This window comes from Streptomyces sp. NPDC059010 (assembly GCF_042740355.1).
Taxonomy (GTDB): Bacteria; Actinomycetota; Actinomycetes; order Streptomycetales; family Streptomycetaceae; genus Streptomyces.
In genome coordinates this window covers 6698-59794 of the sequence record NZ_JBHYJA010000059.1, presented here as the reverse complement: position 1 = coordinate 59794, position 53097 = coordinate 6698, and the positions used below count along the sequence as shown (strand labels likewise).

Sequence of the window (53097 nt, the reverse complement as noted above, 5' to 3'; positions counted from 1 at the left end):
TATCAAATCGTGTTGGCGGGGGCCCCTCTCACTTTTTTAAACACCCACAAAACCCCCGCCCCGCACGCCGCGCCGCGCGGGGGGCCCCCCCGCCCCCCCCCCCCCCGCCTGCTGCCCGTTCACGGCGGCTCACATCACGCCGGCAGGGGCCGGTCGTTCACCACGTGCTTCATCACCAGCGTCGAGGTCAGCCGCTGCACCCCCGGCAGCGTGGCCAGCCGCTCGTCGTACAGCCGTTGGTAGGCGGCGAGGTCCGCGGCGACCACCCGCAGCAGATAGTCCGGCTCCCCGAACAGCCGCTGCGCCTCCACCACGTGCGGGATGTCGGCCAGCGCGCCCTCGAACCCGGCGACCGTGTCCCGGTCCTCCTGCCGCATGGAGACGAAGACCAGCGCCTCGAAGTTCAGCCCGACGGCGGCCGGCTCCACGACGGCCCGGTATCCGCTGATCGCGCCGGCCCGCTCCAGCTCCCGCAGCCGACGGTGGCACGGCGAGACACTGAGCCGCACCCGCGCGGCCAGCTCGGTCACGGTCAGCCGCCCGTCCTGCTGCAGCTCGGCAAGAATCTTTCTGTCCACGTCGTCCATGAGGCAGATCTTCCCTCACAGTGGCGGATCATGGGCAAACTTCGACAACACTTTCGGGCCATTCACGCCTAATGTCGCCACCATGGACTCCGGGCTGCTCATTTCCTTCCTCGCCATCGACCTGCTGCTCGTCTGCGTGCCGGGCGCCGACTGGGCGTACGCGATATCCGCCGGGCTGCGCGACCGCACGCCGGTGACGGCGGTGGCGGGCCTGGTCACCGGGTACGCCCTGCACACGGTCCTCGCGGTGGCGGGACTGGCGGTGCTGGTGGCGGGCGAGCCGGCGCTGCTGACGGCGCTGACGGCCGTCGGCGCCGCGTATCTGGTGTGGCTGGGCTGGGGCGTGCTGCGCCGTCCGGGCACGCCGGGGGAGGCCGAGGAGACGGTGTCCGCGAGCCCGGCCCGCGCTTTTCTGCGGGGGGCCACGATCAGCGGGCTGAACCCCAAGGGCCTGCTGCTCTACCTCTCGGTGCTGCCGCAGTTCCTGGTGACGAAGGGCGACCATCTGCCGGTCCCCGCCCAGACCGCCGTACTCGGCCTGCTCCACATGGCGTGCTGCGCCGCCGTCTACCTCACGGTGGGCCTCGCGGCCCGCGCGGTCCTGGGCGCCCGCCCGGCGGCGGCCCGCGCGGTCGCGCGCACATCGGGGGCGGCGATGCTCGGGATCGGCACGTTCCTGCTGGTCCAGCGCCTGGCGACGCTATGACCCGGGCACAATCCTGAAGAGCCGGATCTCCCGCTCCACCCGTTCCTGATACGTCGCATACGGCGGCCAGAACGCGAGCACCGCCTTCCAGACGGCCGCTCGCTCCTCGCCCTCCAGCAGCCGGGCCGTGACGGGGATGTCGACGCCCTTCCAGCTGACCTCGGCGTCCGGATGGGCGAGGAGGTTGTGGGTCCAGGCGGGGTGGCCGGGGCGGCCGAAGTTGGAGCCGACGAGGATCCAGGAACGGCCGTCCTCCTCGGGCATACAGGCGAGCGGCGTACGGCGCGGCTGTCCGCTGCGGGCACCGGTCGAGGTCAGGATCACGCCGGGCAGCATCTGTGCGCTGAGCAGCACCTTTCCGCGCGTGAGCCGGTGTACGGCACGGTCGAGGGCCGGGATCAGATGGGGGGCGACCTTGGCGAAGCCCCGCGTGGACGAGACCTTCTGCACGACCCGCACGCCGATCACACCGCCACCTCCTGGGTGTCGAAGAGCCGGGCCGCGTCGGCGGCGCGCGCCCGCAGCCGGTGGACCGGGCCGAAGAGGAGCTCGTCGCCTGCGGCCCGCTTGAAGTAAAGGTGCGCCTCATGCTCCCAGGTGAAACCGATGCCGCCGTGCAGCTGGATGCCTTCGGCGGCTGCGGTGCGGAGGGCTTCCAGCGCGTGTGCGAGGGCGAGGTGCGCCTCTGGGGGTGCCACTTTGTGCCGTCTCGCGTCTGCGGGAGCGTCGTGGTTGGTCGCGCCCACGCGGCGGAGCCGCATATCGACACGACCCGCGCCCCTACAGGGCGTTGCAGCCCAGGCCGCGTAATAGGCCGCCGATCTTGCTGCCTGGACTGCCACGTACACGTCCGCCAACCGGTGCTTCACCGCCTGGAAGGAGCCGATCGCCCGGCCGAACTGCTCCCGCTGGCCCACGTACTCCACGGTCCGCTCCAGCGCCCGGTCGGCGGCTCCCACGGCCTCGCACGCGAGGGCGGCGGCGGCCGTGTCGCCCGCCGAGGCGAGGGCCGGCAGGACTTCCCGGCCGTCCTCGTCACCCAGCAACTCGGCGTCTACGTACCGGAGTTGGACCCGCGCCTGCGACCGGGTGGCATCCAGTGCGGTCTGCCGTACGCGTACGACCCCGGCGGCATCCCCCTCCACCAGGAACAGCAGCGTCCGTGACCGGGCGAACCCCCCGGCGTGCGCGGCGACCACCAGCAGCCCCGCGCTGTGCCCGTCCAGCACCTGGTCGACCTGCCCGTACAGCCGCCAGCCCTCCGCCACCCGCCGCGCCTGCACTCCCCCGGCGCGTCCGCCGCCGGCCCAGTCGCCGCCGTTGTCGCCGGTGAGGGCGAGGGCGGTGGCGAGTGCGGTGCCGGGGACGGCGAGGGCGGCGGTGAGCGCGCCGGAGGCGATGCGGGGCAGCAGTGCGGCGCGCTGGGCCTCGGTGCCGAGGGCGGCGATCAGGGGCGCCGCGAGGACGGCGGTGGCGAACAGCGGGGTGGGTGCCAGGACCCGGCCCGTCTCCTCGCAGGCCAGGGCGAGTTCGGTCGCCGAGCAGCCGACGCCGCCGTACGCCTCCGGCAGGGCGAGTCCGGGCAGGCCGAGCTGTTCGGCGAGGGCCGTCCACAGGGCGGGGTCGTGTCCGGCGGGGGTGTCGAGGGCCGCGCGCAGCTGCCGGGGTCCGCAGCGGCTGTGCAGCAGCTCGCGGAGGGTGCGGCGGATCTCGTCCTGCTCGGGGGTGAAGCTGGCGTCCATGGGCTGTTCCCTCCGGCTCTTCCCCGCAGATCTGACGGTCCGTCATATTAGGAGGGCCGTAGCGAGATGCACAGAGGTGTGGACGTACTCAGGTGGGAGGCCTCGCATGACTGCCGGGAGCCGGAAAGTCGCCGTGGTCGGCGTGGCCCTGTCCGACTGCGGTCGGGTGGACGACGCGACGCCGTACGCCCTGCACGCCCAGGCGGCCCGCCGCGCGCTGGCCGACGCGGGACTGGGCCGCGAGGTGGTGGACGGCTTCGCGTCCGCCGGTCTCGGCACCCTCGCGCCGGTCGAGGTGGCCGAGTACTTGGGCCTGCGCCCGACGTGGGTCGACTCCACCTCGGTGGGCGGCTCCACGTGGGAGGTCATGGCGGCGCACGCGGCGGACGCGATAGCGGCCGGCCACGCGAACGCGGTGCTGTTGGCCTACGGTTCGACGGCCCGAGCGGACATCAGGGCGGGCCGGCGTACCGGAAACCTGTCGTTCGGCTCGCGGGGACCCCTGCAGTTCGAGGTCCCCTACGGCCACACCCTCATCGCGAAGTACGCCATGGCGGCCCGCCGTCACATGCTCGAACACGGCACGACGATCGAGCAGTTGGCGCAGGTGGCGGTCCAGGCGCGGGCGAACGCCGCCCTGAACCCGGAGGCGATGTTCCGTGACCCGATCACGGTCGACGACGTCCTGTCCGGACCGATGATCGCGGACCCCTTCACCAAGCTGCACTGCTGTATCCGCTCCGACGGCGGGGCAGCGGTGCTGCTGGCCGCCGAGGAGTTCGTACGGGACTGCCGTACGGCACCCGTGTGGATCCTCGGCACCGGGGAGCATGTCTCGCACGCCGCGATGTCCGAGTGGCCCGACTTCACGACCGGTCCGGCGGCGGTGAGCGGACGGCTCGCCTTCGAGCGGGCCGGAGTGCGACCGGAGGAGATCGACTTCGCGGAGCTCTACGACGCGTTCACGTACATGACCCTGGTGACGCTGGAAGACCTCGGCTTCTGCGGGAAGGGCGAGGGCGGGGCGTTCGTGGAGAAGGGACGGCTGCTGGTGCGGGGCGGTGAGTTGCCCGTGAACACGGACGGCGGCGGGCTGTCGGCCCAGCACCCCGGGATGCGGGGGCTGTTCCTGCTGGTGGAGGCCGTGCGGCAGCTGCGGGGCGAGGGCGGGGAGCGTCAGGTGTGGGGGCCGGGCGGGCGTGGGGAGCTGCCGCGACTGGGGGTGGCTTCGGCCACCGGGGGATGGTTCTGCTCGTCGGGGACGTTGGTGCTGGGGAGGGAGTGAGACACGATCGTCGACCGGACCGGGAGGAACAGGCATGGCACTGACCCGCGAAGAGCGTGAAGAGTTCCTGGCCGAACCCCATATCGCCGCGCTGGCCGTCGACGCGGGCGCGGGGCGCGCACCGCTGACCGTGCCGATCTGGTACCAGTACGAACCCGGCGGCGACGTATGGATCATGACGGGAGTGGACTCCCGGAAGAACCGGCTGATCCAGCCGGCGGGCCGGTTCGCCCTGATGGTCGACCGGCTCGAACCCACGATCCGGTACGTGTCGGTCGAGGGCCCGGTCGTCAGCACGACCCCCGCCACGATCGAACAGCTCCGGGAGGTCTCGGCCCGCTACCTCCCGGCCGACAAGGTCGACGGCTATGTCGACTTCGCCTGGAAGAACCACGGGGAGCAGGTGGTCGTCCATATGCGTCCCGAGCGATGGGTGTCATCGGACCTCGGTCAGGTGTGAGCCGGCGCCGCACGTGACAATCGGGGGATGGGAACGGATCTTCATGACCTGCTGAGGTCGCTGCGCGTCTGGGACGTCGACCTGCCCGCCTTCGACCCGGCGGCCACGCCCGCCGACCCGCTGGCCCTGTTCACGGCCTGGTTCGCCGAGGCGGTGGCGGCCGGGCAGGTGGAGCCGCACACGATGTCCCTCGCCACGGCGGACGAGGCCGGGATGCCGGACGTACGGACCGTGATGCTGCACGGCGCCGACCCGTCCGGCTGGTCCTTCGCGACGCACGCCGGCAGCCGCAAGGGCCGTCAGCTCGCCGCCCGCCCGCACGCGGCGCTCGGCTTCTACTGGCCGGCGCAGGGCCGCCAGGTGCGGGTGCGCGGCCCGGTCACGACGGCCCCGTCCACCGAGTCCCAGGCCGATCTGCACGCCCGCTCGACCGGCGCTCTGGCGGCCGCCCTGACCGGCCGCCAGAGCGAAGCCCTGTCCTCCCTGGAGGAGTTGAGGCGCGAGTCCCAGGCGGCCTGGGACCGCGCCCAGCACGAACCGGACGCCCCGGTCCCGTCCTGGACCCTCTACCGCCTGCGCCCCGACGAGGTCGAGTTCTTCCAGGGCGACGCGGCCCGTCGCCATGTACGGCTCGTGTATCGCCGTACGGCGCAGGGGTGGGCGAAGGAACTGCTGTGGCCCTAGTCCAGGTCCTGGACTTGGCCCAGGACCTGGCCGGCTGACGGGGCGGGGCGGATCAGCCGCGTGTCACCGCCGGTCAGTGGCCGCCCCGGGCAGACCCGGAGGCGTCGGCAGCGGCAGCGGGTTGGTGCCGGTGCGCTCGCGTGCGGCCGGGGCGGCCTGGCAGGTCGCGTCGTTCGCCGGCATCCTGCCGGTGGTCAGGTAGGCCGTGGCCGTCTTGTCCGCGCAGGACTTGGTGCCGTAGATGCCGTGCCCGACACCGCCGAGGACCGTGACCAGCTTCGCGCCCTTCATGACCCGGCGCAGGCCCTGGCCGCTGGCCAGCGGAGTCTGGGAGTCCCACTCGTTCTGCAGGATCAGCGCGCCGACCTTGTTGTCGATCCTGGTGGCGGGCTCACCGCCGTTCTTCTTCCAGAACGCGCACGGCTTGATGTTGGACGCGAAGTCGCCGTACACGGGGTACTTGGCCTTGTCCCTGATCGCGTCGCTGCGGTACTGCTCGGGATCGCGCGGCCAGTTGCGGGTGTCGGCACAGACGACGGTCCAGAAGCCGGCGGTGCCGTTGTCCCCCGGCACGGCGCGGGCGAACGACGGCGGAACCGGCGTGGGCGTCCCGCTCTTCCGGTGCGCGGACGGACGCCTGCCCTCGGCGGCCTTCTTCAGCTCGACGACCGACTCGGCGGCGTCCCGCACACTGAAGAACGTGGCACGGCCGCCGGAGCGGATGTCATCACCGGTCAGCTTGGCCCCGTCGAGGTCGATCGGCTTGCGGTCGGCCTGGGCGACCAGGTCGTAGAAGGTCTTGCGGACCGCCTCGGAAGTCGCTCCCAGCTTGTACGTCGAGTTCCGCTCGGCGGTCCACTCGGTCCACCTGGTGAAGGCGGGCTCGGTGCCCTCCGCCCAGATCTGGATCATGCCGCGCCAGATCCGGGCCGGGTCGACGGCGCTGTCCAGCACGATGCGGTCGGAGTGCTTGGGGAACATCTGCGTGTAGACCGCGCCGAGGTAGGTGCCGTACGAGTACCCCAGGTAGGAGATCTTCTTCTCGCGGAGCACGGCACGGATCACATCCATGTCCCGGGCGGTGTTGCGGGTGGTGATGTGGCGCAGCTTGTCGCCCTGCTTGGCGTGGCACTTCTCGGCGAAGGTCCGTGCCCACTTCACGTCCTTGGCGAACGTCCCGGGCTTGTACGGCCGTTCCCAGTTCTCTTCCGCGGGCGTCAGACCGCAGCTGACGGGAGAGCTCTGGCCCATGCCTCGCGGGTCGAAGCCTATGAGGTCGTACTTGTTCTTCACGGACTTCGGCAGCTCGGTGGCCAGCAGCAGCGGCATGTCGAGGCCCGGACCGCCCGGGCCGCCCGGGTTGAGCAGGAGCACACCGCGACGCTCCCGCTCACTGCTCGCCTTCACCCTCGATATCGCCAGATCGAGCTTCTTGCCGCCGGGCTTGCTGTAGTCGAGGGGCACCTTGATCGTGGCGCACTGGAAGGTCGCCGGCATCGATCTGTCACAGCGGTGCCAGGCCGGCTTCTGCTGAAGGTACGGGTTCAGCGGATTCGCCGCGGCGGGTGCCGCTGCGGACGCGGTGGCCGGTGCGAGCGCGGGTATCAGGGCGGCGACGGCACTGGCCGCCAGGAAGGGAGCTATGCGACTGCTGCGCACGTGGGAGGTCCGTCCTTGGGATGGGTGCGTATGAGACGCACCAACCCTTTCGTGTGGTGGAGTTGGGCGAATCCATCAAAGAGACAGGATTCGGTCCGACCACGGACGGACCTACGGGCATGACGGATGGTCCCGGAGTCGGACAACCGAGTCCGGCTCCGCGACGTCTAGTTCAAGTCGGCTTCGTCAGGGTCTAGAAGCCCCGATCGTCCCGGAAGTCATATGCGGCGAAGTCGGACACTGCTCGGTATCCGATGCGCTGGTAGAGGCTGTTGCTCGTCGGGTTGGCCAGGTCCGTGAAGAGGAGTACCTCGCGTACCCCGGAGGTGAGCGCGGAGCGGCTGACCGCTGCGGTGGCCGCGCCCGCGTAGCCGCGCCCGCGCAGGTGGGGCGGGGTGTAGACGGGAGCGACCCGGACCTGGCCGGCGACCACGCGGGTCACGCCGGCCATGGCCACGGGGGCGCCGTCCCCGCTCTCCCAGAAGGTGATGCCCCCACGGGCGATGCGCGCGTCGGCCCAGGCGGCGGCGTCGCGGGCGGCATGGTCGCCGACGGCGTCGATGAACTCGCCGTACCAGCGGATCAGTCGCTCCCGGTCCTCCTTGCCGGCGACCCGGGCCCGGCCCGGCGGCAGGGGGTTCGGGAGGGTCAGGTTCCCCAGCCGGTACAGCCGTTGGCGCTGGCTGACGAGGCTCCGTCCGCCCGCGTGCCGGCGCCAGGCCGCGGCGAAGGCCTCGGCGGTGTCCCGGGCCGCGATGACGCCCGGGACCGAATGGCCGAGGGCTATCAGATGGGCGGCGAGCGAGTCGGCCTCGTCGGGGCCGAGCGGCGTGACGTTCAGCCGGAAGGGCGGGGTGCGGAAGTAGGCGGCCCGCACCTGCCCGCCCAGTTCCAGCACACCGAAGACGGGCGGTTCGTCGCCGTACGCGCGCAGTCCGCTCGTGCGCAGCGTCTCGGTCACCGTCAGGGCGACGGTGTGCAGATCGGGGCGGGAGCGCAGGAAGCCTCCGGCGTGGGCGAGGAAACCGGTGAGATCCTGGGTGCAGTACCAGTCGTCCGGGCGCATACCTCATGATCCCGCGCCCGGGCGGGGGTTGTGCACCCTTTTCCGTCGCGGACACGAAGCCGACACAAGACCCCACCCTCAGGCGGGGGTTGAGAGGCTCCGGGTTCACGGCCCGCGTGGTCTACAGGTTGACGTCCGGATCGGTCGCGAGCCGCGCGTGCAGATGCACGTCCCGGTACGCGTCCTGCCGGTCCGCCTCCCACATCGCGCCCCGCAGGGTCCCCTCCGGGCGGAAGCCGCACCGCTCAGCGATACGGCAGGAGGAGTCGTGGCCGGCGGCATGACCGAGTTCCAGGCGGTGCAGGCCCAGGCCCAGGTCACGGCCCGGGCCCGGTTCGGTGAGGGCCCAGCGGGCGGCGAGGGCGAGGGCGTGCGTGGCGACGCGCCGGCCACGGGCCTCGGGGAGGATCCAGTAGCCGACGCGGGCGGAGCTCATCACCCGGTCGATGAGGTTGACGCCGACGTGCCCGAGGGGCGCGCCGGTCGCCGCGTCGGTGACGCAGTACGACGCCGCCGTACCCTCCGCCGAGTTCCGCACCGCGTCCCGCAGGGATTCCCGGGCGCCGTCAAGGTCCGTGGTGATCTTCAGCGGGGTGTTCCAGCGCCGGAACTCGGGGTCGGTGCGCCCCCGGAACCACGCCTCCACGTCGACCTCGGATTCCGCGTCCCAGGGACGCAGGCGCAGACCGTTGCCGTGCAGGTCGGGGACGGGGTGGGCGGGAGGTCGTATGTCGGTGTGGGGCATGCGGTCATTAAACCCGCCTCGGTCACCCGCGGGCCCGGAACACCGGAACCCCGTCGCGGAAGACGGCCTCCAGCTCCATCCCGGCCCGCAGCCGCCCGGGGTCCGGGCACTCGACGACCTCGGTCATCATCCGCGGCCCCTCGGCGAGATCGACGACGGCGGCGACGTACGGCGTCCGCTCCCCGAAGGGCGGCAGGTCGTTGCGGTGGACGACGGACCAGGTGTAGAGGGTGGCCCGGCCACTGACGGGCTGCCAGGTCACGTCCTCGCTCCAGCAGTGGGGGCAGAACTCGCGGGGGTAGTGGTGGGCCCGTCCGCAGGCGCCGCACCGGCGGAGGAGGAGCCGGCCGTTCGCCGCCGCGTCCCAGTAGGTGCGGGTGAAGGCGTCGGCTTCCGGGATGTCGTAGCGCTGCTGGTCCGGGGTGTCGTAGCGCCGTCTGTCCGGTGCGTCGGGTCGCCGGTCTGCCATCAGAACAGCCCCAGCGCGCTGTCCAGCGACCACGACTGCCATGACATCCCGAACAGCGCGACCAGGGAGATCAGGGCCATCATCGAGTTCTGCCCCTGCTCGGCCCAGTCATGGATCATCAGGGCGAAGTAGAGACCGTTGAGCAGCAGTCCGCCGACGAGGGCGAGCGGGGTCAGGAACCCGAGGACGAGCCCGAGGCCGAGGGCCAGCTCCGCGTAAAGGACGACGTACGCCATGGTCCGCGGCCGTGGCTTCACGACGACCTCGAAGCCGGAGCGTACGGCGTTCCAGCGGTGCTTGGCCGCGACGTCCGCCGCCCAGGAGATCCCCGCCCCCTCGAACCAGCTCTTCTTGTCCTTGTGCCGCCAGCTCTCCAGCCACCACAACCCGAGGCCTATCCGGAGCACGGCCAGCCATTCCGCACCTGTGAGCCAGATCGCGTCCATGGATCTGACGGTACGTCAGATTAGCGGGGCCTGACAATCGCCTGTGCACCGGTGATGAATCCGACAGAATTGTTGGCAATCTTGTTCGCACTCCGGCTAGGTTCACCAGGCGCAAGCCAAGACACCGAGACACCGAGACAGCCGAGGGAGCCGGACGTGAAGCACAGGGCAGTGAAGCGCAGGAGCTTGGTCATGGGGATCGGGGCGACCGCCGGGGCCGCCGCGGTCGGCGCAATCGGGCTGACCGCGCAGGCGTCGAGCGGGTCGGGTGAGCCGGGTGGGTCGGGTGGGTCGGGTGGGTCGGGTGGGTCGGGTGAGCCGGGAGGCGCGAGCGGCTCCGGGGCTTCGGCCTCGGCTGCCCTGGTGTTCGACGAGGACGCCTACTCGACGCTGACCACGACCATCACCGACGCCGACGGCGCCGACCACGGGGTGGAGTACCGCTTCTACAAGGCGATCACCTATGTCGCCAGGCCGGTCGACGAGAAGTACCAGAGCCTGAACGTCAGCGTGCCCGTGAAGATCGACGGTACGGCCGTGGACGCGGCGAACGCCCCGGTCCTCTTCGCCAACTCGGTGGGCGGTTACATGCCGTCGTCCGTCGCGGACGCGACGGGCGTGGGCGGGGGCATGGGCGGAGGCGGGGGCGGGGGCAGGATGGTGAGCCTCCCGAAGCTGGCGCTCGCGGCCGGCTACGTGGTCGTGGAGCCCGGCGCCCGCGGCCGTACGCTGGTCGACTCCACGGGGACGTACTACGGCGTGGCCCCCGCAGCGATCGTCGACCTCAAGGCCGCCGTCCGCTACGTCCGCTCCAACAAGGGCCGCATACCCGGCAACGTGGACCGCATCGTCTCCTCCGGCACCAGCGCGGGCGGCGCCCTGTCCTCGCTGCTCGGCGCGTCCGGCGACAGCCCGCTCTACGCGGAGTACCTCGACGAGATCGGGGCGGCGGATGCCTCCGACGCCATCTTCGCGACCGGCGCCTGGTGCCCGATCACCGACCTGGAGCACGCCGACGGCGCCTACGAGTGGAACTGGGGCTCCAACGCCACGAGTTCCGGCTCGCAGGTCGACCAGACGGTGTCGAAGGCGCTGCGGTCGCAGTTCGCCGAGTACCAGGCGTCCCTGAGGCTGAAGGGCCTGGGCGGCTTCGGCACGCTGACGGCGCGGAACTATGACGCGTACCTGGTCGAGCAGTACCTGGAGCCGTCGGCGACGAGGTACCTGACGGCCCTTTCGGACGCGGACCGGGCGTCGTATCTGACCGCGAACCCGTTCATCACCTGGTCCGACGGCAAGGCGTCGTTCTCCTGGTCCGGCTTCCTCACCCACGTGGGCGCCCGGAAGAAGTCCACCCCGGCCTTCGACGCCTTCGACCTCTCCGCGGGCGAGAACAACCTGTTCGGCAAGGGCACCACACAGGCCCGCCACTTCACCCTCTACAGCCTGCGTCACGAGAGCGGAACCAGCGCCCGCCTGGACGGCGACCTCCCCGAGACTCTGCGGCTGATGAACCCCATGCCCTTCCTGACCGGGAAGGCCAACCCGCACCGCACCAAGCACTGGTGGATCCGCCTCGGCACGAAGGACTCCGACACGTCCCACACGGTCTCCGCCAACCTCGCCGCCGCCGCGCACGGGCTGGGCGACGAGGTCAGCCACCTCTACTACTGGGACGAGGGGCACGGGGCCAACACGGACCCCGGCGACTTCATCAAGTGGATCGCCAGGATCAGCGGTTAGCGGTTAGCGGTTACAAGGACTCCCCCACCCCGCAGACGCGAGGTCAGGCCGCCCGCTTCGCGGAGCCGATCGCGGGGAGGGGGCCGACGGTCACCATGGCTGTCAGAGCGGTGGTCACGGCGAGGGTGCCCATCATGATCATGGCCACGCCGATCACGAACAGGCCGGAGGCGTCGTCCGACCAGTCGTAGTAGGCGCCGACGGTCAGACCGGCCGTGGTGCCGAGCACGGCACCAGCGACGTACCACCGGGATGCCGCCCAGTACACCGGCACCAGCAGCGTCAGCACCAGCCCGATCACCTGCCACGCCTCGTACGGTCCGGTCGTCGAACCGTCAGGATGCACATCCCGATGCTGATCCCAGCCCAGCCAGGCGGCCCACCCCGCCAGCGACAGTCCGGCCAGCACGAGCATCGACACCAGCTGGGGAACGGGTTTCCGCAGTACTTCACTCATGGTCCAAGAGTTCTCGTCCCGCCCCGGCTCCGGACAGAGCTCAGGTACTCAGTTCCGTTCGAGTACGAATCCGAGTACCTGCGCCGGCTCAGGGCATGGCACGCACGCTCAAGGGTGCCGCGGCGTCACTGCGAGCCGTCCAGTCCCATGAGGACCGAGTACGCCGACTCGGCCCGGCGTGCCGGTGCGGCGTCGGGGCGCGCGTGGTCCAGGAAGCTCTCGGTGCCGCCGTGGTGGAGGACCGTGCCGTCCTTCATGAGGGTGACGGTGTCGGCTTCGTCGGCCAGGTCGGCGATGTCATGCGTGGACATGAGCACCGGGGTCTTCGCCGCGACCTCCCGCAGCACGTCACGGAAGACCGTGCGCTGGTGCGGGTCGAGCCCGGCCGTCGGCTCGTCCAGCAGGATCACGCGCGCGTCGTGGGCCAGGGCGCAGGCGATGCCGACGCGGCGGAGCTGTCCCCCGGACAGCCTTGCCGTCTTGCTGCGGGCCTGCTCGGCGAGGCCGACCTGGTCGAGGGCCGCTCCGGCGCGCTCCCAGGCACGGGAGCGTTCCTCGCCCTTCAGCCAGGCGACGTACGCGACGTACTCGCGGGCGGACAACTGCCGCGAGGTGGGCACCCGTTGGGGCAGCCAGGCCACGTGGCGACGGTATTCACGGCTGGCGGAGGTGAGGTCCGTGCCGCTGAGGACGACGCTGCCCGCCTTGGGCTCGGCCGTGCCGGCGAGCAGCGCCATCGTGGTGGACTTGCCCGCCCCGTTGGGGCCGAGCAGGATCGTCAGGCCCTGCTCGGGGACCTCGTAGGTGAAGTCGGCCAGGACGGGGCGCGTCCAGCGGCGGTAGCCGAAGGTCACACGGTCGAGCAGCAGAGTCATCGGTCGGTCCTTGGTGCGAAACAGATGAGGGAGAGAACGCCGGCCAGAAAGACGGCGGCGGCACCCACGGCGGCATGTGTGACCTGGGCCTTCTCCGTGACGATCACCCAGGGGTAGGGGTCGTTGAGGCTGCGGCCCCCGAGGAACATGGAGTGGATCATCCAGAAGACGGGGACCAGGGTCGCCCGGTGTCCGAGCAGCGGCCAGGCGCCCAGAGCGAGTCCGCAGAAGAGCAGGTTGTTGCGTGCCGCCGTCCACATCGCGTCCTGGCCGAGCGTGGACATCGCCGCGGACATCGCCATGGCCACCGCGGACACGAGCACGGCGAAACCGGCGACCAGCGTGACGTCCCTGGCGTCGAGCCTGCGGACGGCGGACCGTTCCACGGAGGGAAGCCGCCGTTCGAGGCAGACGACCAGGGCGACGGAGGGAATGAGGCAGAGGAAGTTGCTGAGCTCTGTCGGTACCGCGAAATCCCCCAGGAACGCGGGGAAGACGACGACCACGTCCGCGGTGAGTACGACGCTGAGGACGAAGGCCGCCAGGGCACCGGGCAGCAGCCCCAGTGCTCCCCGCTGACGCAGCCACCAGATCATGGTCAGCGACCTGCCCCGCAGGCCCGGCGGAGCTGGTCGGCGTACCAGGCCTTCTGCTCCCGCAGGGGAAGCCCGCTCACCCTGTCCATCTCGGCGAGGAGCTGTGCGCGGCTCTGCCCCTGTGTGAACTGCTGGGTCTCACGGGACAGCCAGGCAAGGTACTCGCTCTCCACTCCGGCCGTCCGGGCGGCCCAGAGGGTGTTGTAGTGCAGGGCGTTCCAGTCCGGTCGCGCGCAGGGAATTCCGACGACCTCGATGGCGATGTTCTCCCGGAGCACCTTGTCCGCGTTCCCGGGCACGAGGTCGAGTGCCCAGTGCTCCCCCCTGGTGTCGAACTGCTGCACACCGGCCACGCTGACATCGGTGATGCGGGTGGGCTTCTCGACGATGACGCCCTTGGCCCGCAATTTGTCCGTCATCCCGGCGAGTTCGGCCTGGATCTGCCCGATGTGCTCGGAACCGGCCGACGGCAGGCAGACTTCGGGCTTTTCCCCCTCGCAGGTGACGGGGGCGAATCCCTTGGCGGCGGGAGCGATCGAATGCCAGTCCTTGGCAATGCCGTATGCGCCGAGCAGGCCACCGACCGCGATCACCAGGGATACGGCGACCGAGGCGACGCGAATGCGCCGCGGCGCCGTCAGTACGACACAGGCGACGGCCAGACAGACCGTCGGCAGGAGCGCGGCCACCGTCATCGCCGGCGAATACGCCTCACCGAATCCGAGCCAGGCGATGGACCCGGTGACATGGTGCGCCCAGTAACTGTCGGTGCCCAGCGGGAAGCTGATCCCGACGAACACCGCCACGGCCACGACCGGCGCGGCGTACAGCGCGTGGAAGCGGCGCCCTATGGCGAATCCGATGACGGCGTGCGCGGTGAGCAGGACGACGACGATCGCCATCAGGTGCAGCACAAACAGGTCGGGAAGGACCCCGACCACCCACAGCCCACCGGCCGTGACGCCCGCGGTGAGGACCGACAGGGAGAGCACGGTGATGAGGATGGGCCGGACCGCGATGCGCCAGCCGGAGCGCGCCGCCCCCAACTCCCAGGTGCCGAGGGCCCGCAGGCGCGTCGCCTCCACCGCGGCCAGACCTGCCGCCGCCGCGGCGGCCATCGGTACCGGGGCGTGCACGGCGTACGACGCGACCTGTGCGGGCCACGGCACGGCGATGAGCCGCTCGATGTGCCGGGTGCTCGTGACGAAGACGAAGGCGAAGAAAAGGCCGATCACCGGAAAGGCCAGCACGGCGGGATGCGTGCGAAGAGCGGAGGAGAAGCGCATGAACCCTCGAATGGAGAACAGATCCAGTGGCGAACAATTCCGGGGGCGCCCCCAGGTGGGGGGGGGCCCGGCCGGTGTAGGCGGCCCGGGGGTGTGGCCCCCGGTCCGGGGTGGGGGGCCCCCGGCACCCCCCCCCCCCCCGCCCGCCCGGGGCCGGCGGCCGGGCGCGCGCGCGGCCGCGCCCGCGGGCGCGGCCCCCGCCCCCGCGGGCCCCCCCCCCCGGCAGGATCAGTCAGCCAGGGTCGTGTCCACGCTGACCTTGTCAGCGGCACCCGTGCAAGCCCCGCACCCCGAACCGAGCTTGGTGATTTCGAGGTAGTAGCTGTCGTAAGGCAGATTGGACTGGGTGGCCGTGCTCGTGTAGCCGGAGCCCTTGAAGCAGTTGGTGAGCGTCGACGTGTCGTGCTTTACGTCGCTGCCCCAGTCGATCTGCTGCCACAGCGCCACAGCGACGCTGTCCGAGGTTCCGGCCTGGTCGCAGCCGGTGAAGTGGAATTCGTTGTACTGCTCGTCGACCCACTGCTGGGAAGTGGTCCCCTGGACCAGGCTGAAAGGAGACTTGCTCCAGTTGGCCCAGGCAACCGAGGTGGTGGCAATCGTGAGTGCGGCGGCCGCCCCCGCGACGACACCGAAGTTACGCAAAAGTCTTCCCGACAAAGGAAATCCCCTCCTTGCCCTTGCGGTCGTCGAGGCCCCCCTCGAACTGGAGACCGAAAGGCTGGGTGACTCTAGCATCGCCCCCGTCGCATGTCAGCCATGATCAAACAGGACACTTCGCGCCTCACTCCCGGCGAAACAAAGCATTCCGGTTAATGCCCGAACAGGCTCCAACGGGTGAATCCTGCCGTCCCGCGAGCAGCGGTCGACGCGGCAGCGGGAAGGCCATGCTGCGTACCGGAAACACGAGGTCCGGAAACACAAGGTCAGGAAACACGAGGTCAGGAAGCGTCCGTATGCCCAAGTTCCTCATCCAGGCCACCTACACGTCCGAGGGCACCAGAGGGCTGCTCAAGGAAGGCGCGAGCGGTCGTCGGGCCGCCGTCGAGCAGGTCGTCTCCGGTCTCGGCGGCACGGTCGAGACCATGTACTTCGCCTTCGGGCAGGACGACATCGTGCTCATCGTCGACTTCCCCGACCCGGTCTCGATGGCCGCCGTCAGCCTCACGGTCAAGGCCAGCGGAGCGCTCCAGACCCGGGCGACCCCGCTCCTCACCCTCGACGAGATCGACGAGGCCACCCGACGGCAGGTCAGCTTCCGCGCCCCCGGCACATGAATCCCCGGGTGCGGCGGCCAGGCGCCAGAGCGAGGTGACCTCCGCGGCGCGGGCGGCGTGGAGGGGGTCGGTGCCGTCCGAGGCCCGCGGATGCCGGGGTCTGGTGTCCGCCTTGCCCAGCACGTGCAGGCCCGCCGCTTCGATGGCGGCCAGCAGTTCGCGACGCGTCCTGAGCCCGAGGTGTTCGGCAAGGTCGGAGAGGACGAGCCAGCCCTCGCCGCCCGGTTCGAGATGGGAGGCCAGGCCGTTCAGGAAGCCGTGCAGCATGGCGCCGTCCGGGTCGTAGACGCCTTGCTCGACGTCAGAGGTCGGACGGGCGGGAATCCAGGGCGGGTTGCAGACGACGAGGTGGGCACGGCCTTCGGGGAACAGGGCGGGACCCACGACATCGACGCGTCCGGCGAATCCCAGTCGGCGGACGTTCTCGCGGGCACAGGACAGTGCGCGCGGGTTGATGTCGCTGGCCACGATCCGGTCGAGCCCCCGGTGGGCGAGGACGACGGCCAGTACGCCGGTCCCCGTGCCGAGGTCGAATGCCGTACGACCACCAACGCCCTGCTGCACCGACGCGGGGAGCGGTGTCCTCGCGACGAGGTCGACGTACTCGCCCCTGGTCGGCGCGAACACGCCGTAGTGCGGGTGGATACGGGCGTTGACGGCCGGCACCGCCACACCCTTCCTGCGCCACTGCTCGGCGCCGATCACGCCCAGCAGTTCCGTCAAGGAGACCACCACGGCGTCGCGCGGAGCGCCGTACGCCTCGGCACACGCCTGACGTACGTCGGGCGCCCGGCGCAGCGTCAGGGAGTAGTCGTCCTCCAGCAGCACCAGGAGCCGGCCCAGCACACGGGCCCGGTGGCCGCGGGCCCGGCGCTGCAGATGGAAGGACTCGGCCGGACTGCCGCCCGGGCGGGGAGGTCTGCGGTCGATACGGCGACCCATCGCCCGCAGCAACTGCCGTGCGTTGTGGAAGTCGCCCCGCCACAGCAGCGCCGTACCTTCGCAGGCCAGACGGTAGGCGACGGCGGCTTTCATACGGTCGTCCGCGACGACGACCCGTCCGGGCGGCGAGGCGGCGCTCTCGGAATGCCAACGGGCTGAGCGGGCGGTGTGGGCTTCGGTCCAGCGGATCGTGGACACGACGTACTCCTCGTGATCGAACGTGCGGGGGCACGAAGAGCACTTCGACGAGGAGCGGGAGAGAGCGCCTGGGCCGGGGGCCGGCCGGATGCCGCGGGGCAGCCGGGAATTGGCGGGAATTGCCGGACAGGCCTACGGCACAGGCGTGAGCATCAGGGCAGGCAGGGCTACCGCTCCCGCGTCGAAGCGCGAGAGGAGACGTCGCCTAGAACCATGCCGAGAACGATCCCGAGTGTCACGAACAGCCCTTTCACAGAGGTGCCGCAGAGGCTCGCACAGCCCTCAGCACCCAGGCAACCGGGACAGGCCATATCCGGACTCGCCCGAAGTCCACCCCACAACCACAACCAGGAGATCTACGCCACAGGCTCCACCCACTCCTCCTACAGCCGTGATCGATCCGCAACCAATTCCGGGCTTGACCGAGACCCATCAAGCGGCTGCGTGATTACGCTCCGGAGCATGGCCGACACCCCCCAACACCCGGACCACCCCACCGCGGAACACCCCACCGCGGAACACCCCGCCACGGACCACCCGGTCTATGTCATAGGCGGCGGCCCCGGCGGACTCTCCGTCGCGTACGCGCTGCGCGCACAGGGGCTGCGTGCCGTGGTGCTGGAGAAGTCGGACCGGGTCGGGGCCTCCTGGCGGCGGCACTACGACCGGCTCCATCTGCACACCACCCGGCGGCTGTCGGGCCTGCCGGGGCTGGCGATGCCGCGTCGCTTCGGGCGCTGGGTGGCCCGGGACGACGTCGTGCGCTACCTGGAGAAGTACGCCGAGTACCACGACCTGGAGATCGTCACCGGCGTCGAGGTGTCACGGATCGAGCCCGCGCCCGACGGCTCCGGCTGGCTGCTGCGCGCCACCGGCGGCCGTGAACTGACCGGCGCCGCGGTCGTCGTGGCCACCGGCCACAACCACACCCCGCGCCTCCCGGACTGGCCCGGCCGCGACACCTACACCGGCGAGTTCCTGCACGCCGGCGAGTACCGCAACCCCGCGCCCTACGCCGGCCGCGACGTCCTGGTCGTCGGCATCGGCAACACCGGTGCCGAGATCGCCGTGGACCTGGTCGAGGGCGGCGCCTCACGCGTGCGGCTGGCGGTTCGCACCACCCCGCACATCGTGCGCCGCTCCACCGCCGGCTGGGCCGCCCAGTTCACCAGCATCCTGGTACGGCGGCTGCCGGTCCGCCTCGTCGACCGGCTGGCGAGGCTCATGGCCAGGCTCAGCGTGCCGGACCTGTCGGCCCGCGGACTGCCGCGCCCCGACAGCGGGCTCTACAGCCGGGTCAGGCAAGGGGCGATCCCCATCCTCGACGTCGGCCTCATCGACGCCGTGCGCAACGGCCGCATCGAGATCGTGGCCGCCGTCGACGGCTTCGAGGACGGCAAGGTCGTCCTCGCCGACGGCGACCGCGTCTCGCCGGACGCCGTCATCGCCGCCACCGGATACGTCCGCGCCCTGGAGGACCTCGTCGGCCACCTCGACGTGCTGGACACGCACGGCAAGCCCGTCGTCCAGGGCGCCCGCACACCGGCCCACGCCCCCGGCCTCTACTTCACCGGCTACACCAACCCCATCAGCGGCAACCTCCGCGAGATGGCGATCGACGCCCAGAAGATCGCCAAGGCCGTCACCGGCGGCCGGAACAGCGACCGCAGCAGACAGATCTCCCGGCTCCCGGTGACGTAGACCGCTGGGCGCCTGGACAGCTGGGCGCCTGCACACCTTGCCACCGGGGCACCCTCAACTCCCTTACGCATCTCTCCTGTTACTTACGAGTCAGTTGTGACGAGAGAGCTGTACCGCGCTGCCGCACAGGGCCAGAATGTGAGCACTGTTCAACTTTTCTGCTCCACTCCCTCTCGCCCTGACGGAGGACGCACGTGGCAAGCGAAAGACAGCTCCCCGGCACCGCTCGACTCTCCCGACTCTCCCGGCGCTCCCTGCTCGGCGGCGCGGCTGCCGCCGCCGGTGCCGCCACCCTCACCGCCGCCGGCACCGGCACCGCCTCGGCCGCCGCCGCCCGCGAGGTCGACGTCGCCATCGTCGGCGCCGGTCTGGCCGGACTCACCGCGGCCCGCGACCTGGTGGCGGCCGGCAGATCGGTCGCCGTCCTGGAGGCCCGCGACCGCGTCGGCGGCCGCGTCATGGGACTCGGCCTGGCGGGCGGCGGTGTCACCGAAGGCGGCGGCGAGTTCATCGGCCCCACCCAGGACCGCATCAAGGCCCTCGCCGACTCCCTCGGCGTGCAGACCTTCACCACCTACAACTCCGGCAACAACCTCCTCTACAAGGACGGCAGGAAAACCCCCTACGCCACCGACGGCGTCCTCGGCTCGGTGCCGCCCATCGACGCGGCGGGCCTCGCCAACGCGGCGATCGTGCAGGCCACCCTCGACGACCTGGCCAAGCAGATCCCGGTCGACGCACCCTGGACCGCAGCCAAGGCCGAGGAGTGGGACCGGCAGACCTTCGAGACCTGGCTGCGCGCCAACGCCGTCATCCCGTCCGCCAAGTTCCTCTTCGACGTGGCCTGTACGTCGATCTTCTCCGCCGAACCCCGCGAACTCTCCTTCCTCTTCGTCCTCTTCTACATCGCCGCCGCCGGCAACCCGTCCACCCCCGGCACCCTGGAACGCCTCACCGAGACCGCGGGCGGCGCCCAGGAACTGCGCTTCGTCGGCGGCTCCCAGCTGGTGCCGGTCAAACTCGCCGCCACACTCGGCGACCGGGTGGTGCTCGGCGCCCCGGTGCGCACGATCACCAAGTCCGGCGCCAAGTACGCGGTGACGGCCGACGGCATCACCGTCACCGCCAAGAGGGTCGTCGTCGCCGTACCCCCGCCCCTCGCCGCCCGTATCACCTACGACCCCCTCCTCCCGGCCGCCCGCGACCAGCTCACCCAGCGCCTGCCGATGGCCTCGGTGGGCAAGGCCATCGCTGTCTACGACACCCCCTTCTGGCGTGCCGACGGGTTCAACGGCCAGGTCGTCAGCGACACCGGCGTGATCAGCTCCACCTTCGACAACTCCCCGCCCGACGCCTCCTACGGCGCCCTCATGGGCTTCATCGAGGCCGACGAGGCCCGCAAGCTGGACGCGGCGAGCGAGGCCGAGGTCCGGGCGGCCGTGCTGAAGGACTACGCCACCTACTTCGGCCCGAAAGCGGCCTCCCCCACCTCCTTCGTCCTGCAACGCTGGAACAACGAGGCCTACACCCGCGGCGGCCCCGTCTCCATCGCGGCCCCGGGCGTCCTGACCCAGTACGGCTCCGCCCTGCGCGAACCGGTCGGCGGCATCCACTGGGCCGGGACGGAGACCTCCACGCACTGGATGGGGTTCATGGACGGGGCGGTGCGGTCGGGCGAGCGGGTGGCGAAGGAGGTGCTGGCGGTGCTCTGAGCGACGTCCGCCGGGCAGTGAGCCGACCCCCGCCGAGCATGGGGCCGACCCCCGCCGGTCACCGCTCCGCCAACTTTGCGTGCACAACCGTTCCTGACATGGCGTCAGTTCCTTTAATCTGACACTGCGTCAGTTAATCGCTGTCACACAGGAGCGGGCGGACCGATGCTTGGATCAACCCACGGCACCCTCACCACCGACTCCCGCCGGGCCCGGGTCATCGCCTGTGGCGAGCAGCCCGGGCCCGCCGTCCACGGCAGGCCCGCCGAGGTCGACGATCTCGACGTCAGCGGCCGTCCGCTGTACTCCGACGTGCCCGATCTGGACCGCTTCTTCCGGCCGGAGTCGGTCGCGGTGATCGGTGCCTCGGACGCGGAGGGTCGGCCGAACACCGGTGTCACCCGCCAGCTGATCGCCTGGTCGGAGCGGGTCGGCGCCCGGCTTCTCCCGGTGCATCCGAGCCGCCCGTCCGTCTTCGGCATCCCCTGCTCTCCTTCCGTCGCCGACCTGCCCGAGCAGGTCGATCTCGCCGTACTGCTGGTCGCCGACCCCCTTCCGGTGATCGAGGAACTGGCCGAGACCAAGGTGAAGTTCGCCGTCGTCTTCGCGTCCGGCTTCGCGGAGACCGGCGAGGAGGGCGCCGCCGCGCAGGACCGGCTGACCGCCGCCGTCGAGCGGTCCGGGATGCGGCTGCTGGGCCCGAACACCAACCTCAACGCCTTCGAGCGGTTCCGCGACGACCTGGACGGGCCCGCCATCGCCCTGATCACCCAGTCCGGCCACCAGGGCCGCCCCGTCTTCGCCCTCCAGGAGCTCGGCATCCGGCTCTCCCACTGGGCGCCGACCGGCAACGAGGCCGACCTGGAGAGCGCCGACTTCATCTCCTACTTCGCCGAACGGCCCGAGGTCGGGGCCATCGCCTGCTACGTCGAGGGGCTCAAGGACGGCCGTGCCTTCCTGCTCGCCGCCGACCGCGCCGCCCGCCGTGGGGTGCCGGTCGTCGCCGTCAAGGTGGGCCGCACCGAGACCGGCGCCCGCACGGCCGCCTCACACACCGGCAAGCTGACCGGCGCGGACACGGTGGTGGACGCGGCGATGCGGCAGTACGGCGTGATCCGGGTGGACGGCCTGGACGAACTCCAGGACACCGCCGCCCTGTTGGCCCGCGCACGGCCGCCCCGCGCCGACGGCGTCGTCGTCTATTCGATCTCGGGCGGCACGGGCGCGCACTTCGCCGACCTGGCGACCGAGGCGGGGCTGAAGCTGCCGGAGCTGTCGGAGGCCAAGCAGGCCGAGCTGCACCAGTGGATACCCGAGTATCTGAGCGTGGCCAACCCCGTCGACAACGGCGGGCATCCGGTCGGCGACCACCGCGGCCGGAAGATCATCGACGCCCTCCTCGACGACCCCTCGGTGGGCGTGCTGATCTGCCCGGTCACCGGGCCCTTCCCGCCCCTCAGCGACAGGCTGGTCCAGGACCTGGTGGACGCCGCCGAGCGGACGGACAAGCTGGTCTGCGTGGTCTGGGGGTCGCCGGTCGGCACCGAGCCGGCGTACCGCGAGGTCCTGCTCGGCTCCTCGCGGGTGGCCACCTTCCGCACGGTGGCGAACTGCATCACCGCGGTCCGCGCCTACCTCGACCACCACCGCTTCGTCACCGGCTACCGCTCCCCCTTCGACCGGGCACCCCGCACGCCGTCCCCCTCCTACCGCAAGGCCCAGCCACTGATGCGCCCGGGCCAGCAGCTGAGCGAGCACGCGGCGAAGCAGCTGCTGCGGGCGTACGGCATCCGGGTGCCGCGCGAGCAGTTGGTGACCAGCGCGGCGGCGGCCGTACGGGCCGCGGCTCTGGTCGGCTACCCCGTGGTGATGAAGGCGTCCGGCGCGCGGATCGCCCACAAGACCGAGCTGGGCCTGGTCAAGATCGGACTGACCTCGGCCAGCCAGGTCCGGGACGCCTACCGGGAGTTGACCGACATCGCCCGCTACGAGGACGTCTCCCTGGACGGTGTCCTCGTCTGCCAGATGGTCGAACGGGGCGTCGAGATGGTCGTCGGCGCCACCCACGACGAGCTGTTCGGGCCGACCGTGACGGTCGGGCTGGGCGGGGTGCTCGTGGAGGTCCTCGGCGACTGTGCCGTACGCGTGCCGCCCTTCGGTGAGGAGCAGGCGCGGGACATGCTCGGCGAGCTGCGCGGGCGGGCCCTCCTCGACGGGGTCCGGGGGCGCCCCCCGGCGGATCTCGACGCGCTGGTCGAAGTCGTCCTGCGGGTGCAGCGCATGGCCCTGGAGCTGGAGGACGACCTCGCGGAGCTCGACATCAACCCGCTGATGGTGCTGCCCAGGGGGCAGGGCGCGGTGGCGCTGGACGCGCTGGTGGTGTGCCGCTGACATGAGTGCCGACGCCGATGTGAACATGCCCAATTCCCCCCGTGTGCCCGGAAATTCCGTCGATTCATTGGTACAGCACGCCACTGACAATCAGGTCTGCCGCATCACCCTCAACCGCCCCGAGACCCTCAACGCGATCACCCCTGACCAGCGGGAACGCATCATCGAGCTGCTCGCCGACGCCTCCGCCGACCCCGCCGTGCGGGCCGTCGTACTGACCGGAACGGGCCGCGGCTTCTGCGCCGGGGCGGATCTGCGAGGCGGGGCGGATGGACGGGGCGGGGCGGATCCGCGTCCCGGGGTGATGGCGGGTGAGCGGGTCCCCGGCGATGTCGCCCGCACGATCCGGCTCGGCGCCCAGCGGCTGATCGCGGCCGTCCTCGACTGCGAGAAGCCGGTGATCGCGGCGGTGAACGGCACGGCGGCCGGCCTCGGCGCGCATCTGGCGTTCGCCTGCGACCTCGTACTGGCCGCCGAGTCCGCCCGGTTCATCGAGGTGTTCGTCCGTCGCGGCCTCGTCCCCGACGGCGGCGGCGCCTACCTCCTCCCCCGGCTCATCGGCCCCCAGCGGGCGAAGGAGCTGATGTTCTTCGGCGACGCGCTCACCGCGCCGGACGCCGAACGCCTCGGCCTGGTCAACCGGGTCGTGCCGGACGGGGAGTTGGCCAAGACGGCCCGCGAGTGGGCCGAACGCCTCGCCACCGGCCCGACCCGCGCCCTCGCCCTCACCAAACAACTCGTCAACACCTCCCTCGACACCGACCGCACCACCGCCTTCGCGGCGGAGGCGGCCGCCCAGGAGATCAACATGACGACGCAGGACGCCCGGGAGGGCGTGGCGAGCTTCGTGGAGCGCAGGAGGGCCGAGTTCAAAGGGCTATGACCCTTCCTATCTGACGGTCAGTCAGTTTCAATGGGTGTCGTGATGGGACACGCAGGGATGGCGGCAGCCGCCGTCCGCTACCTCAGGTCGGTCGGGACGACAGCATCCCCGGAGCCCGTCGAAGTGCTGCCGCGCCCGGAGTTGCGGTGCGTCGGCGAGGACGAGCGGGCGCCGGTCGACCAGGCCGAGTTCCGGCGCGTGCTGGGGAACTACGCGTCGGGCGTGGCCGTTGTCACGGCAGCTTCTGCCGACGACGCCGCCACCCCTGCCGGTTTCGCCTGCCAGTCCTTCTCCTCCCTCTCCCTCGACCCGCCCTTGGTCGCCTTCATGGTCGGCCGTACGTCGACGACATGGCCACGTATCGCCCGCGCGGGCGCCTTCTGCGTGAACGTCCTGAGCGCCGGTCAGGGCGAGCTGTGCCGTGCCTTCGCGGTGAGCGGGGCGGACAAGTTCGCGGGCGTCGACTACGACGCGGCCCCCGTCTCCGGCTCACCCCGCCTCGCGGGCACGCTCGCGTGGATCGACTGCACGATCCACGCGGTGCACACCGGGGGCGACCACCTGATCGTGGTGGGCCGGGTGGACGCCCTGGGCGCGAGCGACGGGGACGAGGCGCCGCTGCTGTTCCACAAGGGGCGGTTCCTCTAGAAGGGGCAGTTCCTCCAGGCAGTCACGCCTCCCCGTCAGACGCATCGGCTTCGACGGCAGCCCTTGACTAGGCCGCGGCCACCGCAGGAGCCGGAGCCGGACGTCGCCGGATCACCAGCACCATCAGCGTCGCCGCCGCGCACAGCGCCCCCGACGAGTACCACACCATGTCGTACGACCCGAAGACGTCCCGCGCGACCCCGCCGAGGAAGGCCACCAACGCGGCACCGACCTGATGGGACGCGAGGACCCAGCCGAAGACGATCGCGCTGTCCTCGCCGTACAGCTCCCGGCACAGGGCGACCGTGGGCGGAACGGTGGCGACCCAGTCGAGGCCGTAGAAGACGATGAAGAGGAGCATCGGCGGGTGGACGCTCGGCGCCAGCAGCATCGGCAGGAACAGCAATGAGACGCCACGCAGCGCGTAGTACACCGCGAGCAGTCGGCGCGGTTCGATGCGGTCGGTGAGCCAGCCGGAGGCGATCGTGCCGACGACATCGAACACGCCGATGATCGCGAGCAGCGAGGCGGCGGCCTGGACGGGCATGTGCTCGTCGTGGGCGGCGGGCACGAAGTGGGTCTGGATGAGGCCGTTGGTGGAGGCGCCGCAGATCGCGAAGGAACCGGCCAGCAGCCAGAAGGGGCCGGTGCGGGCCGCCGAGCCAAGCACCCTGACCGCCCGGCGCGCGGCACCCGGCACGGGGGGCGGCTTGGGCACGAACTCCTTGGCGCCGTACGGCTTCAGGCCCACGTCGGCCGGGTGATCACGCAGCAGCAGCCAGACGAAGGGGACGACCACGAGGGCGGCCAGGGCCACCGTCACCGCGGCCGGACGCCAGTCGTACTGGTCCACCAGCCAGGACAGCACCGGCAGGAAGATCAGCTGGCCGGAGGCGGAGGCGGCGGTGAGGATGCCGGTGACCAGGCCGCGCCGCTCGGTGAACCAGCGGTTGGTGACCGTCGCGGCGAAGGCCAGCGCCATCGAGCCGCTGCCGAGCCCCACCAGCAGTCCCCAGCACAGCAGCAGTTGCCAGGCCGCCGTCATCCAGTACGTCAGACCCGAGCCGAGCGCGATCACGGTGAGCGCGACCGCGACCACCCGCCGGATGCCGAAGCGGTCCATCAGGGCAGCGGCGAACGGAGCGGTGAGCCCGTACAACGCCAGGTTGACCGAGACCGCGGCACTGATCGTGCCGCGCGACCAGCCGAACTCCTGGTGCAGCGGGTCGATGAGCAGGCCCGGCAGGGAGCGGAAGGCGGCGGCGCCGATGATCGTGACGAAGGTGACGGCCGCGACGAACCACGCCCGGTGCAGTGCCCTGCCGCGACCCCGCCACGGGCGGGACTTCCTGATCGGCCGGGTGTCCTCTGCGGCTGCTGCCGTCTCGGTTGTCTGGGTCACGACATAGAGCTTCGGGCCTGTGATCGTCCGAAACGAGTGGCCCGAGGGACAGCATTCGTTAGGATCGGGCCATGGATACGGCCAGCAGCACGGCACGCGCCCGGCAGGAGCCCTTCCGACCGCATCGCGTCGTCGTCCTCGCCCTCGACGGCCTCCTCCCCTTCGAGCTGGGCATCCCGCACCGCATCTTCGGCCGCCCCAGGGACGCCCGGGGGCGGTATCTGTACGACGTCGTCACCTGCTCGATCCGGCCGCCGGGCCCGGTGCGGACCGACGCCGACTTCGCCGTCCAGGTCGAGCACGGCCCGGAGGCCCTGGCCACCGCGGACACCGTCGTCGTACCGGCGCTGTACGAGAACGGCCCGCTCTACGAACAGGGCGTCCTCACCCCCGAACTGGCCGCCGCCCTCGCCCACATCCGCCCCGGCACCCGGCTCACGTCCATCTGCACGGGCGTGTATGTCCTCGCCGCCGCCGGCTACCTGGACGGCCGCCCCGCCACCACGCACTGGGCCGACGCCGAGCGCTTCCAGGCACTCTTCCCGCAGATCGAGGTCGACCCGAACGTCCTGTTCATCGACGACGGCGACGTGCTGACCTCGGCCGGGGTGGCGGCCGGGATCGACCTGTGCCTGCACATGGTCCGCAGCGACCACGGCACGGCGGTCGCCAACGACGTGGCCCGCCGCACCGTCGTACCGCCGCACCGGGACGGTGGCCAGGCCCAGTACATCCACCGCCCGGTTCCCGACCCCCAGCAGGCGTCCACGACCACGGCCCGTGCCTGGGCCCTGGGCCGCCTCCACGAGCCGATCCAGCTGCGCGACATGGCGGACCAGGTGTCCATGTCCGTACGGACCTTCACACGCCGCTTCCGTGAGGAGGTCGGCGTCAGCCCCGGCCAGTGGCTCACCCAGCAGCGGGTGGAACGCGCCCGGCATCTGCTGGAGTCCTCCGACCTGTCCGTCGACCAGGTCGCCCGGGACGCCGGCTTCGGTACGGCCCAGTCGATGCGACAGCACCTACAGACGGCCCTCGGCGTCACCCCCACCAGCTATCGGCGCACCTTCCGCGCGGGCGGCAACGTCGACATCCGGGTCCCCAGCGGCACTTGAGCCGTCCGACCGGGCGCCGCCGTCCCGACGGGCCTCTTCACGACGAGCCTCGCCCCGCCCAGCCTCCCCGAGCCGGATCCCGCCCCGACCGGCCTCGTCCCGACCGGCCTCACCACGGCGAACCTCACCCCCACCAGCGTTGTCGCGGCGGACCTCGTCCCGGTTGCCCGCTTCCCGGTGCCCCGCCTCCCGACGCCCCTCCCCCCACCAGCCAAGCCCCGTCAGCAGCAGAGTCACCAGCACTCCGGCGAGGACGGCCGTGGACGGGGCGACCACCTGGAGGAGGCCGCCGGCGAGGGAGCCCGTCGCGGCGTAGCCGGCGCCCGCGGCCGCGTACATCACGGAGTACCCGGCGGCCAGGGCTCCCGGCGGCAGCGCCTCGCGCAGGGAGAGGTTGCGGGTGATCAGCGCGCCCGCCTGGAGGGTGCCCGCCAGGACGAGGGCGATCGCGATGCCGGTCGCGCCCGGTATCAGCGCGGCGAGGACGACGAAGACCGACATGCCGCCCATCAGCACCGCGCTGCGCGTACGAAGCCGCCCCGGCCAGGACCGCAGGCCGTACAGGAACGCCCCGATCCCCGCCCCCGTGGCCATGCCCGCCAGCATCGGACCGGACCAGCCGACGCCGATGCCGCGCTGTTCCAGCAGGGCGGGCAGGGTGAGTTCGGCGAGGCCGAGCAGGGTGAGGCCGGCCGCACCGGTGACGAACACCGGCCAGGCACGGATCAGTACACGGGACTTCACCCGCCCCACCCCTCCGTCCGGTTCACCCTTGGCCCAGCCGGCGGGCAGCAGCCAGTGGCCCGCGATCGACGACGCCATCAGGACGGCCCCGAGGATCAGCGGCACCCGTGGCGCCACCCCGAGGGCGAGGCCGGCGACCGCGACCGGGGAGACCGCCCACACACCGGACATCAGCATCGACTCGACGGACAGCGCCTGCGCCACGGAACGCTCCGGTACCAGCGAGGTCAGCAGCGCCCGCTGTCCTCCGGCGACCGCCGCCGGTGCCGCCCCGGACAGGAACGCGAACGCCCCCAGCACCACGGGATGCGCCCCGGCCAGCGCCCCCAGCCCCGTGAACCCCACGGCCCCGCCCGCGAGCCCGACGGCCAGATGGCGCCGCCCCCGAGCCGGGTCGAATCGCACCCCCAGCACCGGGGCGCCGATGATCTCGCCGATCGCATAGGCCGCCGCGAGAGCCGCACCCAGGGTGTAGCCGCCGGGCCGCTCCCGCACCAGGAACACCAGGGCCAACGGCGTCATGGCGACCGGCATACGGGCGGCGACGGCCGTGCAGGCCCAGATCAGGACCTGCCTGGAGGCGACGTCTCGATAGGTCATGCAAAAGACCGTAAGCGCCGCCGCTGACAACCCGGCAGCCATTTTCCCGGCCTGTGGAAAACTCGCTCTCGCGACTGGCGGGAGACGCCAACAGGGTCGCCGACAAAGGCCGTTGAGTTCTCAGAACGTGAGCACTCCACGTGCCACCTTCCCCGCCTCCGCGTCCGCCGCCGCTCTCTCGAACTCCTCCACCGGATACGTCTGCGTCACCAGCTCGTCCAGCAGCAGCCGCCCCGCCCGGTACAGATCGGCGTACAGCGCGATGTCCCGCTGCGGCCGTGACGAGCCGTACCGGCAGCCCAGGATCGACTTGTCCAGATACATGGAGGACACGACGAAGGACGCCTCCGCGCCGGCCGGCGGGACCCCCAGCAGAATCGCCTGTCCGTGCCGGTCGAGCAGATCGACGGCCGCCCGGATCAACTCGACGCGCCCCACGCACTCGAAGGCATGGTCCGCCCCCGTCGGCAGCAGTTCCCGCACGCCCTCCACCGACGTCAGGAAGTCCGTCGCCCCGAACTGCCGGGCCACCGCCTCCTTCGCCGGATTGGCGTCGACGGCGACGATCCGCAACGCGCCCGCGATCCGCGCCCCTTGCAGAACATTGAGCCCGATCCCCCCGGTGCCGATCACGAGCACGCTGTCCCCGCGGTCCACCTTCGCCCGGTTGAGCACGGCGCCCACACCGGTCAGCACCCCGCACCCGATGAGCGCGGCCGAGGGCAGCGGAATGTCCTTCGGGATCCGCACCACCTGCACGGCCTTCACCACGGTCCGCTCGGCGAACGCGGAGTTGGACGCGAACTGGAACACCGGCCGTCCGTCTCGCGTGAACGGCTGCCCCGGCCGCCCTATGGCCTGCCGGCACATGGTCGGCCGCCCCCGGTCGCACTCGGCACACACACCGCAGTTGGCGAGCGTGGAGAGCGCCACATGGTCCCCGGGCCCGACATGGGTGACCCCCACACCAACCGCTTCGACCACCCCCGCCCCCTCATGCCCCAGCACCACAGGAACGGGGAACGGTATGGTCCCGTCCACCACGGACAGATCGCTGTGGCACAACCCGGCAGCCGAGATCGCCACCAGCACCTCCCCCGGCCCCGGGTCCCGCACCACCAGGTCGTCCACGACCTCGACCCGCTTGCCGTCGAACAACACACCGCGCATCAGACGACCCCCTTGGGCTCCCTGGGCAGACCGAGCACCCGCTCGGCGATGATCGTGCGCTGAACCTGGTCCGAGCCCCCGTAGATCGTGTCGGCCCGGGAGAACAGGAACAGATGCTGCAGAGCGTCGAGTTCATACGGCGACGAGGGCGCCCAGTCCCGCGGCCCCACCCCCGCAGTCGCGCCCCGCACCTGCATCGCCAGTTCCCCGAGCCGCTGATGCCAGCCGCCCCACAGCAGCTTGGCCGCACTGGACGCCCCCGCGTCCCCGGCCCGGCCCAGCGTGCGCAACGCGTTCCAGCGCATCACCCGCAGCTCGGCCCACTGCCGCACCAGCCGCTCCCGCACGACGGGATCGTCCGCCGCCCCGGACCGCACGGCCGCCTCCACGACCCGCTCCAACTCCTGTGCGAACCCGATCTGCTGGGCGAGCGTGGAGACCCCCCGCTCGAACCCGAGCAGACTCATCGCGACCTTCCACCCGGCGCCCTCACCGCCGACGACATGCTCCACGCGCGCGTGCGCACCGTCGAAGAACACCTCGTTGAAGTCACTGGTCCCGGTCATCTGCCGAATGGGCCGCACCTCGATACGCCCCGGCTGATCCATCGGAACGAGCAGAAAACTCAGCCCGTGATGCCGCCGGGACTCCGGCTCGGTCCGGGCCAGCACAAAGCACCAGTCGGCCTCATGGGCGAGCGAGGTCCAGATCTTCTGCCCGGTGATCCGGTACGTCCCGTCCGCCCCCCGCTCGGCCTTGGTCCGCACCCCGGCGAGATCAGACCCCGCCCCGGGCTCGCTGTACCCCTGACACCACAGCTCCTCCCCCACGGCGATCGCCGGCAGAAAGCGAGCCTTCTGCTCATCGGTCCCGTGCGCGAGCAGCGTGGGCGCCAGCAGCTTCTCCCCGATATGCCCCGACCGTGCCGGCGCCCCCGACCGCGCGTACTCCTCGGCCCAGACGACCTGCTGGGTGAGCGAGGCGGTCCGATTCCCGAACCCACCCTCCCCCCACCCGAGCCCGATCCACCCGGCCTTCCCCAGGGTGCGTTCCCACACACGGCGATCCTGGCCACCCTCGGCATGCTCGGAGAGCCACGCCCTGGCCTCCACCCGAAACACGTCATCCGCAGCACTGAACCCGAAGTCCACTGACGTCTCCTCCATTCGCCGGCAAGGTCACCCACCTCAGGGGCGCGGGGCTGTATCAATGTGCGGCTCCGCCGCGTGGGCGCGACCAGCCACGAACAACCCGCGGCCGCCGCCCCAGAACACCCCCCGATCTCTCAGGCGTTCGGCCGCTCCCCGGCGGCAGCGGCCCGCTCCATCGCCTCCACCCGCGCAAGCATCGGCATCGGATCCACCCCCACCGACCCGGGCAGCGCCTCCGCAATCGCCTCCGGCGTCCATCCGCCGGAGGCATACGCGGCCCGCAACTCCCGCGGCTGCGCCCACACCGCGATCTTCGGCCCGGCGACCGTGTACACCTGCCCCGTGACCCCCTGCTCCCGGGCCGCATCCGACAACAGGTAGACCACGAACGCGGCCACGTCCTCCGGCTCCCCGATCTCCGCCAGCTCCATGGGCACGTTGGCCGACATGCGCGTACGAGCGACCGGCGCCACCGCGTTCGCCGTCACCCCGTACTTGTGCAGTCCGAGCGCCGCGCTGCGCACCAGCGAGATGATCCCGCCCTTCGCCGCGCTGTAGTTGGCCTGCGAGACCGACCCCTGATGGTTGCCGCTGGTGAACCCGATCAACGTCCCCGCCCGCTGCTTGCGCATCACGGCCGAGGCGGCTCGGAACACGGTGAACGTCCCCTTCAGGTGGGTGGCGAGAACCGGGTCCCACTCCTCCTCGGACATGTTGAACAGCATCCGCTCGCGCAGGATCCCGGCGACGCACACGACCCCGTCGATCCGCCCGAAGGCCGAAACGGCCGTATCCACAACGCGCTGCCCACCCGCCATCGTGGAGATGTCGTCCGCGACCGCGACGGCTTCCCCGCCCGCCGCCTCGATCTCCTTGACGACTGTCTCGGCGACCTCGCTGGTGGGTGACGCGCCGTCCATGGAGACGCCGTAGTCGTTGACGACGACCCGCGCCCCTTCGGCGGCGGCCGCGCGCGCCACCGCCCGTCCGATGCCCCGCCCGGCGCCCGTCACGGCGATGACCTTGCCTGCCAAGAAGTTCCCCACGCCCCGGCCCCTTCCCGCAGTTTCTGACGGTCCGTTAGATTCGCATCAGATTCTACGACCCGTCAGATACACGGAGACAAGCCCCGGGGAGGACCCATGTCACTGCCGGACGCGTTCCACGAGATCGCCAAGCGCGTGAACAACTGGGGGCGTTGGGGATCGGACGACGAGATCGGCACGCTCAACCTGATCACCGACGAGGTGGTCCGCGAGGCCGCCGTCTGCGTCCGCACCGGCCGCCGCGTCCCTCTCGCCCTCCCCCTGCAACAGGACGGCGTCCAGACCGGGATGATCCCCGGACGCGTCAACCCGCTGCATGCCATGGTGCAGATCAACCAGGAGATCTTCGGCCCGGGAACCGTCGCCTGCAGCGACGACGCCGTGACCATGGGCCTGCAGGCGGCCACCCACTGGGACGCGCTCACCCATGTCTCGCACTCGGGCCGGCTCTACAACGGCCGCCCCGCCGACACCATCACCCCGCACGGAGGCGCCCGGTTCAGCGGCATCGACAAGGCCCGGCACATCGTCTCGCGAGGTGTGCTGCTGGACGTGGCACGCGCGCGTGGCGTCACGCGGCTCGACGGCGGGCACGCGGTCACCCCCGAGGACCTGGAGGCGGCCGAGGGACTGGCGGGCACACGCGTGCGTGCCGGAGACATCGTGCTCGTACGGACAGGGCAGATCCAGGTCTATCTCGCCGGGGACAAGCACGCGTACGGCTATCCCTCGCCGGGTCTGTCGATCCGTACGCCGGAGTGGTTCCACGCGCGCGATGTCGCGGCGGTGGCGAACGACACGCTCACATTTGAGATCTTTCCGCCGGAGATGGAGGATCTGTGGCTGCCCGTGCACGCCCTCGATCTTGTGGAGATGGGGATGCTCCAGGGGCAGAACTGGAATCTCGAAGAGTTGTCCACAGCCTGTGGACAAGAGGGCCGTTACGCGTTCCTGCTGTCGGCGATGCCCGAGCCCTTCGTCGGCGGCACGGGGACTCCCGTGGCACCCGTGGCCATACTCTGACGCCGCGAGCGGCCGCAGCACGGCTCCGTCACTGAGGTCGGCTGGCGGCGCGGCTTCCCACTCTCGGCTTCGTCCGAGCGGGAGGTGCCCCCACCGCCCCGAGCACGGCACCGCGCGCCGCCATCCGACTCCGGCGTACCCGCCCCGGTCCTCCTGGCCCCGAGAGAACCGACGCCGAATCGCGACCCACACTCGGCAAGGGCTTCCGTCACCGAAGCCCTCGTCGTCCCCTCGCGGCGAATCGCTGACCACAAGCGTGATCAACCGGACACGCGGCGTCAACACCCAGTCGGGGATTTGTTACTTACGCCCTATTTGCAGAAGACGCGCATGGAAGCACGACCCGGCGCACCCACGCCTGGTCGAACTGCGGTGACAGCGCTTTCTGCAACTATGCATCGAATCCAGTCGAATTCTTACGGCGTGCGCCCGTCAGACCGCCTCGTAGGCGAGCCCCTCATAGGCCGACGCACCGCTGCCGTAGGCGGAGGCGGACCCCTCCGACTCGACGGCGCGGTCCAGTTCGCACCAGATCCGCTTGCCCGCACCCTCGGAGCTCCAGCCCCACCGGTCCGCGAGACCGTCGACGAGCGCGAGGCCCCGGCCGCCCGTGGCGTCTTCGTCGACACAGCGGGGCACGGGCGCGCGGCCGCTGCGGTCGGCCACCTCCAGCCGTACGGTGGCGCACTCCTCGGCCGCCCCGGGCAGCGACAGGCGCAGCACGGCCGGACAGCCGGTGTGCACCACGGCGTTGGTGACCAGTTCGGAGACGAGCAGGATCAGTGTCTCGGCGAGCGAATCGTCGACCCCTATCCCGGACCCGGCGAGCCGAGAACGGGCCCACCGGCGGGCTCGCCCCACTTCAGCGGGGTCGGGCCGGATCTCCAGCTGCACTTGAAGCACCTGCACCGTTCACACCATCCGAACCGGCGGACACATAGCCCCGCGCCTCACGAGGGCCACGATCCTAGCCATTTTTTTCATGGCCAGAACAATGGCCAAAGCCAGGGTCACGGAACGTGAATCCCTTAGCTGACAGCATGGTTGACGTACAGTCACCCCAACAAGCGCTTCGGGCATATTCCAGCGCGAAGGAGTACCCGTGCGGCATACTGTGCGACGCTTGCTGCGAGGAGTCGAACAGGCGGGGGCAGAAGGCCCTCCCACCCAGCGAGCAACGGCGCGCACCGCCGATTCCGGAGCCACCTCAAGGGCAACTCCGGCACGGCTCGTGCTCGGAACCACTCGCATCTCACACAAGGTACCGGAGCGAGCCGCCGACTCCAGGCCGTGACGAGTCACGCGTAGGACACAACCCGATATCAACGCTCCGTAATTCCGGTATGCCACAATCCGCGACATCCGTACGGGTGTCGATCGGCGACACCGCAGACCAGGGCCCTTCACCCCGATTCGGCGAGAAGTGCGGCCGCCAATCGCTCCTCACTCTCCGTAGCGCCCACCGTACGGTGCGTCCGCACCCATGCGCGTTTCAGATGCAGATGGACCTCGAACTCCCAGGTGAATCCCATGCCGCCGTGCACCTGGAGGCAGTCCCGGGCGCCGCGTACGGCCGCCTCGTCGGCGAGCAGCCGGGCGGTGTCGATGTCGGCGGGGTCGGCGGTGACGGCCGCAGCGTAGACGGCCGCGCGGGCGGTCTCCGTCCGCACCAGCATCTCGGCGCACAGATGCTTGATCGCCTGGAAGGCCCCGATCGGCTGCCCGAACTGCTCGCGCGTCCGGGCGTGTTGCACGGCCAGCTCGCACACGCGTGTGGCGCCGCCGAGTTGCTCGGCCGCGGTGAGGAGTACGGCGACGGGGTCCGCGTCCAAGGCCACGGGAACCCGGTGCAGGGGCGTCAGCGGGTCGACCGACCGCAGCGGTACGGCCCCGGTCGCGTCGCCCCGTACGACGTCGGCCTCGGCGAGCCACTCCGCCAGGCCGTTGCCGACGGCTGCCACGACGACCTCGCCGGCGGCCGCTCCGGGCACCTGCCCCGCCGCGAGATGGGTGGCCACCAGGGGGCCGGGCAGCAGTGCGCGGCCCGCCTCCTCGAAGGCCAACACCGCCTCGGGCAGCCCGAGTCCGACACCGCCGTCCGCCTCCGGCAGCCGTAGCGCGAAGAACCCGGCCGCGCCCAGCTCCCGCCACAGCGCCCGGTCCAGGCGTCCGGGCCCGTCGACGGCGGCCCGCAGCGCCTCGGCGCCGAAGCGCCGCGTCAGCAGTTCCCGCACACCGTCCCGCAACGCCCTCTGGTCGTCCGTGAGTTGGAAACGCATCCGTCATCGCCCCTTCGGCAGCCCGAGGATCCGCTCGGCCACGATGTTCCGCTGGATCTGCGAGGTGCCGGCGGCGATGGTGTACGACAGCGAGGACAGCCGGTCGAGCACCCACGGCCGGTCGAGGTCGAGCGAGTCCGGCCCCAGGACGTCGGCGGCGGCGTCGTAGAGCTCCTGACGGGCGTACGAATACCTCAGTTTGAAAACCGAACCCCCGACGCCCGGTACCCCGCCGGTCAGTTCCGCCTCGCTCACGTTCCACTGGGTGAGCCGCCACAGCGCCCGGAACTCGGCGTTCAGCCGTCCCAGTCTCCGGCGCAGCACCGGGTCGTCCCAGCGGCCGTTCTTGTGTGCCTCGGCGGCGAGTTCGCGCAGCACCCGGCGGCAGGCGACGACCTCGCCCACGAAGGCCGTGCCGCGTTCGAAGGACAGGGTCACCATCGTCACGCGCCAGCCGTCGTTCTCGTCCCCGACCCGGTTGGCGACCGGCACCCGCACCTCGTCGAGGAACATCTCGGCGAACTCTGCCGACCCGGCGAGGGTCCGCAGCGGCCGTACGGTGATGCCCGGCGCGTCCATGGGCATGGCCAGCCAGCTGATCCCGCGGTGCTTGGGCGCCTCGGGGTCGGTGCGCACCAACAGTTCGCACCAGTCGGCCACTTCGGCGTGGGAGGTCCAGATCTTGGACCCGCTCACCACATAGTCGTCGCCGTCCCTACGCGCGCGTGTGCGCAGTGCCGCGAGGTCGGATCCGGCGTCCGGTTCGCTGAAGCCCTGGCACCAGACCTCGTCCCCGCGCAGGATCGGCGCCAGCCAGCGCGTCCGCTGCTCGGGGGTTCCCTCGGCGGCGATGGTCGGCCCCGCGTGCAGCAGCCCCACGAAGCCCGCGCCCACATAGGGCGCGCCCGCCTTCTCGGTCTCCTCCAGGAAGATCAGCCGGATGCTCGGTGAGGCGCCCCAGTGGACATCGCCGTACCCGGCGTCGTACAGCCTGCGCTGCCAGCCGAGGTCGTAGGCGCGGCGCCCCGGCCAGTCGTCCGGGGAGGGCTTCGGCGGGAGTGTGGGCAGCACGTCGCCCAGCCACTCCCGCAGCCGCGCCCGGAACTCCTCCTCCTGCGGTGTGTAGGCGAGGTCCATGTGCGGCCACTCCATATCTGATGAGTCGTCAGATATCGCTCTGCGGGAAGGCTAAGTCCCGCACCCCTGGACCGACAAGGCGGTGAGCCCTACGCTCTGCCCACGATCTGACTGACCGTCAGCTACACCCGTCCGGTGGCAGGGGGCCGTCATGTACGACACCGCTCACACCCTGAGTTCCTCGCGCACCCTCTGGGACCTGGTCGCCGCCCGCGCCGAGCGCACTCCCGACCGCCCGGTCCTCCTCCAGGACACCCGCGCGCTGTCCTTCGGCGAGCTACGCGCGCGTGCCGAGCGGGTGGCGGCCGGCCTGTACGACATGGGCGTACGCCCCGGCACGGTCGTCGCCTGGCAACTGCCCACCCGTATCGAGACCGCCCTGCTGTCCTTCGCGCTGGCCCGCCTCGGCGCCGTGCAGTCGCCGGTCATCCCGTTCTACCGGGACCGTGAAGTCGGCTTCGCGCTGCGGGAGTCGAAGGCGGAGTTCTTCGCGGTGCCGGGCGAGTGGCGGGGCTTCGACCACACCGAGATGGCGCGGCGCCTCGGCGCGAAGGGGATCTTCGAGGCGTACGACACCCTGCCCGAGGGCGATCCCGCGGTACTGCCCCCGCCGCCCGCCGAGGGCATCTCGGTGCGCTGGATCTACTGGACCTCGGGGACCACGTCCGACCCCAAGGGCGTCCTGCACACCGACCGTTCCCTGATCACGGGCGGCTCGTGCCTCGCGCACGCACTGCGTCCGACGGCCGACGACATCGGGTCGATCGCCTTCCCGTACGCCCACATAGGCGGCCCCGACTACATGGTGATGCTGCTGCTGTACGGCTTCCCCGCGGTGATGTTCGAGCAGTTCGCGCTGCCGGACGCGCTGGAGGCGTACCGCGCGCACGGTGTGACGATCGCCGGCGGGTCGACGGCCTTCTACTCGATGTTCCTGAACGAGCAGCGCAGGCAGCCGGACGGCGCGAAGGTCGTCCCCTCGCTGCGGCTGCTGGCGGGCGGCGGGGCGCCGAAGCCTCCGGAGCTCTATCACGCCGTGGTCCGCGAGATGGGGGTGCAGCTCACCCATGGGTACGGCATGACCGAGGTGCCGATGATCACGATGGGGGCGCCGGACGACACGGCCGAGAATCTGGCGACGACGGAGGGACGGCCGCCGCGGGAGATGGAGATCCGGATCGTGGAGGGCGAGGTGCGGCTGCGCGGGGAGGCGGTGTGCCGGGGCTATCTGGATCCGGCGCAGTCGGCGGCGGCCTTCGATGCGGAGGGGTTCCTGCGGACCGGTGACCTCGGGTATCTGACGGGCAGCGGGCATCTGGTGCTGACCGGGCGCCTCAAGGACGTGATCATCCGCAAGGGCGAGAACATCTCGGCGAAGGAGATCGAGGACCTGCTGCACCGGCATCCGGCGGTCGGGGACGTCGCGGTGATCGGGCTGCCGGACGCGGAGCGCGGGGAGCGGGTCTGCGCGGTCGTGGAACAGCCGGCCGGCGCTGAGCCGCTGACCCTGGGGGCGCTGACGTCGTATCTGCGCGGGGAAGGGCTGTCGACGCACAAGCTGCCGGAGCAGCTGGAGGTGGTGGACGCCCTTCCGCGCAACGAGACCCTGCGGAAGGTCCTCAAGTACAAGCTCAGGGAGCGCTTCTCGGGGACCGCGTGAGGAGGGGCCCTCGGCTCACTCCGGGACGGTGAAGTAGCGGGCGAACGCCGTCACGATCTCGCCCTCCGCCACCCTGCCGTCGCCGTCCGTGTCCAGTGTGGCGGCGGCCGTCCGGGCCACGTCCTCCTGGACGCCGAGGCAGACGAGCACGCGCGCGGTGTCCTCGACGGTGGCGTATCCGTCGCCGTCGGGGTCCGCCACGGCGAGGGCGCCGTGCAGGAAGGGGCGGGCGATCTCCGCGAACCGGTCCGGGTTGTCACGCAGCCGCTTGACCGCGCCGTTCACGAACTCCTCGCGGGTGATGCGCTGGTCGCCGTCCCGGTCCGCGATCCCGGCCATGCCCTGCCAGAACGCCTCCGCGCCGATGTACAGGGCCTGGCCCTTGTCGGAGCGGGCGGTGGTGCCGAACTCCGCGAGCAGCGCCTTGGCCGCCGCGCTGAAGTCCTCACGGTCGATATAGCCGTTGCCGTCCTGGTCGAAGCCGGCGAACCGGGCCGCGATCCTGCGCTCGTACTCGCTGCTGACCATGTCTTATCGGGCCGCCTTACGTCACGTGGGGTGCATCTGCCACGGAGCGTACGACGCCGGGGTCGGTCGGGGCGCGGTAAAGCGGCGGTTGTGCCAAGACCGGGGGAATTTTGGGACAACGATGTGGCACTTCGCGGGACTCGGCGCTGCTCAGGCAGACGATGCGGTATCGGCTCGGCTCGGGCCACCGCTGCGGTACGGGCCCGGCTCAAGCCACTGCTGCGATATCGATCCGGCTCAGGCCGACAGCGGTCCGGCGTCGTCCGCGACCGCCGCCGCCACGTCCGGATACACCTCGAACAGCCGCCGCACGCCCAGTGCCCCCAGGACCCGGTTGACGTGCGAGCCGTCCGCCGCGCCCTGCGCCGGGAGTATCAGCCGCAGGCTGCCCTGGCATGAGCGGATCAGCCGGCGGGACGCGATGAGGACGCCGACGCCGCTGGAGTCGCAGAACATGACCTCGGAGAGATCCAGGACGAGACTGTGCCGGCCCTCGGCCACGGCGTCATGCACATGCTGTCGCAACGCCGGTGAGGTCACCAGGTCCAGTTCGCCCGACACCTGGAGCACGGCCCAGTCGCCCTGCTCGCCGCCGGTCACTTTCAACGTCACCACCACGCCCCTCGCTCACCGGACTCGCCGAAACGGAAGCCACACCTACGCTTCCTTGCAGCGCGGCTGCCCAGCGGCTGTTCCCTGAAACTCCCTCCAGAAAACGGTCACCGATCAGAAAAGGCTTGTTCCAATCGCATTCGATCCTGTTCGATCAGGCCTGATCACCCGGCGACCGGGTAGCCGAGCGGGACCGAGGCCCCGCGAGACCCCCGTCACGAGCGGGAGCCCCTCTATCACGAGTGCGAGGTACGTCACCAGCCATGACAGTCCGAGGGGCGCGCATTGCCACAAAGGGGCGTGCGTTCTCAGACGTGCCGACTACATTCGAGGAGACGGTGGACGCAGGCTGGACAGGCTGGACGGCACGGACCGGTGAGGGGGGCCGTATGGCGAAGAGGGACGCACCGCCCCGCTGGGACCGCAGGATGCAGCAGCGCCTCGCCCGCGGTGAGGCGGCCGCCCTCGGCGAGCTCTACGACCGCTTCGCCTCCCTGGTGCACGGCCTCGCGCACACCGTCCTCGGCGACGAGCACGCCGCCGACCACCTCACCCGAGACGTCTTCGCGCACGTCTGGGAGCACGCGGACTCCTACGACCCCAAGCAGGGCCCGCTGCGCTCCTGGGTCGCCGCGCTGACCCACCGCCTCGCCGTGCAGCGGCTGCGCGCGACCGAGACCGCCGCCCTGGTGCAGGCCGGCCACGGCTCCACCGATGAACTGGAGCGCAAGGTGCGGCACGCCTCGGTCGCCGCCCGCGCCGACTACATCGTCCAGTCCATGCCCGTACCGCTGCGCGCCGCACTGGAGCTGGCGTACTTCCAGCGCCGCGACTACCGCCAGACCGCAGCCGACCTCGGCGTCACCGAGGACGAGGCCCGCCGCCGCCTACGCCTGGGCCTGCAACTGCTCTCCACGGCCCACGACGCCGGAGCCGCCCCCGGGGCACCGCCGGGATACGGGGGTGCGGTGTGAACGAGGCGGGGCGTTTCGAGGTGTACGACGACCATGAGGGGCGCGGGGGCCACGAGGGACACGGAGGCCGGGAGCCGTATGACGACTCCCCGCGCGGCGGCTCCTCCCACGACGACTCCCCCAACTCCCCCGGCGGCAAGGAACATGACAAGAACAGGGCGGAGAGCGGCTCCGGAGACACCACCCGCGGAGCCGACGGCATGAGCAGCGGCCAGGGCGACGGCCACGACCCCGCCCTCCCGAAACCGGACCCGGACGAGCCACCCCGCATACCGCTCCCCCGCGCCTCCGTCGAGGACACCGGCCGGCCCCTGCCCGATCTGGCCGGCCTGCCGGACCTCGCCGACCCGGCGCCGCGCCGGCCCCCGCTCGTCCTCGAACACCGGGTCCTGAAGTCGCTCCTGGGCGCGTGGGCGCTGGCCGCCTGCTCGCCGGAGGAGACGGCGGCCGTGGAGGAGCACCTCGGCGACTGCGGCGTCTGCGCGGACGAGGCACGGCGGCTGCGTGAGGCCGTCGGCCTGCTGCATCCCGCCGAGACCCTCGACCTGGACCCGTCTCTGCGCACCCGCGTCCTGGAGGGCTGCCTGGAGCGCCGCCCGCCCCGCATTCCGGTGCCCCGGTGGGCGACGCCGTACGACGCGGAGACGGCCCGGCTCGACGCCCTGCTGCAGGACTTCGGCGACGCCGAGTGGCACGCGCCCGTGCGGCTGCGGTGGTTCGAGAAGGACGAGCCGACGAGCCGCCGTACGACCGTCGCCGGGGTCATCGCGCATCTGCTGGCGGTCGACGGGCTGGTGGCGGTCGCCCTCGGCCTGGAGGACCCGATGGGCGACGTCGGCGCGGACCGGCCGACCCCGTCCGCGCGCACGGAGGCGTACTGGCGGGCCTCGCACTATCCGCCCACGCGCGCGGTACGGGCGCCCTGGCGTGAGCAGACCCACGACCTGGTCCGCACGGTGTCCTTCACGGGCGACGGCGGCACCGGCGGCGGCGCGGGCGGACTGTCCGTCCCCTACGGCGACTTCGAGCTGACGCTGCACGACGCGATGCTGGACCGCGCCTTCGAGTGCTGGGTGCACGCCGAGGACATCGCCGAGGCGGTGGACTACCCGTACGAGGCGCCGTCCGGCAGCGATCTTCACCAACTGGTCGGCCTCGCGGCCCGGATGCTCCCCACGGTCCTGTCGGCCCGCCGCCGCGTGGGCCTGGCGGCGCCGTCACCGGGTGCCCACCGCCACCTCGTCCCCGTCGGCGAGCCCGGCCGCAGTCTGCGCCTGGAGATCGAGGGTTCGGGTGGCGGAGAGTGGCTGATCCCGCTGGACTCTCCGGCGGCGGTCGGGTCCGCGGAGCACGAGGTCGCGCATATCGCGCTGGACGGCGGGGAGTTCTGCCGCCTGGCCGCGGGGCATGTGTCCCCGACGGAGGCGGCGGCGGGGCAGATGGGCGACCGGGAGGCGATCAGGGATGTGCTGTTCGCTGCGGCGAGCTTGAGCCGGATGTAGGGGCGGGTTGCTGATTCGTCGGCGGCGCGGGAGGTTCGTGGTTGCTCGCGCCCACGCGGCGGAGCCGCAAATCGATACAGCCCCGCGCCCCTTGAGGTACGTGCAGTGGGCGTGCCCCTTCAGGGACGCGGGGAACTGCGCGACGAGCCCACGACTACCCGCAGCCGCCCGCCAAGCAGAACCCCCGAGCTCCTAGGCGAAAACGACCGTCCGCCGCCCGTTGAGCAAAATCCTCCGCTCGGCATGCCACTTGACCGCCCGGGCCAACGCCTGGCACTCCACATCCCGCCCGACCGCGACCAGCTGATCCGGCGTGACGTCATGCCCCACCCGCTCGACCTCCTGCTCGATGATCGGCCCCTCGTCGAGGTCGGCGGTCACATAGTGCGCCGTGGCCCCGATCAGCTTCACACCCCGCGTATGCGCCTGGTGATACGGCTTCGCGCCCTTGAAGCTGGGCAGGAACGAGTGGTGGATGTTGATGATCCGCCCGCTCAGCTCCTTGCACAGGTCGTCCGAGAGGACCTGCATATAGCGGGCCAGCACGACCAGCTCGATGTTCTCCCCGCGCACGATCTCCAGCAGCTGCGCCTCGGCCTCGGCCTTGTTGTCCCTGGTCACCGGGATGTGGTGGAAGGGGATGTTGTACGACCCCACAAGCTCGGCGAAGTCGGTGTGGTTGGACACCACGGCGGCGATCTCCACCGGCAGCGCCCCGATACTGGCGCGGAACAACAGGTCGTTCAGGCAGTGCCCGAACTTGCTGACCATCAGCAGGACCCGCATCTTCTCCTCGGCCCGATGGATCTGCCAGTCCATCTGGAAGGAGTCACCGATCGCCGCGAAGCTCGCCCGCAGCTTGTCCACCGTCACCGGCGCCTCCGCCGAGAAGTGGACGCGCATGAAGAACAGACCCGTGTCGCGGTCGCCGAACTGCTGGCTGTCCTCGATGTTGCAGCCGGTCATGAAGAGGTAGCTCGACACGGCGTGCACGATGCCCTGCTTGTCGGGGCAGGCGATGGTGAGGACGTACTGGTCGGAGGGGACCGCGGCTCGGTCGGACTGCTCGCTCATGCAGCAAAGGGTCCCATATCCGGGGCCCTGTGCGGACAGTCGTCCCGTTACGCGGACCGCGTCATGATCCGCAGCACTTCTAGCGTGCGCGGCGGGGCGTCCGGCTCGTCGCCGTCGGCCATGGCCATCCGGACATGCGCGTCCCGCGCCGCCCGCACCGCCTCCGGCCACCCCTGGTTCTCCATGTAGGCGGAGACCGGTGCGTCCGGGCCGACCTGGTGCATGATCCGCAGCACCCGCAGCACCGCGGAGTCCACGAGTGCCGCCTCCTGCGAGTCCCTGAATATGGTGCCGACGTATTTCTCGGCGGACCAGTTGTCCAGCCAGGTGTCCTCGACCAGGCGGTACACGGCGTCGGTGACGTCCCCGTATCCGTCGATCCCGGCCAGCCAGACGTCCCGCTGGAAGACCGGATCGGAGAGCATGTGCAGCGCGGAGCGCACATTGCTGCGCCAGCGCCACCAGGGCATGTCGTTGAGTGGCATGCCGCCCATGGTGGAGGAGCGACGGCCGCGACGGGAAGAGCTATCCGAACCTTGCACGGTCACCGATCGTACGTTCCGCCCCACTCACGCATCACAGACCCCTGCAATTCACCTTCTCGTCACCGCTTGATAACCAAGGGTCACGCGCGGGTTTGTTGTGTGGCGGAATCGTCGCTGTCCATGACCGGCAGGCGACGCACCCGCAGCACCTTCCTCCCCACGATCACCAACCGTCCCGTCCGCACGACCTGTCGGACGGCGGCGGCCCTGGTGGCCGGTGCGTCGCTCGTCACCGGTTGCGGGGTCATCCCCGGTGCCACGGGGGGTTCCGGGGATGGCTCGATCACCGTCATGACCTGGGCTCCGGAGGACACCAAGGCGACCAACAAGCCCGGTATGCCCGCCTTCGCCCAGGCCTACGCCCGCTGGGTCAACGCCCACGGCGGCATCAACGGCCACAAGCTGAAGGTCCTCACCTGCAACGACCGCAACGACAGCGTGGCCGCGGCCCAGTGCGCCGACCGCGCCGCCGAGGAGAACGTCGTCGCGGTCATCGGCTCCTACAGCCAGTTCGGCGACACCTTCCTGCCCTCCCTGGAGGGCGCCGGCATCCCGTACATAGGCGGCTACGGCGTCACCAACTCCGAGTTCACCAGCCCGCTCTCCTACCCCGTCAACGGCGGCCAGCCCACCCTCCTGGCGGGCCTCGGCAAGGAGCTGGCCCGCAGGTGCGGTCCCGTCGCGCTGGTACGCCCGGACAGCATCGCGGGCGACGAGCTGCCGCCCCTGCTGAACTCCGGCCTCAAGGCGGGCGGACACCGGGCCGCGGGCGACCAGCTGGCCGAGGAGGACGCCACCGAGTACAGCGGGCAGTCCGCGCGGGCCCTGGAGTACGCCGCCGCCGACCCGACGGGGACGGGGACGGGGACGGGCTGTGTGGTGCCCGCCCTGGGCGACCGCACCACCACCTTCATGGACTCCTTCCGGCGTTCCCGCGACGAGTACGCCGGGGTGCGCACCGCCACCGTCCTGGGCAGCGTCGACCAGACCGTGATCAACGCGAACGGCGGGGCGTCGGGCCCCTACGAGGGGTCGTACATCACCGGCTGGTACCCCGTCGCGACCGATCCGCGCTGGGACGGCATGAAGAAGGTGATCAGCGAGCAGGCCTTCGGCGACAACCGCATCGACCCCGCGGACGCCGGTGTGCAGACCACATGGATCGCGTACACGGTGTTCAGGAAGGCCGTCGAGTCGCTGGGCGACGGCGAGGTGACCTCCGACTCCGTGCGGGAGGCACTGAACGGCGGCCTGAAGGTCACCACGGGCGGGCTCACCCCGACCCTGCGCTGGAAGTTCCAGGACGTCCTGGCCGCCGTCGGCTTCCCCCGGCTGTCGAACCGCGAGGTGACCCTCCAGGTCGTACGGGACGGCCGGCTGGTGGCGGCCCGCAAGGGCTTCATCAATGTGACGAAGACCCTGCAGAACGCCGAAGTGAACTGACCGCCCCCGGCCCGGCCCGCGCTACAGCTGGGTCGGCTGGCGCTCCGTGAGGCCGTACTGCTTGGCGATGGAGTTCCACAGCTGCGCGGCCGTCTTCTTCTGCTCGCTGGCGGTGCCGCTGGCACGGTTGCCGGCCTGGGTCTGCCCGGTGGCGCGGGCCTGGCCCTTCTTGCACATCTTCTTGTTGCCGGCGACCTGGTCGGCCCACGCCGCGTAGTGGTTGTCGGCGGACGCCGACGCCTGCCACGCCTTGGTCAGCGCGCCGGTCAGCGCGGCGTGGTCCGGGAGCTTGTCCACGGAGAGCTTGGACAGGTCGGTGACCAGCTGATTGCGCTGCTTGGCGGCGCCCCGCAGGTCCTGGGCGGCCTGGCCGAGGTTGCCGCAGGACTTCACGGCGGCCACCGCGTTGATCACCGCCGTACGGCTGTCACCGCTGTCGGCGAGCAGCTTGTCCAGCGCGATCGCCTGCTGCTCGGCCGGGTCGGCGGACGGCGAGGCGGAGCCCTCGGTCGCCGGGGCCGTGGCGGAGACGGGTCTGTTGTCGTCGCTCTTCTCGTCGTCCCCGCCGCCGGCGAGCAGCGCGCCCGCGCCGATGCCGAGGACGGCGATACCGATACCGACGGCGGCGATGACCGGAAGCCGGGAGCCCGTACGACCGCCCCGGCGGCCACCGCCGTCGTCATCCGGGCCGTAGGAGCCGTGCGGGCCGTTCGAGCCCGGCGAGCCCGGCGGGAAGTACGCCGGCCCGTGCCCGCCCTGCTGCTGCGGTTGCGGCTGCTGGAAGCGCGGCAGCTGCTGGGTGGCCGCGGCCGGGGGCTCGCCGCCCGGCTCGCTGCGGAAGAGGCTGTCGAAGTCGGAGAGCGGCTGCCGCTCCGCCCCACCGTGCTGACCGGTGACGGGCGGGATGTATCGCGTGGCCTCCGCGTCGGGCCCGGCAGCGGCGGGCATCGGTCCGGCGGCGCCCGCGGGACCGGCGCCACCGCCCTGCCGGGCGCGCCCCAGGATCTGCGTGCTCTCGTTGGACACCTCGGGCGGCAGCGCGCCCGGCCCCACCGGCGGAATGTACTGAGTGGCACCCTCGTCCGCGCCGGGCGCGGGAGATGCGGGAGCCGCGCCGCCCTGGCCGACGGGCGGCAGATAGCTGGTGGCCTGGTTGTCCGCAGCCGCGGGGGCGGCGGCGACCGGCGGGATGTACTGGGTGGCGCCCTCGTCGGCCGGAGGCAGCGGCGCCCCGAAGCCACCGGCACCGGCGTGCGGCAGGAGCTCGCCGGTGCCGCCGTGCGCGGCGGGCGGCAGCGGCGCGCCCTGCCGGCCGGGGGGCAGCGCACCCCCGGCGCCAGGAGTGCCGTACGTCTCCCCGCCGACGGGCGGCTGCGGCACGCCCCCGCCGTACGCCCCGTACGCCGACTGCTGCGGCGCGGGCATCGGGGAACCGGCCTGGGGGTCATGCCCGTACGACGGCGCGCTCGGCGGCGGGTTCTGGGCACCCTGCCCACCGGCGTCATGCCCGTACGACGGCATGCTCGGCGGCGCGCTCTGCGCACCCTGCACACCCCCGCCGTACCCGGCGCCGTCCTGCGGCAGCGGCTGGGACGGTACGCCTCCGACGGCGTCCGGCGCCGTGCCCCAGGGGGCCGGCGTCGGTGCCTGCTGCTGATACTGCTGTTCCTGCCCGCTCCAGGACTGGCCCGGCGGCGTCCCCCAGGACTGGCCATGCGCGGCCTGCGGCGGAGCGGTCGGATTCGGGGGGTCCTGGGGGTTCTGGCCGGGCCCCCAGTCGTTGCCCCACGCCTGGCCGCCCGGCGGTGCCGAGGGCGGGGGTGCGGTCGGGGGCGCGGCCGGTACCGAGGTCGGCTGGCCGGCGTGCCCGCCCGTCATACCCGGCAGCAGCGGCTCACCACCGTCCGAGGGCAGCACGATGCCTTCGCGCGCGGGTCGCGCCGCGGGCTCCTCGCCCTGTCCGCTCTGCGTCACCGGGACTCCTACGAATGGGGGACCTTCGGAATCGTCGGCTCACGCTACCGGGTCCGCCGTTCCGGGTGCTACGCGGCCGAGGACGTGACCTGCCTCCCTGTGACCGCGGTAACAGCACCGGCCCCCCATCCGCTATATACGCCCCTCACTTTCCGCCGGAGCCTTCGTTTCCCTGCCGTTCACGCCGCCGTACCCACCGATTTCACGCCGCGGTCTGGAGGTCCAGCCGGGCACCGAACTCCTTTACCACGGGCTCGTCCCGGTACGGCTCCAGTCGCTGCTGGAAGTCCTCCAGATACTCGGCGCCCCGGTTGGAGCGCAGGGTCTCCAGGAGTTCCACGGCCTTCAGACCGGTGTGGCAGGCCTGTTCGACCTCGCGCTGCTGGGCCTGCGCTGTGGCGAGCAGCACATATCCGATGGCCCGGCGTCGTGCCTTCGTCTCCGGCAGTGCGGCGAGCGACTCCTCGGCCCTGCGCGCCGCCGCCTCGGCCTGGCCGAGATCGCGATGGCAGTGCGCCAACTCGTCGGCGAGATAGCCCTCGTTGAAGTGCGTGATCCACGCCGGGTCGTCCCCGGACTGCGGTTCGGCCGCCTCCAGCGCGCCCACGGCCCGCCCGGACGCCATCTGGGCGGCCCGCGCGTCGCCCATCAGGGCATGCCCTCGCGCCTCGGCGGCATGGAACATGGCCTCCGCGCGCGGGGTCACGCGCCCCCGCGCCCCCTCCTGCGCTGCCCGCGCCAACTGCGCGATCTCCCGCGGGTTCCCGAGTTGCGCCGCGAGATGGCTCATGGAGGCGGCCAGCACATACCCGCCGTATCCCCGGTCGCCCGCCGCCTGCGCGAGCCGCAGCGCCTGGATGTAGTACCGCTGGGCGAGCCCCGGTTGCCCGGTGTCGACGGCCATGTACCCGGCGAGCTCGGTCAACCGCGCGACGGCGGCGAAGAGTTCACGCCCGACCGCCTCCCGGTACGACCCGGCCAGCAGCCCGGAGACGACGCTGTTGAGGTAGTGCACGACGACCGGGCGCACATGCCCGCTGCCGTACTGGTGATCAAGGTCGACGAGCGCCTGCGTCATCGCCCGCACGGCCTGGACGTCGGACTGCCCCACCCGCGGCCCCGCCGACCGCGCCACCTGTGAGTCGGGCGAGGAGATCAGCCAGTCGCGGCTGGGCTCGACCAGCGCGGACGCGGCGACGGACGAGCCGGACAGGAAGTCCCGCCGCCCGACGTCGCTGCGCCACAGTTCGCAGACCTGCTCGATGGCCCCCAGTACCGTCGGCGAGAACTGGAGACCGACGCCGGACGCGAGATTCTTGCCGTTGGCCATGCCGATCTCGTCGATCGTGACCGTACGGCCCAGCTTGCGGCCGAGCGCCTCGGCGATGATCGCCGGCGCCCGTCCCCGTGGCTGCTGTCCGCGCAGCCAACGCGCCACGGACGTCTTGTCGTAGCGCAGATCGAGGCCGTGCTCGGCGCCACACATGTTGACCCGGCGGGCCAGCCCGGCGTTCGAGCAGCCCGCTTCCTGGATGAGCGCCTGCAGCCGTTCGTTCGGCTGTCGCGCGACGAGAGGCCTGGCGGCCATGGCGTACCCCCTGTGGCTGCGGTGCCTGCCCACGCACCGAGTTGACGTTCTTCCACGGCCGGATCCGGACCCGGGGCACTGGCTGTGCACCGCAAAGTTCCGGCCGTGAAGATCAATGCCCCGTCGGCATAGCGAAAATGCGAGGCTTGCGAGGATTGCCGGGGTAAAGGCGGTAGCCGACCCCACAGGTGGCTACCCAGCTGCGGCCGCGGTTCCTCCCGCGCGCCCCCACACATGCACCCATGCGCCCCAAATGCGAAATCAATGCTCCTCCCCCGCGCGCGCGACGCCCGTAACCCGAGGTGGGTGCGGGAGTTGTGTTGAGCGTGGAAGAGACGATCCCGGCCACCGAAGCCGCACAGATTCCGAAGCAGCGCGGCGAAACGCTGCTGGAGACCGCCGTTCGCTACGCCGAGGAGCGTCACTGGGACGTGTTCCCCGGGACCTGGCTGGAAGCCCTCGACGGCGTCCAGCACTGTTCCTGCGGCGACGCCGACTGCCCCGCGCCCGGCGCGCACCCCGCCCGCCCGGACTGGGCGACCCAGGCCACGGGGAGCGCGACGGTCGCGCGCCGTATGTGGCAGAAGCAGCCCAACGCGTCGATCCTGCTGCCGACGGGGCGCACCTTCGACGCGATCTCCGTCCCGGAGACGGCCGGGTTCCTCGCACTGGCCCGGATGGAGAGGATGGAGCTGTCACTGGGGCCGGTGACCTTGACGCCGAATCGCCGGATGCACTTCTTCGTGCTGCCGGGTGCGTCGGTGAAGGTGCCCGAGCTGGTGCGCAAGCTGGGGTGGTCGGTCGGGTCGCTGGACCTGGTGGCGCTCGGCGAGGGCGCGTGGGTGGCCGGGCCGCCGACTCGGTTCGGGTCCCGGGGGGCTGTGCAGTGGGCCTGCCGGCCGACGCCGGCCAATCGATGGCTGCCGGATGCGGAGGAGTTGATCTCGCCGCTCGCCTATGCCTGCGGCCGGGATCGTTGAGAGCGCCTTTTCACGTGCCTGGTTGATCGTTGACGGCGGCTGCGGGTTGATTGTGGCTGGTCGCGCAGTTCCCCGCGCCCCTTTAGGTTGGCATGCATGACGTCGGCCGTGTGTGTGCGTGGGCTTTGGAAGCGGTTCGGGCAGCAGGTTGCAGTTGCCGGGATTGATCTCGACCTGCCCGCCGGGAAATTCATCGGACTTGTCGGGCCCAATGGCGCCGGGAAGACCACCACCCTCTCCATGGTGACCGGGCTGTTGCGGCCCGACAGTGGGAGTGTCGAGGTCGTCGGGCACGACGTCTGGCGGGACCCGGTTGAAGTCAAGGCGCGGATCGGGGTGCTGCCCGAGGGGCTTCGGCTCTTCGAGCGGCTCTCCGGGCGGGAACTGCTCGCCTACACGGGGCGGTTGCGCGGGCTGCCCGGCGCCGAGGTCGACAAGCGGGCCACCCAGCTGCTGGACGTACTCGATCTGGCGGGGGCCCAGCACAAGCTGGTCGTCGACTACTCGACCGGCATGCGCAAGAAGATCGGGCTCGCGGCAGCGCTGCTGCACAATCCCGAAGTGCTGTTCCTGGACGAGCCGTTCGAGGGCGTCGACCCGGTCTCCGCGCAGACCATCCGGGGCGTCCTGGAGCGCTACACCGCCTCCGGCGCGACCGTCCTCTTCTCCTCCCATGTCATGGAGCTCGTCGAGTCGCTGTGCGACTGGGTCGCCGTGCTGGCCGCCGGGCGCATCCGGGCCCACGGCCCCCTCTCCGAGGTGCGCGGCGAGGCGGCCTCGCTGCAGCAGGCGTTCCTGGAACTCGTCGGTGCGAACGGCCGCGACGCCGGGACCGACCTCGACTGGCTGGGCGGCGGGGCGCGATGAGCTCGGACGTCACAGCGGTCGTCGTGCGGCTGAAGCTGTCGCTGCTCAGGAACGGGCTGCGGCAGTCCGGTGGCCGACGGGCCGCCTACGTCGCCTCGGCCGTCGCGGTGCTCCTGTTCGCCGCGCTCCAGCTCCTCGGCCTGATCATGCTGCGCGGCACCGCGCACGCCGACTCCCTGGTCGTCCTGCTGGTGGCCGTCCTCGCGCTCGGCTGGGCCGTGATGCCGCTGTTCTTCCCCAGCGGCGACGAGACCCTCGACCCGACCCGGCTGGTGATGCTGCCCCTGCGCCCCCGGCCTCTGGTGCGCGCCCTGCTCGCGGCTTCGCTGGTCGGCATGGGCCCGCTGTTCACGCTGTGCCTGTTCGCGGGTTCGGTGATCGCGGTCGCGCGGGGTGCGATGGCGTACGTCGTCGGCGTCATCGGTGTCGTCCTGGCCCTGCTGGTGTGCGTGGCGCTCGCGCGGACCGTCGCCGCCGCCAACATCCGTCTGCTGACCAGCCGTAAGGGCCGCGATCTGGCGGTGCTGAGCGGGCTGGTCGTCGCGATCGGGGCGCAGGTCGTCAACTTCGGGGCGCAGCGGCTCGGTTCATCGGGCCTGGCCCAGCTCGACCCGGCGGCGGACGTGCTGCGCTGGGTGCCGCCGGCCTCCGCGATCGCGGCGGTGCGGTCGGTGAGCGAGGGGGCGTACGGGACCGCCCTCCTCCAACTCGCCCTGAGTACGGCCGCGTTGGTCGCCCTGATCGCCGTGTGGTCCCGGCATCTGACCCGGCTGATGACCTCACCCGACGGCTCCACGCTCCAGGCGGCCACCGAGACCTCCGTGCGGGGCCGGACCTCGACCGGGCTGTCCCGCCTGCTGCCGGCCGACCGTACGGGCACCGTGATGGAGCGCAGTCTGCGGTACATCTGGCGCGACCCGAAGACCAAGGCGGCCTGGGTGACCTCGCTGGCCATCGGTCTGATCGTGCCGTTGTTCAACGCCCTCCAGGGCACCGGCTCGATCTACTTCGCCTGCTTCGCCGCCGGGATGCTCGGCGTCATGATGTACAACCAGTTCGGCCAGGACACCTCCGCGTTCTGGATGGTCGCGATGACGATCTCGTCCTCCCGGGACGCCTACGTCGAGCTGCGCGGCCGGGCCCTGGCGCTGCTGCTGATCACCCTCCCGTACGCCGCCCTCGTCACCTTCCTGACGACAGCGCTCCTGGGCGACTGGCCCAGGCTCCCCGAGGTGCTGGGCCTGTCCTTCGCCCTGCTCGGCGCGATGCTGGCCACGGGTGCCTGGACGTCGGCGCGCTTTCCGTACTCCATCCCGCAGGAGGGCTACAAGAACGTCGCTCCCGGCCAGACGGGCCTGGCCTGGATCTCCATCTTCGGCGGCATGATCGCGTCGGCCCTGCTGTGCGCACCGGTCATCGCGGTGACGATCTGGCTGAACGTCAGCGAGAACGGGGACGCCTGGACGTGGCTGCTGCTGCCGGGCGGGGCGGCGTACGGGACCGCGATCACGCTGATGGGGCTGCGCCTGGCGGCCCCGCGAACGGCGGCCCGCCTCCCGGAGATTCTCACGGCGGTGAGCAAGGGCTGACGGTTCTTCTGGCGCACCGGGGGGCGCAACGCCCCCCAAGGGGCGCGAGGAACTGCGCGAACAACCCAACACAACCTTTCGCCGCCGTCAGACGGAAGAAACCGAGCTCTTGGGCGCACGGCTTCACCCCGCGGAGCGCACCGCGTCAAGGAACGGCTCGATGGCCGCCCGCCACCCCTCCGGCTGGTCGTAGTGCACGAGATGCCCGGCATCGGACACCTCCGCATACTCCCCGCGGGGCAGCACCCGGACCATCTCCTGCGCCTCGGCCCGCCCCAGCTCACCGTCGAGCCCGCGGACGACCAGCGCCGGGCACTGCACCTGCGCCAGCTCCTCCCAGTGCGCGTCGAACACCCAGGTCTCCCGGGAGGTGAGCATCTGGTCCGGCACGAACACCGGCCGCCAGCCGTCCTCGCACTCGTGCATGACCTCGGCGTAGAACTCCCCGCGCGCGGCGTTCGGCCGCTCGACCCACGGGTCGTCCTCCCCGAACCACTTGCGCACATCGGCGAGCGTGGCGAAGGGGACCGGCCAGGACTTGAACCAGTCCTCCCACTCCCGCTGCGAGGCCGCCCCGAGTGCGGAGGCCCGCATGTCGCAGATGATCACGCCACTCACCAGGTCGGGCCGCTTGGCGGCGAGCTGCCAGGCGGTCAGCGCGCCCATGGCATGGCCGATGAGGACGGCCGGGGCGAGACCGAGCTGTTCGAGGGCGGCCTCGGCGTCGTCGACGTACGCCTCGCGCGTGAAGGAGGCCTGCGGCGACTTGTCGCTACGGCCGTGGCCGCGCTGGTCCAGGGCGACCGCACGGTGCCGCTCGGAGAGCCAGCGGGCGGTGGAGGCCCAGTGCGAGGCGCGGCCCATGAGGCCGTGCAGTAACAGAACGCCGGTCGTGCCGTCGGGTTCCTTCGCGGGGTCGGTCTTGGGAGGGTCGCCGAACTCCCATGCCGCGAGACGTACGCCGCCTGTCCCGGTCACGTCGATGCGCCGCGCCATTGGTCCTGGCACCCCCCTAGCTCCCCTCGGCCCGCTCGCTCCCACTCGATGCGGCCGATCCTGTGAACCGCGTCCTGTCTGCCTTGCCTGCCGTATCCGCTGCCGCTCACCCAGGCACCGCGCGCCACCTGTGTCACATGCGCCGCCGATGCCCTCGCTCGCGATGTGCATGTCCTGTGTGTCTCACGTGATCTTATGCGCACATTCTTGAAGCGCACGTTCCCCGCGACCCGTCACCCCGCAGAGTATCGAACCCTTATTCGAAAATACGGTCTCCGTGGCCAACACCGCTCATTCGAGTGACCCCTGGCAAGGATTGATCGCCACCGCCGAGGGGAGACCTTCACCGGGAGGCGGACCGCTCGGGGAAAACGGTCCGAGGGGAATGACCCTGGGAGCTCGGGGCTCCGGGTCAGCACAGGGGAGGACAGGCCCCCGGGGGGGCGGGGGCCGCGGCCGCCGGCCCCACCACCCGGCACAACCCCCCCCCCCCCCCCGCCCCCCCCCCGACAGGCGCGCCCCCACACACCCCCCCAGAATAGA

General features: G+C 71.3%; 48 protein-coding genes and 1 pseudogene. 20 read left to right on the top strand and 29 right to left on the bottom strand.

Features of this window, described 5'->3' with window-relative positions:
- Positions 1-134 precede the first annotated feature (134 nt).
- On the bottom strand, positions 135-587 hold the full coding sequence (locus ACFWYS_RS41350; protein ID WP_384781222.1) for an Lrp/AsnC family transcriptional regulator: 453 nt from the start codon (positions 585-587) through the stop codon (positions 135-137).
- Between the two features lie 82 nt (positions 588-669).
- On the opposite strand from ACFWYS_RS41350, the gene ACFWYS_RS41345 reads away from it, so the two are divergent.
- A complete protein-coding gene (locus ACFWYS_RS41345; RefSeq protein ID WP_384781220.1) occupies positions 670-1293 on the top strand; it encodes a LysE family translocator in 624 nt (207 codons plus the stop codon).
- Here the strand turns inward: ACFWYS_RS41345 and ACFWYS_RS41340 are convergent.
- Together ACFWYS_RS41340 and ACFWYS_RS41335 are read right to left on the bottom strand one after the other, a co-directional pair.
- Entirely contained in the window at positions 1288-1761 is a 474-nt protein-coding gene (locus ACFWYS_RS41340) for a nitroreductase/quinone reductase family protein (RefSeq protein WP_384781218.1), read from the bottom strand. The two genes, ACFWYS_RS41345 and ACFWYS_RS41340, sit on opposite strands and share 6 nt — an antisense overlap.
- Positions 1758-3035, bottom strand: a complete 1278-nt coding sequence (locus ACFWYS_RS41335; RefSeq protein ID WP_384781216.1) for an acyl-CoA dehydrogenase family protein — start codon at positions 3033-3035, stop codon at positions 1758-1760. The genes ACFWYS_RS41340 and ACFWYS_RS41335 overlap by 4 nt, the downstream gene beginning before the upstream one ends.
- A 106-nt stretch (positions 3036-3141) precedes the next feature.
- Between ACFWYS_RS41335 and ACFWYS_RS41330 the strand changes: the two genes are divergently transcribed.
- Genes ACFWYS_RS41330 through ACFWYS_RS41320 form a run of 3 tightly spaced genes read left to right on the top strand, consistent with a single transcriptional unit; the run spans position 3142 to position 5464 of the window.
- Entirely contained in the window at positions 3142-4320 is a 1179-nt protein-coding gene (locus ACFWYS_RS41330; protein ID WP_384781213.1) for an acetyl-CoA acetyltransferase, read from the top strand.
- 34 nt (positions 4321-4354) lie between these two features.
- Complete coding sequence (locus ACFWYS_RS41325; RefSeq protein WP_384781211.1) at positions 4355-4780, top strand: pyridoxamine 5'-phosphate oxidase family protein; 426 nt, start codon at positions 4355-4357, stop codon at positions 4778-4780.
- Between the two features lie 27 nt (positions 4781-4807).
- Positions 4808-5464 (top strand): pyridoxal 5'-phosphate synthase, encoded by a 657-nt coding sequence (locus ACFWYS_RS41320; protein ID WP_384781208.1) that lies wholly within the window; start codon positions 4808-4810, stop codon positions 5462-5464.
- Positions 5465-5527: 63 nt separating this feature from the next.
- On the opposite strand, the gene ACFWYS_RS41315 is transcribed toward ACFWYS_RS41320, so the two are convergent.
- The 5 genes from ACFWYS_RS41315 to ACFWYS_RS41295 all read right to left on the bottom strand — a co-directional run bounded on the left by ACFWYS_RS41315 (position 5528) and on the right by ACFWYS_RS41295 (position 9849).
- Complete coding sequence (locus tag ACFWYS_RS41315; RefSeq protein ID WP_384781205.1) at positions 5528-7123, bottom strand: alpha/beta hydrolase; 1596 nt, start codon at positions 7121-7123, stop codon at positions 5528-5530.
- A 193-nt stretch (positions 7124-7316) separates the two neighbouring features.
- Positions 7317-8189, bottom strand: a complete 873-nt coding sequence (locus ACFWYS_RS41310; protein ID WP_384781201.1) for a GNAT family N-acetyltransferase — start codon at positions 8187-8189, stop codon at positions 7317-7319.
- Positions 8190-8310: 121 nt separating this feature from the next.
- On the bottom strand, positions 8311-8934 hold the full coding sequence (locus ACFWYS_RS41305; protein ID WP_384781199.1) for a GNAT family N-acetyltransferase: 624 nt from the start codon (positions 8932-8934) through the stop codon (positions 8311-8313).
- Positions 8935-8956: 22 nt separating this feature from the next.
- On the bottom strand, positions 8957-9403 hold the full coding sequence (locus ACFWYS_RS41300) for a Zn-ribbon domain-containing OB-fold protein (RefSeq protein WP_384781196.1): 447 nt from the start codon (positions 9401-9403) through the stop codon (positions 8957-8959).
- A complete protein-coding gene (locus tag ACFWYS_RS41295; protein WP_384781193.1) occupies positions 9403-9849 on the bottom strand; it encodes a DoxX family protein in 447 nt (148 codons plus the stop codon). Before ACFWYS_RS41295 ends, ACFWYS_RS41300 begins: the two co-directional genes overlap by 1 nt.
- Before the next feature lie 192 nt (positions 9850-10041).
- Here ACFWYS_RS41295 and ACFWYS_RS41290 point away from each other — a divergent pair, with 192 nt between their 5' ends.
- Positions 10042-11592, top strand: a complete 1551-nt coding sequence (locus tag ACFWYS_RS41290; RefSeq protein WP_384781190.1) for a subtype B tannase — start codon at positions 10042-10044, stop codon at positions 11590-11592.
- Between the two features lie 43 nt (positions 11593-11635).
- Here the strand turns inward: ACFWYS_RS41290 and ACFWYS_RS41285 are convergent, their stop codons facing one another.
- The 5 genes from ACFWYS_RS41285 to ACFWYS_RS41265 all read right to left on the bottom strand — a co-directional run bounded on the left by ACFWYS_RS41285 (position 11636) and on the right by ACFWYS_RS41265 (position 15463).
- Entirely contained in the window at positions 11636-12049 is a 414-nt protein-coding gene (locus tag ACFWYS_RS41285; RefSeq protein WP_384781187.1) for a hypothetical protein, read from the bottom strand.
- A gap of 125 nt (positions 12050-12174) precedes the next feature.
- Entirely contained in the window at positions 12175-12924 is a 750-nt protein-coding gene (locus ACFWYS_RS41280) for an ATP-binding cassette domain-containing protein (RefSeq protein WP_384781184.1), read from the bottom strand.
- Positions 12921-13520 carry a hypothetical protein gene (locus tag ACFWYS_RS41275; RefSeq protein WP_384781182.1) on the bottom strand — a complete coding sequence of 200 codons (600 nt, stop codon included), beginning with the start codon at positions 13518-13520 and terminating at the stop codon, positions 12921-12923. The genes ACFWYS_RS41280 and ACFWYS_RS41275 overlap by 4 nt, the downstream gene beginning before the upstream one ends.
- Positions 13521-13522: 2 nt before the next feature.
- On the bottom strand, positions 13523-14806 hold the full coding sequence (locus tag ACFWYS_RS41270; RefSeq protein ID WP_384781179.1) for a magnesium transporter: 1284 nt from the start codon (positions 14804-14806) through the stop codon (positions 13523-13525).
- Positions 14807-15034: 228 nt separating this feature from the next.
- Positions 15035-15463, bottom strand: a complete 429-nt coding sequence (locus tag ACFWYS_RS41265; protein WP_384781176.1) for a hypothetical protein — start codon at positions 15461-15463, stop codon at positions 15035-15037.
- A gap of 155 nt (positions 15464-15618) precedes the next feature.
- Here ACFWYS_RS41265 and ACFWYS_RS41260 point away from each other — a divergent pair, with 155 nt between their 5' ends.
- The gene (locus tag ACFWYS_RS41260) at positions 15619-16080 is read left to right on the top strand and encodes a GYD domain-containing protein (protein ID WP_384781227.1); all 462 of its coding nucleotides are present in this window, start codon (positions 15619-15621) and stop codon (positions 16078-16080) included.
- A gap of 9 nt (positions 16081-16089) precedes the next feature.
- On the opposite strand, the pseudogene ACFWYS_RS41255 reads toward ACFWYS_RS41260, so the two are convergent.
- Positions 16090-17220: pseudogene (locus ACFWYS_RS41255) on the bottom strand (methyltransferase); the annotation flags it as partial.
- A gap of 462 nt (positions 17221-17682) precedes the next feature.
- Between ACFWYS_RS41255 and ACFWYS_RS41250 the strand changes: the two are divergent.
- From ACFWYS_RS41250 to ACFWYS_RS41230, 5 genes are all read left to right on the top strand, one after another.
- Entirely contained in the window at positions 17683-18921 is a 1239-nt protein-coding gene (locus ACFWYS_RS41250) for a flavin-containing monooxygenase (protein WP_384781173.1), read from the top strand.
- Positions 18922-19115: 194 nt separating this feature from the next.
- Positions 19116-20633, top strand: a complete 1518-nt coding sequence (locus ACFWYS_RS41245) for a flavin monoamine oxidase family protein (protein WP_384781170.1) — start codon at positions 19116-19118, stop codon at positions 20631-20633.
- 165 nt (positions 20634-20798) lie between these two features.
- Complete coding sequence (locus ACFWYS_RS41240) at positions 20799-23024, top strand: acetate--CoA ligase family protein (protein ID WP_384781167.1); 2226 nt, start codon at positions 20799-20801, stop codon at positions 23022-23024.
- Between the two features lie 25 nt (positions 23025-23049).
- The gene (locus tag ACFWYS_RS41235; RefSeq protein WP_384781164.1) at positions 23050-23907 is read left to right on the top strand and encodes an enoyl-CoA hydratase/isomerase family protein; all 858 of its coding nucleotides are present in this window, start codon (positions 23050-23052) and stop codon (positions 23905-23907) included.
- A 42-nt stretch (positions 23908-23949) separates the two neighbouring features.
- On the top strand, positions 23950-24555 hold the full coding sequence (locus ACFWYS_RS41230; protein WP_384781225.1) for a flavin reductase family protein: 606 nt from the start codon (positions 23950-23952) through the stop codon (positions 24553-24555).
- A 67-nt stretch (positions 24556-24622) separates the two neighbouring features.
- On the opposite strand, the gene ACFWYS_RS41225 is transcribed toward ACFWYS_RS41230, so the two are convergent.
- Positions 24623-25957 carry an MFS transporter gene (locus ACFWYS_RS41225; protein WP_384781161.1) on the bottom strand — a complete coding sequence of 445 codons (1335 nt, stop codon included), beginning with the start codon at positions 25955-25957 and terminating at the stop codon, positions 24623-24625.
- A gap of 71 nt (positions 25958-26028) precedes the next feature.
- On the opposite strand from ACFWYS_RS41225, the gene ACFWYS_RS41220 reads away from it, so the two are divergent.
- Positions 26029-27072: a GlxA family transcriptional regulator gene (locus ACFWYS_RS41220; protein ID WP_384781158.1), complete on the top strand. Its 1044-nt coding sequence runs from the start codon at positions 26029-26031 to the stop codon at positions 27070-27072.
- On the opposite strand, the gene ACFWYS_RS41215 is transcribed toward ACFWYS_RS41220, so the two are convergent.
- The 4 genes from ACFWYS_RS41215 to ACFWYS_RS41200 form a co-directional block, all read right to left on the bottom strand.
- On the bottom strand, positions 26980-28416 hold the full coding sequence (locus tag ACFWYS_RS41215; protein ID WP_384781154.1) for an MFS transporter: 1437 nt from the start codon (positions 28414-28416) through the stop codon (positions 26980-26982). The genes ACFWYS_RS41220 and ACFWYS_RS41215 overlap by 93 nt on opposite strands.
- A 120-nt stretch (positions 28417-28536) precedes the next feature.
- Positions 28537-29586 carry a Zn-dependent alcohol dehydrogenase gene (locus ACFWYS_RS41210; protein WP_384781151.1) on the bottom strand — a complete coding sequence of 350 codons (1050 nt, stop codon included), beginning with the start codon at positions 29584-29586 and terminating at the stop codon, positions 28537-28539.
- Positions 29586-30737 (bottom strand): acyl-CoA dehydrogenase family protein, encoded by a 1152-nt coding sequence (locus ACFWYS_RS41205; RefSeq protein ID WP_384781148.1) that lies wholly within the window; start codon positions 30735-30737, stop codon positions 29586-29588. Before ACFWYS_RS41205 ends, ACFWYS_RS41210 begins: the two co-directional genes overlap by 1 nt.
- Before the next feature lie 134 nt (positions 30738-30871).
- Positions 30872-31783 carry an SDR family oxidoreductase gene (locus ACFWYS_RS41200; RefSeq protein ID WP_384781145.1) on the bottom strand — a complete coding sequence of 304 codons (912 nt, stop codon included), beginning with the start codon at positions 31781-31783 and terminating at the stop codon, positions 30872-30874.
- Positions 31784-31879: 96 nt separating this feature from the next.
- Between ACFWYS_RS41200 and ACFWYS_RS41195 the strand changes: the two genes are divergently transcribed.
- Positions 31880-32806, top strand: a complete 927-nt coding sequence (locus ACFWYS_RS41195) for a cyclase family protein (protein ID WP_384781142.1) — start codon at positions 31880-31882, stop codon at positions 32804-32806.
- Positions 32807-33238: 432 nt separating this feature from the next.
- Here ACFWYS_RS41195 and ACFWYS_RS41190 read toward each other — a convergent pair whose 3' ends face one another.
- From ACFWYS_RS41190 to ACFWYS_RS41180, 3 genes are all read right to left on the bottom strand, one after another.
- A complete protein-coding gene (locus ACFWYS_RS41190) occupies positions 33239-33700 on the bottom strand; it encodes an ATP-binding protein (RefSeq protein WP_384781224.1) in 462 nt (153 codons plus the stop codon).
- A gap of 509 nt (positions 33701-34209) precedes the next feature.
- Positions 34210-35085, bottom strand: a complete 876-nt coding sequence (locus tag ACFWYS_RS41185) for an acyl-CoA dehydrogenase family protein (RefSeq protein ID WP_384781139.1) — start codon at positions 35083-35085, stop codon at positions 34210-34212.
- 3 nt (positions 35086-35088) lie between these two features.
- The gene (locus tag ACFWYS_RS41180) at positions 35089-36222 is read right to left on the bottom strand and encodes an acyl-CoA dehydrogenase family protein (RefSeq protein WP_384781136.1); all 1134 of its coding nucleotides are present in this window, start codon (positions 36220-36222) and stop codon (positions 35089-35091) included.
- 151 nt (positions 36223-36373) lie between these two features.
- On the opposite strand from ACFWYS_RS41180, the gene ACFWYS_RS41175 reads away from it, so the two are divergent.
- Complete coding sequence (locus tag ACFWYS_RS41175; RefSeq protein WP_384781133.1) at positions 36374-37882, top strand: class I adenylate-forming enzyme family protein; 1509 nt, start codon at positions 36374-36376, stop codon at positions 37880-37882.
- 15 nt (positions 37883-37897) lie between these two features.
- Here the strand turns inward: ACFWYS_RS41175 and ACFWYS_RS41170 are convergent, their stop codons facing one another.
- Both ACFWYS_RS41170 and ACFWYS_RS41165 read right to left on the bottom strand, forming a co-directional pair.
- The gene (locus ACFWYS_RS41170) at positions 37898-38410 is read right to left on the bottom strand and encodes an EF-hand domain-containing protein (protein WP_384781130.1); all 513 of its coding nucleotides are present in this window, start codon (positions 38408-38410) and stop codon (positions 37898-37900) included.
- Positions 38411-38647: 237 nt separating this feature from the next.
- Positions 38648-39028, bottom strand: a complete 381-nt coding sequence (locus ACFWYS_RS41165) for an STAS domain-containing protein (RefSeq protein ID WP_384781127.1) — start codon at positions 39026-39028, stop codon at positions 38648-38650.
- Positions 39029-39411: 383 nt separating this feature from the next.
- On the opposite strand from ACFWYS_RS41165, the gene ACFWYS_RS41160 reads away from it, so the two are divergent.
- Both ACFWYS_RS41160 and ACFWYS_RS41155 read left to right on the top strand, forming a co-directional pair.
- Complete coding sequence (locus ACFWYS_RS41160) at positions 39412-39996, top strand: sigma-70 family RNA polymerase sigma factor (RefSeq protein ID WP_384781124.1); 585 nt, start codon at positions 39412-39414, stop codon at positions 39994-39996.
- A complete protein-coding gene (locus ACFWYS_RS41155; protein WP_384781121.1) occupies positions 39993-41498 on the top strand; it encodes a zf-HC2 domain-containing protein in 1506 nt (501 codons plus the stop codon). Before ACFWYS_RS41160 ends, ACFWYS_RS41155 begins: the two co-directional genes overlap by 4 nt.
- Positions 41499-41690: 192 nt before the next feature.
- On the opposite strand, the gene purU is transcribed toward ACFWYS_RS41155, so the two are convergent.
- Together purU and ACFWYS_RS41145 are read right to left on the bottom strand one after the other, a co-directional pair.
- On the bottom strand, positions 41691-42572 hold the full coding sequence (gene purU, locus ACFWYS_RS41150; protein WP_384781118.1) for a formyltetrahydrofolate deformylase: 882 nt from the start codon (positions 42570-42572) through the stop codon (positions 41691-41693).
- Positions 42573-42619: 47 nt separating this feature from the next.
- Complete coding sequence (locus tag ACFWYS_RS41145; protein WP_384781115.1) at positions 42620-43120, bottom strand: hypothetical protein; 501 nt, start codon at positions 43118-43120, stop codon at positions 42620-42622.
- A 117-nt stretch (positions 43121-43237) separates the two neighbouring features.
- On the opposite strand from ACFWYS_RS41145, the gene ACFWYS_RS41140 reads away from it, so the two are divergent.
- Entirely contained in the window at positions 43238-44560 is a 1323-nt protein-coding gene (locus ACFWYS_RS41140; RefSeq protein WP_384781112.1) for an ABC transporter substrate-binding protein, read from the top strand.
- Positions 44561-44581: 21 nt separating this feature from the next.
- Here ACFWYS_RS41140 and ACFWYS_RS41135 read toward each other — a convergent pair whose 3' ends face one another.
- Positions 44582-46534, bottom strand: coding sequence for a hypothetical protein (locus tag ACFWYS_RS41135; protein WP_384781109.1), 1953 nt, complete (start codon positions 46532-46534; stop codon positions 44582-44584).
- A gap of 202 nt (positions 46535-46736) precedes the next feature.
- Complete coding sequence (locus tag ACFWYS_RS41130; protein ID WP_384781106.1) at positions 46737-48122, bottom strand: transcriptional regulator; 1386 nt, start codon at positions 48120-48122, stop codon at positions 46737-46739.
- A gap of 317 nt (positions 48123-48439) precedes the next feature.
- Between ACFWYS_RS41130 and ACFWYS_RS41125 the strand changes: the two genes are divergently transcribed.
- The 3 genes from ACFWYS_RS41125 (at position 48440) to ACFWYS_RS41115 (ending at position 51558) form a co-directional block, all read left to right on the top strand.
- A complete protein-coding gene (locus ACFWYS_RS41125) occupies positions 48440-49102 on the top strand; it encodes a bifunctional DNA primase/polymerase (protein ID WP_384781103.1) in 663 nt (220 codons plus the stop codon).
- A gap of 96 nt (positions 49103-49198) precedes the next feature.
- A complete protein-coding gene (locus tag ACFWYS_RS41120) occupies positions 49199-49969 on the top strand; it encodes an ABC transporter ATP-binding protein (RefSeq protein ID WP_384781100.1) in 771 nt (256 codons plus the stop codon).
- Positions 49966-51558 carry a transporter gene (locus tag ACFWYS_RS41115; protein ID WP_384781097.1) on the top strand — a complete coding sequence of 531 codons (1593 nt, stop codon included), beginning with the start codon at positions 49966-49968 and terminating at the stop codon, positions 51556-51558. The genes ACFWYS_RS41120 and ACFWYS_RS41115 overlap by 4 nt, the downstream gene beginning before the upstream one ends.
- Before the next feature lie 123 nt (positions 51559-51681).
- Here ACFWYS_RS41115 and ACFWYS_RS41110 read toward each other — a convergent pair whose 3' ends face one another.
- Positions 51682-52554: an alpha/beta fold hydrolase gene (locus ACFWYS_RS41110; RefSeq protein ID WP_384781094.1), complete on the bottom strand. Its 873-nt coding sequence runs from the start codon at positions 52552-52554 to the stop codon at positions 51682-51684.
- Between the last annotated feature and the right edge of the window lie 543 nt (positions 52555-53097).

What these genes read in the sequence shown, in the direction of transcription:
- ACFWYS_RS41140 (WP_384781112.1), top strand. Translation starts at nt 43,238, where the DNA reads ATGACCGGCAGGCGACGCACCCGCAGCACCTTCCTCCCCACGATCACC.
- ACFWYS_RS41170 (WP_384781130.1), bottom strand. Translation starts at nt 38,410, where the DNA reads ATGGTCAGCAGCGAGTACGAGCGCAGGATCGCGGCCCGGTTCGCCGGC.
- ACFWYS_RS41335 (WP_384781216.1), bottom strand. Translation starts at nt 3,035, where the DNA reads ATGGACGCCAGCTTCACCCCCGAGCAGGACGAGATCCGCCGCACCCTC.
- ACFWYS_RS41130 (WP_384781106.1), bottom strand. Translation starts at nt 48,122, where the DNA reads ATGGCCGCCAGGCCTCTCGTCGCGCGACAGCCGAACGAACGGCTGCAG.
- ACFWYS_RS41120 (WP_384781100.1), top strand. Translation starts at nt 49,199, where the DNA reads ATGACGTCGGCCGTGTGTGTGCGTGGGCTTTGGAAGCGGTTCGGGCAG.
- ACFWYS_RS41345 (WP_384781220.1), top strand. Translation starts at nt 670, where the DNA reads ATGGACTCCGGGCTGCTCATTTCCTTCCTCGCCATCGACCTGCTGCTC.
- purU (WP_384781118.1), bottom strand. Translation starts at nt 42,572, where the DNA reads ATGAGCGAGCAGTCCGACCGAGCCGCGGTCCCCTCCGACCAGTACGTC.
- ACFWYS_RS41330 (WP_384781213.1), top strand. Translation starts at nt 3,142, where the DNA reads ATGACTGCCGGGAGCCGGAAAGTCGCCGTGGTCGGCGTGGCCCTGTCC.
- ACFWYS_RS41110 (WP_384781094.1), bottom strand. Translation starts at nt 52,554, where the DNA reads ATGGCGCGGCGCATCGACGTGACCGGGACAGGCGGCGTACGTCTCGCG.
- ACFWYS_RS41115 (WP_384781097.1), top strand. Translation starts at nt 49,966, where the DNA reads ATGAGCTCGGACGTCACAGCGGTCGTCGTGCGGCTGAAGCTGTCGCTG.
- ACFWYS_RS41235 (WP_384781164.1), top strand. Translation starts at nt 23,050, where the DNA reads ATGCCCAATTCCCCCCGTGTGCCCGGAAATTCCGTCGATTCATTGGTA.
- ACFWYS_RS41295 (WP_384781193.1), bottom strand. Translation starts at nt 9,849, where the DNA reads ATGGACGCGATCTGGCTCACAGGTGCGGAATGGCTGGCCGTGCTCCGG.
- ACFWYS_RS41230 (WP_384781225.1), top strand. Translation starts at nt 23,950, where the DNA reads ATGGGACACGCAGGGATGGCGGCAGCCGCCGTCCGCTACCTCAGGTCG.
- ACFWYS_RS41195 (WP_384781142.1), top strand. Translation starts at nt 31,880, where the DNA reads ATGTCACTGCCGGACGCGTTCCACGAGATCGCCAAGCGCGTGAACAAC.
- ACFWYS_RS41215 (WP_384781154.1), bottom strand. Translation starts at nt 28,416, where the DNA reads ATGACCTATCGAGACGTCGCCTCCAGGCAGGTCCTGATCTGGGCCTGC.
- ACFWYS_RS41325 (WP_384781211.1), top strand. Translation starts at nt 4,355, where the DNA reads ATGGCACTGACCCGCGAAGAGCGTGAAGAGTTCCTGGCCGAACCCCAT.
- ACFWYS_RS41305 (WP_384781199.1), bottom strand. Translation starts at nt 8,934, where the DNA reads ATGCCCCACACCGACATACGACCTCCCGCCCACCCCGTCCCCGACCTG.
- ACFWYS_RS41260 (WP_384781227.1), top strand. Translation starts at nt 15,619, where the DNA reads ATGCCCGAACAGGCTCCAACGGGTGAATCCTGCCGTCCCGCGAGCAGC.
- ACFWYS_RS41240 (WP_384781167.1), top strand. Translation starts at nt 20,799, where the DNA reads ATGCTTGGATCAACCCACGGCACCCTCACCACCGACTCCCGCCGGGCC.
- ACFWYS_RS41250 (WP_384781173.1), top strand. Translation starts at nt 17,683, where the DNA reads ATGGCCGACACCCCCCAACACCCGGACCACCCCACCGCGGAACACCCC.
- ACFWYS_RS41300 (WP_384781196.1), bottom strand. Translation starts at nt 9,403, where the DNA reads ATGGCAGACCGGCGACCCGACGCACCGGACAGACGGCGCTACGACACC.
- ACFWYS_RS41290 (WP_384781190.1), top strand. Translation starts at nt 10,042, where the DNA reads ATGGGGATCGGGGCGACCGCCGGGGCCGCCGCGGTCGGCGCAATCGGG.
- ACFWYS_RS41285 (WP_384781187.1), bottom strand. Translation starts at nt 12,049, where the DNA reads ATGAGTGAAGTACTGCGGAAACCCGTTCCCCAGCTGGTGTCGATGCTC.
- ACFWYS_RS41210 (WP_384781151.1), bottom strand. Translation starts at nt 29,586, where the DNA reads ATGCGCGGTGTGTTGTTCGACGGCAAGCGGGTCGAGGTCGTGGACGAC.
- ACFWYS_RS41185 (WP_384781139.1), bottom strand. Translation starts at nt 35,085, where the DNA reads ATGCGTTTCCAACTCACGGACGACCAGAGGGCGTTGCGGGACGGTGTG.
- ACFWYS_RS41160 (WP_384781124.1), top strand. Translation starts at nt 39,412, where the DNA reads ATGGCGAAGAGGGACGCACCGCCCCGCTGGGACCGCAGGATGCAGCAG.
- ACFWYS_RS41320 (WP_384781208.1), top strand. Translation starts at nt 4,808, where the DNA reads ATGGGAACGGATCTTCATGACCTGCTGAGGTCGCTGCGCGTCTGGGAC.
- ACFWYS_RS41270 (WP_384781179.1), bottom strand. Translation starts at nt 14,806, where the DNA reads ATGCGCTTCTCCTCCGCTCTTCGCACGCATCCCGCCGTGCTGGCCTTT.
- ACFWYS_RS41310 (WP_384781201.1), bottom strand. Translation starts at nt 8,189, where the DNA reads ATGCGCCCGGACGACTGGTACTGCACCCAGGATCTCACCGGTTTCCTC.
- ACFWYS_RS41180 (WP_384781136.1), bottom strand. Translation starts at nt 36,222, where the DNA reads ATGGACCTCGCCTACACACCGCAGGAGGAGGAGTTCCGGGCGCGGCTG.
- ACFWYS_RS41280 (WP_384781184.1), bottom strand. Translation starts at nt 12,924, where the DNA reads ATGACTCTGCTGCTCGACCGTGTGACCTTCGGCTACCGCCGCTGGACG.
- ACFWYS_RS41275 (WP_384781182.1), bottom strand. Translation starts at nt 13,520, where the DNA reads ATGATCTGGTGGCTGCGTCAGCGGGGAGCACTGGGGCTGCTGCCCGGT.
- ACFWYS_RS41350 (WP_384781222.1), bottom strand. Translation starts at nt 587, where the DNA reads ATGGACGACGTGGACAGAAAGATTCTTGCCGAGCTGCAGCAGGACGGG.
- ACFWYS_RS41175 (WP_384781133.1), top strand. Translation starts at nt 36,374, where the DNA reads ATGTACGACACCGCTCACACCCTGAGTTCCTCGCGCACCCTCTGGGAC.
- ACFWYS_RS41220 (WP_384781158.1), top strand. Translation starts at nt 26,029, where the DNA reads ATGGATACGGCCAGCAGCACGGCACGCGCCCGGCAGGAGCCCTTCCGA.